Raw genomic sequence first — 57,671 nt, 5'->3', positions numbered from 1 at the left:
CGCGCTGGTTGACCAGCTGTCCGAACTGACCGTCCTCGAGGCGGCTGAGCTCTCGAAGCTCCTCGAAGAGAAGTGGGGCGTTTCGGCCGCAGCAGCGGTTGCAGCAGCTCCGGCAGCTGGTGGCGGCGCAGCTGCTCCGGCCGCTGAAGAGAAGACCGAGTTCGACGTGATCCTCACCGGCGACGGTGGCAAGAAGATCAACGTCATCAAGGAAGTCCGCGCGATCACGGGCCTCGGCCTGACCGAAGCGAAGACCCTGGTCGAAGGCGCGCCGAAGCCGATCAAGGAAGGCGTGTCCAAGGACGAGGCCGAGAAGATCAAGAAGCAGCTGGAAGAAGCTGGCGCGACCGTCGAGCTCAAGTAAGCCGCTGTGCTGGCGCGGGCTGCGTAGCAGCCCGCGCTTCGCACAAGGCCGGCCGACGTGGGCCAAGGCGCACGTTTGACGTCATGGGATCCGCTCCCGGGGCGGACCAGCCGACAGAAAGGGCGGCACCTTCGCGGGTGCCGCCCTTTTCGTATCTGACACGATGAAGGCCCGCCCGCTGCGGAGGGCCAGTTCGCCGCGGTAACCCGGCTTCAACCACTGAGGCGCTACCGCCCCGCCGGTGATCACCGGCGCGCTCCCCACCTACCGGCTGCCATCATCGGCGCTTCGACCGGGGTGGCCGATGCTCGTGATCGTGGCCGCGCTGGTTCAGCAGGCGCTGTCCTCGCTGAACTGCGACGTTTCCTGGCTGATCACCACGGCCGAGCGGGTGCTCGACGGCGCCCGCCTGTACCGTGACATCGAGGAGGTGAATCCGCCCGCCTCGGTTCTGCTATACATACCGTCCGTCGCCACGGCCGGGCTGCTCGGGATCGCGCCGGAGGCAGTGACGGTGCTGCTGGCAAGCATGCTGGCGATCCTGTCGCTCCGCCACGTGGGCCGGATCCTCGCGGTGCCGCCCGCGGCTTTGGCATCGCTGGGCGCTGCCGGAGCCTTCATCCTGCTGGTTCTGCCCGCTGATCTGTTTGCGCAGCGCGAGCATGTTGCGCTGATCGCCGGCCTGCCCTGCCTGGCCGTGATCGTCAGGCGGACCCGGAACCTGCCCGTTCGCGCCGGCGATGCCTGGGCGACCGGGATCGGCGCCGGTATCATGGTGGCCATCAAGCCTCACCTGATCCTCGCCCTTGCCCTTCCACAGCTCTGGTCCTCGGCGCGGCAGCGCAGCCTCGACGTGTTGAAGTCACCGGAATGGCTGGCGCTGGCCGCGACAGGGGTTGGCTATCTGCTGATCGTTCTGCTCGTCTTTCCCGATTATACCGCGCACATGCTGCCGCTGCTTCGGCTCGTGTACCTGCCGGGACGGGACAGCTGGGGCCATCTTCTGACCGGCACGATGGTCTCCATCCCGGCCACCGTTGCGATCCTTACCCTGTGGCTGGCCCGCGCGCGTCCGACGAACGATGTCGTCGTCCTGCTGCTCGCCGCCGCCGGCTTCGCCGCTGCCGGGCTGGTTCAGGGCAAGGGTTATCTCAACCACGGCTATCCCGCGGTCGCGACGTCACTTCTGGCGATCACGCTGCATCTTTCGCGCCCCGGCCATGCCCGCGCATTCGGGGCCGTCTGCGCCGCCATACTCGCCCTGTTCGCCACCTACAGCTACGCCCGCGTGCCGGAGCCCCGCGCCCTCAGCGACGCCGTGCAGCGTCTTGGTCCAGCGCACCCGCGGCTGATCGGCATTTCCTTCGATTTCTCGCTCGGCCATCCACTCACCCGCTGGGTTGGGGGTGAGTGGGTCGGCACACGCGGCAGCCAATGGGTGACTGGCAACGCCTGGCAGCAACTCGAAAATCCCGCGCTGCCGGCAACCGCTCGCCGCGCCTATGAACGCGCCGAGCAGGACGATGCCGCGCTGCTGGCCGCCGACATCACAGGTCATCGGCCCGACATCATTCTGGTTGATGACGTTCCGGGGCCGCGATGGATTGCTGCTCACCCACCACTCGCGCGGGCAATGCAGGGCTACCGGCCGGCACGCCGCGTGGGTACCGTCACCCTGTGGACGAAGCGCTGAACCTCCGCAGGTCGCGATGCCTTACCATTGGCCGCTGTGCGGGCGCACGCCGACCGTGTCGAACATCCGCCCGGGCTGGTCGAGCCAGAACGGCCCCAGCTTCGCCTGCCCCGGCCGCTCGATGCCCAGCGCATGAACGGTCACCGTCTGCCCGCCGGCGTGAATGGCGCGGATCGCCACCACCGGCACGAACATCGGCCGCCCGCCAGCCTGAAGCACCGTGATCGAGTCGCGCGCCATCGTCACCAGCGTACGGACCCGGCGGCTTTCCCCCGGTGCGAGGTCAAAGGGCGGCGCTGCCGGCCGGGGTACCGGCCCGGCAAACATCGCCGCAATCGCCGCATCCTGATTGGGCTGGGCGCTGGCGAGCCGCACGTCCAGCGTGACGCCACGTGCCGGCACGTCCGACACGTTGCGCACCTCAACCGTCAGGTCTGCCGTTGCCGTGATCATGTTGAGGCCGGCGCGGCGCACCACTGGCTCGCCCACTTCGATGCGGGCCGGTGGCATCTTGTCAGACAGGTCGAGAAAACGCGGGGCGGCGGTGACGGGTGCCGGAGCCTGTGGTGCCGATGCCGGGGGCTGAACGGGCGCAGGTGGTACAACCGGCGACGGGGCCGGAGCCGGCGCAGGTTCGGCCACCTCGTCCGCGACCGACCAGTTCTCGGCTGGCTCCATTGGCGCCGGTAGCGCATCCATCCGGCTTGCCCGACGGCGCCACAGGAACAATCCGGCACCGGCGAGCACGAGGACACCGATCAGCACTGTCCACAGCCAATTGCCGCCATTGCCACCGGTCGCCGGCTCGACCGAAGCCGCTGTCGGTTCTGCGGCGGGTACTGGCAACGCGGGGGTGTCGGCGGTTGATGGCTCCGCCGGCAGCACTTCGGGCGTCAGTGGAGCAGCGGGCGTCGCTGCCGGCACGGCCTCCCGTGTTGCCGCCGGAGTGGCTGCTGCGCTCGGGGCTGCCGTGGCTCGGGGCGATGGGGTTGGCGTCGGCGTCGCCCGCGGTGCCGGCGCACGAGTGGGTGTCGGGTTCGGCGTGCGTACCGGTGCGGCGCGCGGGGTGGCGGTCGGCGTAGGGGCAGGTGGCGCAATCACCGGCAGCGCCTCGGTCGGGGCCGGAGACGGCGTTGGCGCCGGATTCAGCAGCGGGCTCTGCTGCGCAGGTCGGGGCGATTCAGGCAGGCTGTAATTGCCCACGTCCGGCACCGTCGTCGGCGGCACTTGCGCGCTCGCCATGCCTGCCATGCAAAGCGCCGCCACTCCGGCTGCCAACCGCATCTTCGTCACCCCTGCCATGCTCATCGCGCTAACCGCGCCAACCTGAACGCCGGACAACCACTCACGGCCGCGACGGCGTCTCGCCGCTGGCCACAACCGGCAGCCATACCGCACTTGCCTGCGCACCGCCCCGCGAAAGCGTCACCGTCGCCTTCTGATAATCCTCCTTTTTCGCAAGGAAGATGTTGGGCACGTACTTCTGCGGATTACGATCGTATAGCGGGAACAGCGACGATTGGACCTGCACCATGATGCGGTGCCCCGGCTTGAAGACATGGTTCACGGTCGGCAGGCGGAATCGATAACGTTGGACCTTGCCCGCGGGGATCGGCGTCGGCTTTTCGAAACTGTCGCGATAACGCCCGCGGAAGATGTCCAGGCTGATCGGCAGTTGATAGCCGCCCTTCTTCGGCTCGTTCGGGTAATCGTCAGGATAAACGTCGATTACCTTCACGACGAAGTCGCCGTCGGTGCCGGTGGTCTTGGCGAACAGATCCGCCATCGGCGCGCCGGAGACACGCACCGCCTGGGTCAGCGGCGCGGTCTGGTACGTCATCACATCGGTACGGCCGTCGACGGATCGCTGGTCGGAAACCAGCCACGCGCCCCAGCGCCCGTCACCAAAGTTCACCGGGCGCGGCAGATGCGGCACTGGCTTGTCCGGGTCGGAGACATAGCTGTCGCCGCCCGCCCCGCCCTTCTGGAACCCTAGCGCGCCGTCCGCGCCCAGATAGATCGGCGTCAGCGGCGCGTCGCATCCGCTGTCGCAGGCGAGCGGCCATTGCGACAGCTTGTCCCAGCGATTGTCGCCGGTGTTGTAGATCAGCGCTTGCGGCGGCGTGAAAGCGGGCCGGCCGTCCCGCAGATATTGGTCGAAGAACGGGAACAGATATTGTTCGCGCCACTCGGTGGCCGTGTCGCCGTTCCACTTGAAGTCGCCCAGCGACGAACCGTCGTAGTTCGCCTGGCTGTGACGCCACGGGCCCATCACCAGAAAGTTGTTGCCGGCCTTGCCCTTGGCCTTCAGCGCCTCCCAGGTGGTGATGGCGCCATACATGTCCTCCTGATCGAACAGCCCCTGTTCCCACATGGTGGGCACGTTGGAAGGGTTGGCGGCCAGCAGCTTGTCGAGCGCCTGGCCCTGCCAGAACCCGTCATAGGCCGGATGGGACACCATGCGCTGCCAATAGGGCAGCTTGGCATAGCCGGACTTTTCCGCCCAGGCACCGGCCGATCCGATCCGCCGGAACTGCTCGTAATCGTCATAGATCGCCGACACCGGTTCCGATCCCGAACCCTTGAAGCCGGTCTGACGACCAAGCCAGGCAATATTGGCCAGCCGGAACGCGCCATAGTGGAACCAGTCGTCGCCCATCCAGCCGTCGATCATCGGGCTTTCCGGCGCGGTGACCTTCAGTGCCGGGTGCGGGTTCAGCAGGGCCATCACGACGGTGAAACCCTCGTAGGAGGAGCCGAGCATCCCTACGCGTCCGTTCGATTCCGGCAGGTTCGCCTTGTTCACCAGCCAGTCGATGGTGTCATAGGCATCGGTGACGTGATCGACCTTGGTGGTGTTGAGCGGCCCGATCACCGGACGGGTAACCACATAGTCGCCCTCCGAACCGTATTTGCCGCGCACGTCCTGGAACACCCGGATGTACCCCGCCCGGACGAACGGCTCGTCACCCTGGGGCAGCAGGGAGGCCATGTTCGGGCTGTTGGCGACCCGGTTGGCCCGGCCGGCAGCATTGTAGGGCGTTCGGGTCAGCAGGATCGGGGCGTTCGCCGCACCCTTGGGAATCACGATAACGGTGAACAGCTTGGTGCCGTCGCGCATCGGGATCATGACTTCACGGCGGATATAGTCGCGTGCATCGATCGGATAGGCGAAGCCGCTGGGAACGTCGCCGGACGGCGGCGGCGTCTGCTGCGCCGCAACGGGGGTAAGCGCCAGCGCGGCGCCGGCAAGCAGCAGCAGTTTCTTCATTCCAGCATCTCCCACGCCGCCCCGACTGTCGCACCCGGCTGGATGATCGGCGACGCTCAGGCCGGCAGCACGCGGTCGAGCATCCCGCCTCCGGCTCGCGCTGAAGTCACGGCTGAAGCGACTGGCGATAATCCTGCCGGGGCTCGCGGATCAACCGGCCACTGCACGCCGGCGCCCCGGCTACTTCTCTTGCGCCTCTCGCACTTGTCCGCTGGCCGGCGCCCGGGCACGCGAGGCCGATCTTCTCCGCGCAGCGGCCGATGCACCTCCAGTCGTGCAGTGCGGGCGGCCACGGCCGCCCCCCCCCCTACGGCTGCCCCTTTCCTTTTCGCGGACTCAGCATGGGGCCGCTGTTGGATGCGTGGTTGACGCGATCCAACACGGCTCCTATATCCGCTCCATCACCACAGCTTCGGGAAATGGCATGGCCTCGCGCACCGTGTCGAACGGATGGAAGTCGGTGGTTTCATAAGACGCTTCAAGGCTGCCGTTTGTGTCCGTAAGACACAGAACGAGCGGCCTTTTGGCGTCTTGTCCTGCGCCCGGACGAATTAGACCAAGGCAGACAGCTACATGGCAACCAAGGCGATCGAAGGCGGCACCGCAAAGCGCCGCATCCGCAAGGTGTTCGGCAACATCCACGAAGTGGTGCAGATGCCGAACCTGATCGAGGTGCAGCGCGAGAGCTACGAACAGTTCCTGCGATCCGACCCCTCGATCGGCTATGTCTCGGGTCTCGAGAAGACGCTGCGCAGCGTGTTCCCGATCCGCGACTTCGCCGGCACGGCAGAGCTCGACTTCGTGAACTACGAACTCGAACCGCCGAAGTTCGACGTCGAGGAATGCCGCCAGCGTGGCATCACCTATGCCGCGCCGATGCGCGTGACGCTTCGCCTGATCGTGTTCGAGGTGGATCCGGAAACGGAAACCCGCTCGGTGCTCGATATCAAGGAGCAGGACGTCTACATGGGCGACATGCCGCTGATGACGGAGAACGGCACGTTCTTCATCAACGGCACGGAGCGCGTGATCGTCAGCCAGATGCACCGCTCGCCGGGCGTCCTCTTCGATCATGACCGCGGCAAGACCCACGCCTCGGGCAAGTATCTCTTCGCCGCACGCGTGATCCCGTATCGCGGTTCGTGGCTCGATTTCGAGTTCGACGCCAAGGACATCGTCAACGTCCGGATCGACCGCAAGCGCAAGCTGCCGGTCACCGCGCTGCTCTACGCGTTGGGCCTCAACAGCGAGGAAATCCTCAACCACTTCTACAACCGCGTCACCTATGTGCGCGGCCAGGGTGGCTGGCGCATCCCGTTCGCGGCCGAGAACTGGCGCGGCGTGAAGCCGACGTTCGACCTCGTCGACGCGAACTCGGGCGAAGTCGTGTTCCCGACGGGCACGAAGGTGACGCCGCGCGCCGCCAACAAGGCAGCCAAGGACGGCCTGACCGACCTCCTCATCCCGACCGAGGAAATCTACGGCCGCTATTCGGCCTATGACCTCATCAACGAGCAGACCGGCGAGATCTACGTCGAGGCCGGTGACGAGATCGGCCCGGAAAGCCTGGAGAAGCTCGACAAGGCCGGCATCGACCGGATCGAGCTGCTCGACATCGACCATGTCACCACCGGCCCGTGGATCCGCAACACGCTGAAGGCCGACAAGGCCGAAGAGCGCGAGCAGGCGCTGAGCGACATCTATCGCGTGATGCGCCCTGGCGAGCCGCCGACGCTCGAGACGGCGGAAGCGCTGTTCGCTGGCCTGTTCTTCGATCCGGACCGCTACGACCTGTCGGCCGTGGGCCGCGTGAAGCTCAACATGCGCCTTGACCTCGACGCCGAGGACACGGTGACGACGCTGCGCACCGAGGACATCCTGGCGGTCGTGAAGACCCTCGTCGACCTGAAGGACGGCAAGGGCGAGATCGACGACATCGACAATCTCGGCAACCGCCGCGTGCGTTCGGTGGGCGAGCTGCTCGAGAACCAGTATCGCGTCGGTCTGCTCCGCATGGAGCGTGCGGTGAAGGAGCGCATGAGCTCGGTCGACGTGTCGACCGTCATGCCGAACGACCTCATCAACGCGAAGCCGGCGGTCGCCGCGGTGCGTGAATTCTTCGGCTCGTCGCAGCTGTCGCAGTTCATGGACCAGACGAACCCGCTGTCGGAAGTGACGCACAAGCGCCGCGTCTCGGCCCTCGGGCCGGGCGGTCTCACGCGTGAGCGCGCGGGCTTCGAGGTCCGCGACGTTCACCCGACGCACTATGGCCGTATCTGCCCGATCGAAACGCCGGAAGGCCCGAACATCGGTCTCATCAACTCGCTGTCGACGTTCGCGCGCGTCAACAAGTACGGCTTCATCGAGACGCCGTACCGCCGCGTGGTGGACGGCAAGGTGACCGGCGAGGTCGTGTACCTCTCCGCGATGGAAGAGCAGAAGCACACCGTTGCGCAGGCGAACGCCGAGCTCGACGCCGAAGGCCGCTTCACCGAGGATCTCATCTCCGCCCGTCAGGCCGGCGAATTCCTCATGGCGCTGCCCGAGACGATCACGCTGATGGACGTGTCGCCCAAGCAGCTCGTGTCGGTCGCCGCCTCGCTGATCCCGTTCCTCGAGAACGACGACGCGAACCGCGCGCTGATGGGCTCGAACATGCAGCGTCAGGCCGTCCCGCTGGTGAAGGCGGAAGCGCCGTTCGTCGGCACCGGCATGGAAGAGACGGTGGCACGCGATTCGGGTGCGGCGATCGCCGCACGCCGCGCCGGCGTCGTCGACCAGGTCGACGCCAGCCGTATCGTGATCCGCGCCACGGGTGAGGTCGATGCCGGCAAGTCGGGCGTCGACATCTACTCGCTGATGAAGTTCCAGCGCTCCAACCAGTCGACCTGCATCAACCAGCGCCCGCTGGTGAAGGTGGGCGACGTGGTGAACGCCGGCGACATCCTCGCCGACGGCCCGTCGACCGAGTTCGGCGAGCTGGCGCTCGGCCGTAACGCGCTCGTCGCGTTCATGCCGTGGAACGGCTACAACTACGAGGACTCGATCCTCATCTCCGAGCGGATCGTGAAGGATGACGTCTTCACGTCGATCCACATCGACGAGTTCGAGGTGATGGCCCGCGACACGAAGCTCGGGCCGGAAGACATCACGCGCGACATTCCGAACGTCGGCGAGGAAGCGCTGCGCAACCTCGACGAGGCGGGCATCGTGTACGTCGGTGCCGAGGTCGAGCCGGGCGACATCCTGGTCGGCAAGATCACGCCGAAGGGCGAAAGCCCGATGACGCCGGAAGAGAAGCTGCTGCGCGCGATCTTCGGTGAAAAGGCCAGCGACGTGCGTGACACCTCGCTCCGCCTGCCGCCGGGCGTTGCCGGTACGGTCGTCGACGTTCGCGTCTTCAACCGCCACGGCATCGACAAGGACGAGCGCGCGATGGCGATCGAGCGCGAGGAGATCGAGCGCCTGAAGAAGGACTCGGACGACGAGCGCACGATCCTCAACCGCGCCACGTGGTCTCGCCTGCGCGAGATGCTGATCGGCCAGACCGCGACTGCGGTGCCGAAGGGCGGCCCCAAGAAGGGTGCCGTGATCGATCAGGACATGCTCGACAGCGTCGACCGCCACGAATGGTGGAAGTTCGCGGTCGCCGATGACAAGGTCCAGTCGGATCTCGAAGCGGTGAAGGCGCAGTACGACGAGGCCGCGAAGCTCATTAAGGAGAAGTTCGAGGACCGTCGCGAGAAGCTGGAGCGTGGCGACGAGTTGCCGCCGGGCGTGCTGAAGATGGTCAAGGTGTTCGTCGCGGTGAAGCGCAAGCTGCAGCCGGGCGACAAGATGGCCGGCCGTCACGGCAACAAGGGCGTCATCAGCCGCATCCTGCCGGTGGAGGACATGCCGTTCCTCGCCGACGGTACGCCGGTCGATCTCGTGCTGAACCCGCTGGGCGTGCCGTCGCGCATGAACGTCGGCCAGATCTTCGAGACGCACCTTGGCTGGGCCGCCCGCGGCCTCGGCCAACAGATCGCGCAGCAGCTGGAGGAATGGCGTGAAGCCAATCCGGATGCCACCCCGGGCGCCATGCCCGAGGCGGTGAAGGAGCGGCTGAAGACGATCTACGGCGAACATTATGTCGACGAGATCGAGGCACGTGACGCGCAGGGCATCATCGAGCTGGCGAACAACCTGAAGCCCGGCGTTCCGATGGGCACTCCGGTGTTCGACGGTGCGGTGGAGCAGGACGTCGCCAACATGCTCGAACTGGCGGGTCTTGATCCGTCGGGTCAGTCGGATCTGTTCGACGGGCGCACCGGCGATCAGTTCGACCGCAAGGTGACCGTCGGCATCATCTACATGCTGAAGCTGCACCACCTCGTCGACGACAAGATCCACGCACGTTCGATCGGGCCGTACAGCCTAGTCACCCAGCAGCCGCTGGGCGGCAAGGCGCAGTTCGGCGGCCAGCGCTTCGGCGAAATGGAGGTGTGGGCGCTGCAGGCTTATGGTGCTGCGTACACGCTCCAGGAGATGCTGACGGTAAAGTCCGACGACGTGGTCGGCCGTACCAAGGTCTATGAGGCGATCGTCAAGGGTGACGACACGTTCGAGGCCGGCATTCCGGAGAGCTTCAACGTGCTCGTCAAGGAAATGCGTTCGCTGGGCCTCAACGTCGAGCTGAAGAGCATGGAAGACGCGGACGACGGTGATCTGGCCGAGGCGGCCGAGTAACCGCACCGCTCCGACGATCGACCATCCCTCCCCTAGCCCCTCCCGCCCGCGCGGGAGGGGGAAGAGGTAGAAAAATGAACGAACTTACCAATTTCGCGAACCCGGTCGCCAAGCCGGAGACCTTCGACCAGATCCAGATCGGCATCGCGTCTCCGGACCGCATCCGCTCCTGGTCGTTCGGCGAGATCAAGAAGCCCGAGACGATCAACTATCGCACGTTCAAGCCCGAGCGTGACGGCCTGTTCTGCGCGCGCATCTTCGGTCCGATCAAGGACTACGAATGCCTGTGCGGCAAGTACAAGCGCATGAAGTACAAGGGCATCGTCTGCGAGAAGTGCGGCGTCGAGGTCACCGTCTCGAAGGTCCGCCGCGAGCGGATGGGCCATATCGAGCTCGCTGCCCCGGTCGCGCACATCTGGTTCCTGAAGTCGCTGCCCTCGCGCATCGGCCTGCTGCTCGACATGCAGCTGAAGCAGCTCGAGCGCGTGCTGTACTTCGAAGCGTATATCGTCATCGAGCCGGGCCTCACCCCGCTCGAGAAGTTCCAGCTGCTGACCGAGGACGAGCTCCTCGAGGCGCAGGACGAATATGGTGAAGACGCCTTCTCCGCCGGCATCGGCGCCGAGGCCGTGCGCATCATGCTCGAGAGCCTCGATCTCGAGGGCGAGAAGCAGCAGCTCCTCGAAGAGCTGGCGACGACCAAGTCGGAGCTGAAGCCCAAGAAGATCATCAAGCGCCTGAAGGTCGTCGAGAGCTTCCTCGAATCGGGCAACCGCCCGGAGTGGATGATCCTCGAGGTCGTGCCGGTCATCCCGCCCGAGCTTCGCCCGCTGGTGCCGCTCGACGGTGGTCGTTTCGCGACCTCGGATCTGAACGACCTGTACCGCCGCGTCATCAACCGCAACAACCGCCTGAAGCGGCTGATGGAGCTGCGCGCGCCGGACATCATCGTCCGCAACGAAAAGCGCATGCTGCAGGAAGCCGTCGACGCTTTGTTCGACAACGGCCGCCGCGGCCGCACGATCACGGGCGCCAACAAGCGTCCGCTGAAGTCGCTGTCCGACATGCTCAAGGGCAAGCAGGGCCGCTTCCGTCAGAACCTGCTCGGCAAGCGCGTCGACTATTCGGGCCGTTCGGTCATCGTGACCGGTCCGGAGCTCAAGCTGCACCAGTGCGGCCTGCCGAAGAAGATGGCGCTCGAGCTGTTCAAGCCGTTCATCTACGCCCGCCTCGACGCCAAGGGCCTCAGCATGACGCTGAAGCAGGCGAAGAAGTGGGTCGAGAAGGAGCGCAAGGAAGTCTGGGATATCCTCGACGAGGTGATCCGCGAGCATCCGGTGCTGCTGAACCGCGCGCCGACGCTTCACCGCCTCGGCATCCAGGCGTTCGAGCCCGTGCTGATCGAGGGCAAGGCGATCCAGCTTCACCCGCTGGTCTGCTCGGCCTTCAACGCCGACTTCGACGGTGACCAGATGGCCGTGCACGTCCCGCTGAGCCTTGAGGCGCAGCTGGAAGCGCGCGTCCTGATGATGTCGACCAACAACATCCTGTCGCCCGCCAACGGCAAGCCGATCATCGTGCCGTCGCAGGACATGGTGCTCGGTCTCTACTATCTCTCGATGGAGAAGCAGAACGAGCCGGGCGAAGGCATGCTGCTGGCCGACATGGAGGAAGTGCACCAGGCGCTGTTCACCGGCGCGGTGACGCTGCACACCAAGATCATCAGCCGCGTTCCGCAGACCGACGAGGACGGCAACCAGTATCTGAAGCGCTACGAGACGACGCCGGGCCGCATGCTGCTCGGCGAGTGCCTGCCGAAGAGCCACAAGGTACCGTTCGAGACCGTCAATCGCCTGCTGACCAAGAAGGACGTCACCGACGTCATCGACGAGGTGTATCGTCACACCGGCCAGAAGGAGACGGTGCTGTTCGCCGACGCCATCATGGCACTCGGCTTCCGTCACGCGTTCCGCGCCGGCATCTCGTTCGGCAAGGACGACATGATCATCGCGCCGGACAAGACCAAGCTGGTCGACGAGACGCGTGAGCAGGTGAAGGACTTCGAGCAGCAGTATCAGGACGGCCTGATCACGCAGCAGGAGAAGTACAACAAGGTGATCGACGCCTGGAGCCGTTGCGGTGACCAGGTGGCGAACTCGATGATGAACGAGATCAAGGCCGTTCGCATCGACGAGGAGACCGGCCGTGAGAAGCCGATCAACTCGATCTACATGATGGCGCACTCCGGTGCGCGTGGTTCGCAGGCGCAGATCAAGCAGCTCGCCGGCATGCGCGGCCTGATGGCGAAGCCCTCGGGCGAGATCATCGAAACGCCGATCATCTCGAACTTCAAGGAAGGTCTGACCGTTCTTGAATACTTCAACTCCACCCACGGCGCTCGTAAGGGCCTCGCGGATACGGCGTTGAAGACGGCGAACTCGGGTTACCTCACCCGCCGTCTCGTCGACGTGTCGCAGGATTGCGTCATCGTCGAGGACGATTGCGGTACCGAGCGCGCGCTGGAGATGAAGGCGATCGTTCAGGGCGGCTCGGTCATCGCGTCGCTCGGCGAGCGTATCCTTGGTCGTACGACCGCGGAGGACATCGTCGAGGCGAAAACCGGCGAGGTCGTGATCCCGATCGGCACCCTGCTCGACGAGCCGATGGTGGCGAAGATCGAGGCGACCGGTGTGCAGGCCGTCAAGATCCGCTCGCCGCTGGTCTGCGAAAGCAAGATCGGCGTCTGCGGCAAGTGCTACGGGCGTGATCTCGCCCGCGGTACGCCGGTGAACATCGGCGAGGCCGTCGGCGTCATCGCGGCGCAGTCGATCGGTGAGCCGGGCACGCAGCTGACGATGCGTACCTTCCACATCGGCGGTGCGGCGCAGCTCAACGAGCAGTCGAACCTCGAGGCGCCGACCGACGGCACGATCGAGTATCGCGACCTGCGCATCATCGTCGACCAGCGTGGTCGCCGCGTGGTGCTCAGCCGCTCGGGTGAAGTCGCGATCGTCGACATGGATGGCCGCGAGCTGGCGGTGCACAAGATCCCGTATGGCGCGAACGTGCTGTGCGACGATGGGCACATCATCAGCGCCGGCGATCGCATCGCCGAATGGGATCCGTTCACCATGCCGGTGATCACGGAAACCGGCGGTACGGTGAAGTATCAGGACCTCATCGAGGGCAAGACGCTGACCGAGCAGGTCGACGAGGCAACGGGCATCGCCCAGCGCGTCGTGATCGAATATCGTGCAGCCGGCCGTTCGAAGGAGGATCTGCGTCCGCGCATCACCCTGCTCGACGAGGGTTCGGGTGAGTCCGCCCGCTACATGCTGGCGCCGGGTGCGGTGCTGTCGGTCGACGACAACTCGGTCGTCTATGCCGGCGACGTGGTTGCCCGTGTCGCTCGCGAGTCCGCCAAGACCCGCGACATCACCGGCGGTCTGCCGCGCGTTGCCGAGCTGTTCGAAGCGCGCAAGCCGAAGGAAAATGCGATCATCGCGAAGGTCTCGGGCCGCGTGGTGTTCGGCAAGGACTATAAGGCAAAGCGCAAGATCGGCATCCAGCCCGAGGACGGCGGCGAGGTGGTGGAATACCTCATCCCGAAGTCGAAGGTGATCGACGTTCAGGAAGGCGACTACGTCAAGCGTGGCGACAACCTGATCGGCGGCAGCCCGGATCCGCACGACATTCTCGAGGTGCTCGGCATCGAGCCGCTCGCGGAATATCTCGTGTCGGAGATCCAGGAAGTCTATCGACTGCAGGGCGTGAAGATCAACGACAAGCACATCGAGACGATCGTTCGTCAGATGCTGCAGAAGGTCGAGATCACCGAAGCCGGCGACACCACCCTGCTCCCCGGCGAGCAGGTGGACCGTGCGGAGATGGACGAGGTCAACGCGAAGCTCGGCAAGAACGAGGCGCCTGCACAGGGCAAGCCGATCCTGCTCGGCATCACCAAGGCGTCGCTGCAGACCCGGTCGTTCATCTCGGCCGCGTCGTTCCAGGAGACCACCCGCGTCCTCACCGAGGCGGCGGTCCAGGGCAAGCAGGACACGCTGATGGGCCTGAAGGAGAACGTCATCGTCGGCCGGCTCATCCCGGCAGGCACGGGCGCCGGCATGAACCGCCTGCGCGTGGCCGCTTCCTCGCGCGACGCGGCGCTTCGGGTGCAGCAGCGCAAGCTGTCCGAGATGCTCATCGCGCCCAACAGCGCGGAGGAACTGCGCGCGGCGGAGAATGCCCGCACCGTGCGTGACGACGCCGGCACCGGCAGCGACCCGCTCGCTACGGTCGTCCCGTCGGGCGACGGCAGCGACGAGGCGGCTGGCGAGTATCTGAACGACTGATCGTCGCCAGGATAAGCCTGATGCAATCAGCCCCGCCGGAGCGATCCGGCGGGGCTTTTTGTTTCTGTCGCGAGATCAGGCTGCCGGCTCTGCCGCTAGCCGGTTCAATCAGATGCCAGAAGCAGGCAGGCGCCATTCGCTGAACACGACGGCACAGGGCACCGGCAGTGCGGCCGGAGCGACGTCATGAGGCTACTTTCCGGAGACTGAACGAACGCCTGGGTTCGGCAACAGCTCTCCGTAGGAGCCTTCCTGAAGTACGTCGACGTGAGCGCCAGCCCGCCACAAGCGCACTTGGCGCTCTAAGGAAAGGCGTCGGCGTCAGGGCAGATGCGACGGGATGGCGGATGCAATTACCGCGCTTGTCGCGAGAGGCCGCCTGCCGTCGCTCGAATTGGGTAAGGCCCGCCCTCCCGGAGGTGTGTTCCAGTGCCGCTAACTGACGGTTGTCGGAAACATCGCCCCAGAACCCCCGCAGGCGTGTGAACGCTCAACGCGCTGGCTTCCCTCGCCATTCGTCGCGCAGCAAGCCCCAGATTACGCTGTCGCGCACGCCGATGTGCGTCTCCCACTCCGCGCGCAGCAAGCCCTCACGTTGAAAGCCGAGATCCACCAACAGCGCGATCGACCGGGCATTATCCGGGTCGGTATCGGCAAACACGCGGCGTGCGCCCTGCGCGAACAGCAAGTCAATAAGCGCACTCACGGCTTCGCGCGCAAAGCCGCGGCCGGAGGCGGCGGCGGAAAGGAGATAGCCGACTTCCATTACGCCACGGCGCCGTTCGCCTGCGGCCAGCGTGCCGATCGCGCGGCCGCTTGCCTTCTCCACGATCACCCACTGCCGCCACTGGTCGCCAGCGTGAGGGGTCACATAGGCGACAGTTTCCGCGACCGAGCCGTGCGGCGGGCTGGACCAGAAACGCATCACTCGCGGATCGCGATAGGCCTCAAACAGGGCCGGTGCGTCGTCCGTCGTGGGCGCCCGCATCGTCAGCCGCTCGCTTTCGAAGGGTTCCGCCCTCATGCGCGCCTCAACCTGCCAGCGCCTCGACCAGCGACTGCACCTTTTGCTGGCGCCATTGCGGCAGCGGCGCGACCAGCCAGAAGCCGAGGCGAGACGGACGCGGCTCGCCCACCATCACCACCTTCCCGGCGGCGATATCATTGGCGGCCAGCAGTTCGGGCACGGTTGCGCGGCCAAGCCCGCGCGCCGCGGCATCGAGCGCCAGGCCAGCGTCACCCACGCGGACCAGCGCTGCCGCATCGTCCATGCCATCCCCCGGCCATGCGATCAGCGCCGGTGCGCCGCCGCCGGGGCGCTCCACCGTTACCATACCTTCGCTTTCGATCGCTTCGCCCTCATGCGCTCCCGGACCTTCGCCCCAGGTGATGGCGAGGTCCAGATTGGCTTCGGTGAAATCCGGCGGCGCGTCGGCCGTGACCAGCACGAAGCGCAGGTCGCTGTCGCGCTGCGCAATGGTTGCCAGCCGCGGCAAGAGCCACTTTTCCGTAAGATCGCGGGGCGCCGCAATGGTCAGCGACTTGGACGATTGCCCCGCCTGCATCGCGCGCACCGCTTCCTCGAACTGGAGAAAACCGTTGCGGAGCGCGGAAAGGCCGGCCTCTCCTTCTGGCGTCAGCTCCAGACCCTTGGTGGTGCGGCGAAACAGGACAACGCCAAGGGTATCCTCCAGCGCCCGCACCTGCTGGCCGACGGCAGCCGGCGTCACCGCCAGTTCGTCGGCAGCGCGGGTGAAGGACAGATGGCGGGCGGCCGCGTCCAGCACGCGCAGCCCGTTCAGCGGAAGATGCGTACGCTTCACCTGGCACCTGCCATAAGGCGGAACGATCCAGCGGGGATAGTGGGGCGGCTGTTCACCATGGTCGCATGCCATGCCGCGCTATGGCGTCGCCCGCAAGCGACCGTGCTCAGCCGCGCTCTCCCCCGGTCACGGCTGGAGCGACCAGCGCGAACTTCGGGATCGCGACATCAAAGGTCATGCCAGCGGCATCGACCATGCGATAGCTGCCCTGCATCGATCCCAACGGCGTCGCTAATGGGCAGCCGGATACATAATCATAACTGGCGCCCGGCGCGATCAGCGGCTGCTCGCCGACCACCCCTTCGCCTTCCACCGAATGACGGGCGCCGCGCCCGTCGGTGATGATCCAGTGCCGAGTCAGCAGCTGTACGGCCTGCGGCCCGTCATTCTCGATCCGGATGTGATACGCCCAGAACCAACGTCCGCGCGCGGGTTCCGATTGTTCGGGCAAATAGCTCACCGAAACACGCACGGTGACTCCCCGCGTCGTTTCTGACGAGGGGAAAAAGGCCTTCACAAGCCGACCTTGCGTAATGCGCGGTCAAGATCCTCGATCAGATCCTGCGGATCCTCCAGCCCGACGTTCAGGCGCAACATGCCTTCGGTCACGCCCATTTCCTCACGCTTTTCCGGCGTGACAGAATTGTGGGTCGTGGAGGCGGGATGAGTCATCAGGGATCGAGAATCGCCGATGTTGTTCGAAATGTCGATCAGTTCCAGAGCATCGAGCAGCCCGTGTGCCTGTTGACGTCCCCCATCCAGCAGGACGGCGAAGATTGGGCCTGCCGCCTCCATCTGGCTCATCGCCAGATCATGCTGCGGATGGCTGGGCAGGCCGGGGTACAACACCGTCGGAACCCGGCCTTCAAGGAAGGTCGCGACCTTCACGGCGTTCTCAGACTGGCGCCGGATCCTCAGGTCCAGCGTTTCCAACCCCTTCAGCACTACCCACGCATTGAACGGCGACAGCGTCGGTCCGGTGTTGCGCGTGAAGGGCAGCAAGGTGTTCTCGATGAAATCCTTGGTTCCGCAAACCGCGCCGGCCAGTACACGGCCCTGTCCGTCCATCATCTTCGTGGCGGAATAGGCGGTCACATCCGCGCCGAACTCCAGCGGGCGCTGCAGTGCCGGGGTGGCAAAGGCATTGTCGACCACACTGGTGATCCCGCGCTCGCGCGCAATGCTGCACACCGCCTTCAGGTCCACGACGTCCATCGTCGGGTTCGCCGGCGTTTCGAAGAAGAACACCTTCGTTTCAGGGCGAACCGCATCCTCGAACGCCTGCGGATCGCGTGCGTCCACCACGGTCGTCGCGATGCCGAACTTGGGCAGTAGGTTGTCGACCAGCCAGCGGCACGATCCGAAGGCAGCGCGCCCGGCAACAACATGGTCGCCAGCCTGCAACTGGCTCAGCAGCACGGCCGTCATCGCCGCCATGCCGCTCGCCATGGTGCGACACGCCTCCGCCCCTTCCAGAATGGCGATGCGATGTTCCAGCATCTCCACCGTCGGGTTCTGCAGCCGGGAATAAGTCATTCCCTCCTGCTCGCCGGCGAACCGCGCGGCGGCGTCACCGGCGCAATCGTAGGTATAGCCGGAGGTGACGAAGATCGCCTCGGATGTCTCTCCGAACTCCGTGCGCACGGTTCCGCCGCGGATCGCACGAGTAGCGGGGCGCCAGCTGTCGGTGATCGCGCGATCTTGTCCGGTACGACGTTTCATGACGCCGCTTTCGGCCAATACTGCTTGGCTTTCAAGGTTATCCTCCCCCGGCGTACGTCGCGGGAGCAGACTCTAAGGGGCGCCGCGGCGTGCCGAATACGCAAACGCCTGGCGACACGGCCGCTCGCGGCTGTCCTACAGCCCGTGCGTCGTGGCAAAAGCGCTCTAGTTTTCCGGAGCAAGCCGAATGCTGAGCGATACGTCGCCGCCGTATCAACTTTCTCAACATTCGCGCGACACTTGGATGCGACAGTCCGCGTGCAGAGCGCCTGGATCCTGCGCCTATCGCATGGCCCGCTGCCCCGCTAAGCACACGGCCCATGCTGCGCCGTCCGCTGCCGCTCGCCATCCTCCTGTTCGCGCTGGCCGAAGCGGTGTTCCTGATCCGCCTCGCGGTCCCGCACCGGCTGGTCTTTGACGAGATCCACTATGTCCCGGCAGCCCGCTCGCTGATCGCTCTGTCCGGCCCGGCCAACATCGAACATCCGCTGCTGGGCAAATCATTGATTGCGCTCGGCATGCTGCTGTTCGGCGACACGCCGGTCGGATGGCGCTTCATGTCCACGCTCGCCGGCAGCGCGACCGTGGTCGCGATGTTCGCCACCACTTGGCAAATCACCGGGCGCCCGCGCCCCGCTCTCGTGGCCGCCGCACTGACACTGCTGAACTTCACCCTCTATGTTCAATCGCGCATCGCAATGCTGGATGGCTTCATGCTCGCCTTCCTGGCCGGCGCGATAGCGATGATCGCCTGGACCGTTCGAGCGGGCGGATGGTGGCGGTGGGTGGCGGCCTCGGTCCTGCTCGGACTGGCAGTCGGCTGCAAATGGCTGGCGGCACCCTATGTCGCCTTCGCTGCGGCGGCGCTGGTCATCCTGAAACGCCAGGATTCACGGCGATTTCCGGGCTTATCGGTCTGGCCGGCAGTCGCCGTGCTCGGCACCGTCTCGGTGACGGCCTATCTCCTCACCTTCGCGCCCGCCTTCTTCTACGCCGTCGAACCGCTGACGCCCGCGCGCTTGATCCCCTTTCAGCTGGAGATGTTCGAAAAACAGACCCAGGTTCTTCCTCCCCACGCCTACCAGTCAGACTGGTGGAGCTGGCCGTTGCTGATCAGGCCGATCTGGTATCTCTACGAACCGGTCGATGGGGCGCAGCGCGGAATCCTGCTGCTTGGCAATCCGGCGATCATGTGGGGCGGCCTCGCGGCGGTGCTCGGCTGCTGGATCGGATGGGTGCGCCACGGCTCGCCGCGCTTCTTTGCCGCCGCGGCGCTTTGGACGGCAAGTCTCGGCATCTGGGCCGTGATCCCCAAATCGCTCGGCTTCTATTATTATTACTTCCCGTCCAGCATCTTCATCGTTCTGCCAATCGTGCTGCTGCTCGATCACTGGCGCATGCGGCTGCGGGGCGCGGATCTGGCATTGCTCGGCGTGGCGCTCTGCCTCGCCATTTACTTCTTCCCGATCCTCTCTGCCCACGCCCTGCCCGATGCTGGCGCATTCCGGCAGTGGATGTGGTTCGACAGCTGGATATGAGCCGCCTCAGTACCGTCCCCAGGTGAAGCGCGATGAAAGCGCGTAGTTCCAGACGGCGCCCACCAGCACGCCGGCAAGTGCAGAGCCAGCCCATGCACCGTAGCGGAAGTCATAAAGGAAGGCTGCCACCCCGACATTGGCGATCGCTCCCACGGAACATACGAGGCAGAAGGATACCCATCCGTCGAGCATTTGGCGCCATCCCCGCAAGCGCCGGTCGCGATATGTCAGCGCGTTGTTCAGGAAGAAGTTGAACGTCATCGCCGCCACCGTTCCGACGATCTGCCCGACCAGAAAGGCGGCCCCGAGCCCGAGGTGCAACAGCGTCAGCACGCTCATGTGGATCAGCACGCCGATCACGCCGATGGCCGAAAACATCGCGAAGCGCACCGGCACCACCCTGCCGAACTTCCGATCGTAGATCGCGATCAGATATTCCAGCGCCACCACGTGATCGAGCTTCGACTCTCCCTGCTCCCGGCACCGGAATACGTACGGCAGCTCAAGGAACCGCAACGGGCGATCGGACGCCGCCATGATGTCGAGCAGGATCTTGAATCCGATTCCTGAAAGGCAGGGCGCCACCGTCCGGACAGCTTGCGTGCGGATCATGAAAAAGCCGCTCATCGGGTCTGTCAGGCCCACGTTAAGCACGCGTTGGGACAGCCGGGTCGCAAGGGCGGATTTTGCCACGCGATCCCTGTCCCACTCGCCGGTGCCGCCACCATCCACGAAGCGGGAGCCGATCACGATGTCCAGCGCGTCGTCTTCGCGCATCGCCTGCAGCATGCGCGGCAGGATCGCTTCATCATGCTGAAGATCGCCATCGATCACGGCCACCAACGGCGCCGCCGTGGCGCACATCCCTTCGATACAGGCCGTTGCCAATCCGCGCCGCCCGATGCGCTGGATCACCCGGACGCGTGGGTCCCGCCGCGCGATTTCGCGAGCAGCATCGGCCGTGCCATCCGGGCTGTCATCGTCGACGAAAATGGCTTCCCATCTCGTGCCCGCCAGCGCCTGCTCCAGCCTGGCCACGAGCAACGGCACATTGGCCCGCTCGTTGAACGTCGGGATGACGATCGCCAGCTCGAGCGGATCGCTCACAGCGCGGCCAGAACCGCGTCTCCCATTGCTTGGGTCGAGCAGTCGCCGCCGAGGTCCGCCGTTCGGTTGCCGCTGGCCAAGGCGCGTGCCACCGCCTGTTCGATCCGGTCAGCCGCGTCCGGTTGGCCAAGCGAATGACGAAGCATCAGGGCGGCGGAAAGGATCGCCGCACACGGATTGGCCTTGCCCTGCCCCGCAATATCGGGCGCCGACCCGTGGATCGGCTCGTACAGCCCCTTGCCGGCTTCATCGAGTGAGGCGGACGGCAGCAAGCCGATGGAGCCGACGCACATGGATGCCTGATCGGACAGGATATCGCCGAACAGGTTGCCGGTTACGATCACATCGAACTGGCCAGGGTCACGCACCAGCTGCATGGCTGCATTGTCGACGTACATATGGCTCAGCGCCACATCCGGATATTGCCGCGAAACCTCGATCACCACGTCGCGCCACAATTGCGAAGTCTCAAGCACATTCGCCTTGTCGACCGAGCACAGCTTGCCCCGCCGCCGCTGAGCCGCCTCGAAGCCGGCGACGGCAATGCGCCGCACCTCCCCTTCGTCATAGCTCATCAGGTCATACCCTTGACGCAGGCCAGCCTCCGTCGTCCGCATCCCCTTCTCGCCGAAGTAAACGTCGCCGTTCAGCTCGCGCACGATCAGCAGGTCGATGGTTCGCGCCACCTCCGGGCGAAGCGCGGACGCATCCTCCAGCCCCGCGAACAGCTTTGCCGGGCGCAGGTTGGCGAACAGGGTAAGCTCCTTGCGCAGGCCGAGAATGGCCTGTTCCGGTCGCAGGTGCCGATCCAGGTTGTCGCAGGCGGGATCCCCCACCGAGCCGAAGAGGATCGCGTCCGCGCGCCGCGCCAGGTCAAGTGTCGACGTCGGGAGCGGATTGCCGGTCTGATGGTAAGCCGCCCCTCCGACTGGCGCTTCCTCGAACGCGACCGCAAGGTCGAGCGCCTCCAGCACGCGCCGTGCCTGAGCGGTAACTTCCGGGCCGATGCCGTCTCCCGGCAGGATCGCGATGAGGTGAGATTGCGCCATGATCACCGTTTTGGGCTGAGCTTGTCGACATCGCCGCCGATAGTGCCACGCGGGCTGCGCAGACCTATTCGACAGCGTCGACGGCGAGCCTTGCCGGCCCGGCGCTGGTCACGCAACTGCTCTCTTCAGTCGGTCCATCAGCCGGGTGCGCGCGGACAGCGCGTCGACGCGGCGATCCGTGAGGACGTTTCTCGAGAGAAAGCGGCCTGTGATTGCCAAAGCGTCGAACACATCGGACCAGTCAGGCTCGCCCCCCGCGCGTAAAAAGTCGGGCAAGGGCAGGAGACGGTCCTCATAGCCCACAGCAGCCGCCCGACTCACTGCCCCGCCGCTCTTGGGGCTGATGAACGCCACGTCCTCGGCCGACCCCGTCGCCACGCAGCGCTCCAGATCCAGACCAAAGCCAAGCTGCGCCAGCACCAGAAGCTCGTAACGAGCCATTGCCCCTGCCCAGCCCCTCGCGGCCGGCGCCGCCTCGACGGCGTCCAGCATCGCTGCCAGCGCATCGTACAGCTGCGGATAAGGCTGCGCCTCAGGCAACGCGGCGGCCGTCAACGTCGTCAGCCACTCCAGCGCTGCTGCCGGCAACGGCTCGCCATGCAGCGATGCGCGGCTGTGCACCAATTCCACGGTCAGCGCGGGCAGTTGTTCGGCCGTTCTCGCGCGCCACTCGCCAAGGACGGCATTGGCCGGCTGCAATACCGGCCGCAGCCCGCGCGACCGGCCGCCACGCACATAACCGGCCTGCACGCCGTCTCTTGGCGTCAGGGCACGAACGATCGCGCCATGCTCGCCATGCGGACGCACCGACAGGATGATCGCTGGTGCCGTGAGCTGCATTCCTGCGGTCTAGCGCCGTCGCCCCGCGCTTGTCGAAATCTTCATGGCCGGCATAAAGGGTGCCCGCTCAGGCCCGCCGCACCCGCTTTGCCATTTGCTCCAGCCCCGGCAGCGCCGCTGCCCGCTTCGCGACCTGGATCGCCGTGTCGAAGCCGCTCACCAGCGCCATGGCTGCCTTGTTCGCCAGCGTCGGCCGCAGCAGCAACAGATCCCGGCAGGCAATACCTGCATTGGCCATTAGTCGCTTGTGCTGCCCTTCCCCCTCGGTGAAGTCGAAGCGAGCGAACCGGTCACTGAACAGGTCGACCAGTGCGGCTTCCATCAGCACGCTTCCTGGCGAAAGCGCCGCGAAAGCCTCGTCATGACCGACGTAATCGTAGCGAAGCGTCTCTCGATCGGCGCTGCACCACAGATAGGCTGCCGGTGTATCGTTCACGAACAGCAACCATGCCCGCACTTGATCCGCTTGCGCGAGCGTCACCATCCGCTGAACCCAGGCATCGTCACCGGGGAGTCCTGCGCCCATCAGGCGTTCCTGATAGGTCTTCTCCGCCAGTGCCCGCGCGATCGGATGAAAGACTTGCAGTTCGGCGGCAGTGCGAAACCGGCGCACGTCCAAGCCACCGCCACTGGCCGCTGCTAGCTTCTTCGCCTTGCGCTTCAGCGTCGACCGCGTCTGCCCGGACAGACCTGCCCGCCACGCGGATTGGCCAATGGCAAGGTCCACATAATAGCGTGTGTATCGCTGCTTCTCGAACAGTAGCCCTGGCCAGTCGGGTGATAACGCCGCGGGCAGCGACGTGAGCAGATAACCGTCGTCGGCATCTGTCAGCGGCGGAAAAGCGGGCAGTTGCCCCGCCAGCGCCGCGTCCAGGGACATGCCAACCCGGGTCAGGCGCCTTGGAATGGTGGCAATGGTGCGGGCGCCGATCTGCAGCCGCAGGGCGGCGTTGCTCATGCGCTACGCTCGCTTACCAGATTGGACCACGCCTGCTCCACCTGTCGCCGGCCCCGCCGCCAGCGACTTGCCGGCAGCGGCTTGTCGCACGCATCCAGGGCCAGGCTTGGCCGGTCGATGAAATGGGTGGTGGGGGCGCTCGCCTCGCGCTCCGAAAGCAACTGGCACAAGGCTTCGAAGCGACGCACGTGCACCCCGTTCGCCGTCATCCCGCTGCGATCGGCAAGCTCGAAACTATGACTGACGATGGTGAGTGCGGCATGTCGATCGGCAATGGCGTGGTCGATGGCGGCCGTCATTTCTTCGACAGAAAGGGCGCAAATCTGGAAGTTGCGCCACACACCGGCCGTGTCCTCGATCGTGGTAACGGGCACTTCCACGACGCCCCTGTGCCTGACGGGCGCGATCTGGGTGGCGGCTAGGCCGATTGCACTGGGCCAGGGATGATGGGCGCCATTGTGGCTGCTGTCATAAACGATTCCGAGCGATGCCAGTGCCCTGAGCGTATCGTCGTTCGCCGAATAGCTGCCGCTGCGGAACGCAATGGGCCGGGGCGCACCAGCCGCCATCAACAGGCTTGCCGCCTCGCTCAACAATTCTCGCTGTGCATCCGCGGGATAATCGCTGAGTTCGAAGCCTGCATGAACGCTCCGATCGCCCAGCCTCGCCTTTGTCCAATTAGGGTGTAGGTGAAGCTGCACCTCCTGCCCGGCTGTTAGGATCGCATCAATGATCCGCTTGAAAGGATCGAGGCCGTAGATCCGTGCCGGCATTGGATCCACGAAGAACGTCGCCTTCAGTCCGTGACAGCCAAGACGATTGAGTTGCCAGCGAAGCCCCACGCCTGCCGGCTCGATGGATCGCGCTTCCACGACGTCAGGACCAAGCCCCGCCGCATGGTGACGCCAGGCGATCTCTGTATCGATCGTAAGAAAAACCGGGGTCATGTCGACACTCTAGGGTTCGCCCGTAAACAATCCCCGAACTGTTTCCTACGAAAAAGGGCTGCCGGAGCGATCCGGCAGCCCTGTTGAGACACGTCAAACCGGATCAATCCGCGCCAGATTTCACCGAAGCGCCAAGGAAGCCGGTAAGTTCCTCGCGGGTGAGCGAGGTCGACTTATCCTTGTCGGCCTGCGCGAAGGCCGCGTCATTCCACTTGGTATCACCAGGTTTGTCGCCGCCTGCCGGCGCCTTGGCCTTCAGCGCGTCCATCCATGCGGCGAACTCCGCCTTCTCCAGCGTGCCGTTGCCGTCCTTATCATATGATGCGAATTCAGCGTTGACGATCGTGGACACCTGATCCGTCGTCGTCGCGGCCGCCTGGGCATTCGCTGTTGCCGCAGCGGCCTGCGCCGAATCAGCAGATGCGGGTTCTTGCGGCACGCTCGCAGCGCCCGGCGCTGACGAGGGCGCCGTCGGCTTCGTCGTGGCACCATCCTGCGCAAGCGCTGGAACAGCAACAACCATGGCACTGGCCAGGAATAGCTGCTTCAACATCATAACTCTCCTTACAAAACTCTTAGTTCTGCCCGCGTTTCGCATTACGAATGTCATCGCGGCAGCGTAAGTTCTTTGCCGTATCAACCGACAATTGCCATATCGGGTTCCGGGCATCGGATTTGAAGCCTTGACGCATGCCTGCTACCCGCGCGCAACCTCTTCCCTCGACGACTCACGGCGAGCCGTTGTCACCGCACGACCAAGGATGTTCACATGGTTCCGCGCTATTCCCGACCAGAGATGACGGCAATCTGGACGCCAGAATCCCGCTTCAAGATCTGGTTCGAGATCGAGGCGCACGCCACCGAGGCTCTGGCAAACCTGGGCGTCGTGCCCAAGGAAGCCGCCGAGGCGCTTTGGGCATGGTGGCACACCAACCCGGCCATCGATGTCGACGCGATCGACGCGATCGAGGCGGTCACGAAGCATGATGTGATCGCATTCCTCACCTGGGTGGCCGAGCAGGTCGGCGATCAGGCCCGCTTCATGCACCAGGGGATGACGAGCTCGGACGTGCTCGACACCTGCCTCGCCGTGCAGCTCGCCCGCGCATCCGATATCCTGATCGCCGATCTCGACGCGCTGCTGGCCGTGCTTCGCCGCCGCGCCGAGGAGCATAAGCTGACCCCGACGATCGGCCGCAGCCACGGCATCCATGCCGAGCCGGTGACCTTCGGCCTCAAGCTTGCCGAGGCCTATGCGGAGTTCAGCCGCTGCCGCGCGCGGCTCGTCGCTGCCCGCGCGGAAGTCGCCACCTGCGCCATTTCCGGTGCCGTCGGCACCTTCGCCAATGTCGATCCGCGCGTTGAGGAGCATGTTGCGGCCAAGCTGGGCCTGGCGGTGGAGCCGGTGTCGACGCAGGTCATCCCCCGCGATCGCCACGCCATGTTCTTCGCCACCCTGGGTGTGGTGGCGAGCTCGATCGAGCGACTGGCCGTGGAGGTCCGCCACCTGCAGCGCACCGAAGTGCTGGAAGCGGAGGAATATTTCTCGCCGGGGCAGAAGGGCTCGTCGGCGATGCCGCACAAGCGCAATCCGGTGCTGACGGAGAATCTCACCGGTCTCGCCCGCATGGTCCGCGGCTATGTGACGCCCGCTCTGGAAAATGTGGCGCTCTGGCATGAACGCGACATCAGCCACTCGTCCGTGGAACGCTACATCGCTCCCGACGCGACCATCACGCTCGATTTCGCCCTGGCTCGCCTGACCGGCGTGGTCGACAAGCTGCTCGTCTATCCCGAGCGCATGCAGAAGAACATGGATCGCATGGGCGGCCTGATCCATTCGCAGCGCGTGCTGCTGGCCCTGACCCAGGCCGGTGTCAGCCGTGAGGATGCCTACCGGCTGGTTCAGCGCAATGCGATGAAGGTCTGGGAGTCCGACGGCGCCTTGTCGCTCAACGAGTTGCTGAAGGCTGACGCGGACGTAACCGCCGCACTATCGCCTGAAGCGATCGATGCCGAATTCGACCTCGGCTATCATTACAAGCACGTCGACACGATCTTCGCACGCGTGTTCGGCTGACCCGGTCGCTTCCGGCCACCCCGGCAAGGCTGGGGTGGCCAGAAGGCGAGCGGCGTCAGGCAGGGATCTGCTGGGAGATGCAGTGGAAGCTGCCACCACCTGTCAGGATGGCGTCGGCGCGTAGCCCCACGACCTTCCGGTCCGGGAAGATCGCCTGAATCGCCTGCACGGCCGCCTGGTCTTGTTCGGAGCCGTAGATCGGCACCACGACGACCGCGTTGCCGATGTAGAAGTTCATGTAGCTCGCCGGTACGATCTCACCATCGCGCAGGACGCGACCCGGCGATGGCACCGTCACGACATCGACCCCGAACGCGCGCGCGCGCTCGATCGCCTGCTGATAGACGTGCCAGTTGGGATCATTCTCCTCGCCCACCGGCAGTGCCAGACGCCCCTCGCCGACGAAGCGGGCGAGGTTGTCGACATGGCCGTCGGTATGGTCGTTGAGCAGCCCATCACCAAGCCACAGCACCCGGTCGAAGCCGAGGTCGGCCGCCAGCCGCGACTCGATGTCGGCGCGTGACAGGTCGGGATTGCGGTTCAGGTTGAGCAGGCACTGCTCCGTGGTCACCACCAGGCCGGTGCCGTCTCCGTCGATGGCGCCACCCTCCAGCACCCAGCCGTGGCTTTGCACCTGCTGGCCCCGCTCCTCGGCCAGCCGCTGGCCGATGTCATCGTCGCCGGGCAGGTCGTATTTGCCGCCCCAGCCGTTGAACATGAAGTCGTGCGCCAGGCCGTCATGCCCGATGATCGGAGCAGTATCGCGCAGCCAGATATCGCCGAACAGTTCGACGACCACCTCGGCGAACGGCGCCATCCGCCGTGCCTCGGCTGCCGCCTCCTCGTCCGCGGCGACAAGCAATACCTGCTCGCCCTTGCCCTCCGCGTGAACGGCGGCGGCAAAAGCGACAACCTCGCTGCGCGCCTGTTCGAGGTCCTCCAACCAGAGATCCGGATGGCTCGGGAAACCGATCCAGACGGCCGTATGGGGCGCCCATTCGGGCTTGGGTGCGCGGCTCACTTCGCCTCCTGCCGAGACTTGTCGCGGATCGCCTTGAACTCGGCGGACGGGTACCAGTTGGGCCAGGCGTTGCCGTCGGCCAGCTGCCGTCCCAGCTGGTAATAGATGGTCAGATCCTGCACCGCGCCGTCCCAATTCCAGTTCGGATCATATTCATCCTTTGGGCCGTGATAACGGTTCTTCAGATAATCCGCGGAGGCACGCTCCCCGGCTGCCGTTCCGCCGTTCACCAGGTCAAGGCCGCTGCCACCCGAAAGCATCGGCACGCCCAGCTTCGCGAAGCTGAAATGATCGGAACGATAATAATGTCCCTTTTCCGGCGTGGCTTCGGCCGAGACGGTCCGGCCCTGCGCCGCCAGCAGCGGCTTCACCATATCCTCCAGCTCGGACTTGCCGGCCCCCGCGATCTCGAAATCGCGGGTCGCGCCCAGCGTGTTCAGCCCGTCCATGTTGACGCCGCCCACCGTCTTGCCGAGCGGGAAAGCCGGATTGGCAGCATAATATTGCGAACCCAGCAGGCCGCTTTCCTCTGCGGTCACGGCGACAAAGGCGACCGACCGCCGCGTCGGACCGCCCGCGCGATAGGCCTCGGCCATGGCGACCAGTGCCGCCGTGCCGCTCGCATTATCGGACGCACCGTTGCAGATGTCGTCCCCATCGACTGGGTCGCATCGGCCCAGATGGTCCCAGTGGGCCGAGTACAGCACCACCTCGTCAGGAGCGGTCGTGCCCGGCAGCATGCCGACAACATTCTTCGACATGCTGCGCTTGATCTCGTTCGAGAAGCTGCCCGACAGCTTCAGGCCGAGCGGCACGGCGCGGAACCCCTTCTGCTTGGCCGCGGCGGACAGCTGGTCGAAATCCTTGCCAGCGGCGGCGAACAGTTCCTTCGCCTTGGCCAGCTGGATCCAGCCAACCATTTCGCTCTGGTCCATATGGTTGTTCGGGACGTCCAGTTCATATTGTGCGCCCGTCCATGACGACTGAACCACGGACCAGCCGTAGGCTGCCGGCTCCGTATCGTGGACGATGATCGCGCCAGCCGCCCCCTGGCGGGCGGCTTCCTCGAACTTGTAGGTCCAACGACCGTAATAGGTCATCGCGCGGCCCTCGAACAAACCGGCCAGCGCGCCTGCTTCCTTGGTCTGCCAGTCCGGATCGTTGACGAGGATGACGACCGTCTTTCCCTTCACGTCCAGGCCGGCATAGTCGTTCCAGCCCTTCTCGGGCGCATTGATGCCATAGCCTACGAAGACCAGGTCGCTGTTCTTCAACTCGATTTTCGGCACGACCCGATATGTTCCGGCGACGATATCCGTTCGATAGTTGAACGTGACCGGCGCCTTGCCGCCCGTCGCCGTGAAGGCAGAAACGTTGCCGGCCGTGATCTCCACCATCGGCACGTCCTGGGTCCACTGCCCCTTGTTGCCGGGCTTCAGCCCCGCCGCCTGAAAGCGCTTCACCAGATAGTCGATGGTCTTCTTTTCGCCGGCCGTTGTCGGCGCACGCCCTTCATAGGCATCCGACGACAATTCCTTGGTGACCGACTTCAGCGTCTCCACCGAAATCTGCGGCGCGGTCTGCGCCAGCGCGGGGGTGGCGACGATGAGAGCGGCAAGGGAACACAATATCGAACGCATCCGCAAAACCTCATAGGAAGGATTGCTGTCCCATACAGGTTGCAGCCCCGCTCGCAACGCACTCGCGCGCCCTTGCAATTGCCCTGACGCCCGGCAAAGTTGCTTCCTGGGGGGGAAATCAAGACCATGACAATAAGATTGAAGTCGCGCGCGCTTGTCGCGGCGTTGTTGGCGGCTGCGTCGCCGGTTACAGCGCAGGCGCAAGGTGCCGCGCCATTGGCTCGGGCGTTCGGCGCACGGGAGGGCATCAGCCAGATCAGCCTTTCGCCGGATGGAAGTCGCGTTGCCATGATCGTACCGGCGGGCACCAGGGGTGCAGCGCTGATGATCGCCGATCCTGCCAAGGGCGGTGAGCCTGTCTCGATCATGCAGACGAGCGGAAATCCCGAAAAGCTGGCAAGCTGCCAATGGGCCACGACAGAGCGCCTGGTCTGCCGTGCCGTCGTGATGACGCGCAATTCCAACCTGATCGAAGGCTATACGCGCCTGTTCGCGATCAATGCTGATGGCAAGGATTTCAAACTCATCACCGCCCGGGTGAACGAGCGCTCCTTGTACTTTCACGGCGACGGCGGGCGCGTCCTCGACCTCACCGGCGATGGCAAGGGAACTGTCCTGGTTGCCCGGCAATATGTTCCGGAAAGCTCGATCGACCGGGTCATTCAGAAGAATGACGAAGGTCTGGGCGTGGAACGGGTCGATCTGAAAACGCTTCAGCGTCGGCCGGTCGAGCGCGCGAAGCGCGACGCGGTCGAATATATCAGCGACGGGGTCGGCACGGTCCGCATCATGGGCGTGCGGCCGATCGCCGGAACTGGCTATTCTGCCAACGAGATCAACTATTTCTATCGAAAGCCGGAGTCACGGACATGGGAGCCGCTGTCCAAGCTCGAGCTACTCGGCGGACGCTACAAGGGCTTCAACCCTTATGCGGTGGATCCCAAGCTGAACGTCGCCTTCGGCTTTGACGATTACAACGGTCGGCAAGCGCTCTGGAAAGTGGCGCTGGACGGATCGATGCGGCGCGATCTTGTGCTCGCCAATACGCAGGTGGACGTCGATGATCTGATCCAGATCGGTCGGCACCGCCGCGTCGTTGGGGCAAGCATTGCCACTGATTTCCGGCAGCCCCAGTTCTTTGACACGGAACTGGCCGCTTTGTCGAAGTCGCTTGCCAAGGCACTGCCCAAGCAGCCGCTCGTCAGCTTCGTCGACGCCAGCACCGACGAAAGCAAGCTGCTGATGTTCGCCGGGGGAGACACCCACCCGGGCACCTTCTACCTTTTCGAAAAGCAGAACCGGAAACTCGCCGAGGTACTGCCCATTCGGGCCGAACTGGCAGGGGTGCCACTCGCAACCATGAAGCCGGTCACCTTTCCGGCCGCCGACGGAACGAAGATCCCGGGCTATCTGACCCTGCCGGTCAACAGTGACGGCAAGAACCTGCCCGCCATTGTCATGCCGCACGGCGGGCCCTCGGCGCGTGACGAATGGGGCTTCGACTGGTGGGCACAGTTCTTCGCGGCGCGCGGCTTCGCGGTGCTGCAACCCAACTTCCGTGGCTCTACGGGCTATGGCTCGGACTGGTTCGCCGACAATGGCTTCAAGTCGTGGCGCACGGCGATCGGCGACGTGAATGACGCCGGCCGCTGGCTCTTGTCCTCCGGGATCGCACGCCACGGCAAGCTCGCGATCGTCGGTTGGTCATATGGCGGCTATGCCGCGCTCCAGTCAGGCGTCGTTGACCCCGATCTGTACAAGGCGGTCATCGCCGTGGCGCCGGTAACCGACCTTGCCGCCTGGAAGCAGGAATTCTTTGAACGGGGGAATTACCCGCAGGTTGTGCGCATGGTCGGCGAAGGTCCCCATGTCCGGGAAGGCTCCCCCGCGCAAAATGCAGCGGCGATCCGCGCGCCCGTTCTGATGTTCCACGGCGACCTCGACCTCAATGTCGAAATCGAGGAAGCACGCCTGATGGAACGTGCGCTGCGCAGCGCCGGCAAGAGCGTCGAACTGGTCGAATATAAGGGGCTTGCCCATTCGCTGGACGACGGCGCCGCGCGTGCCGACATGCTGGAACGGTCGGACACCTTCCTGCGCAAGTCGCTGGGCCTGTAAGCAAAGGAAAAGGGCGGCCCCGCAGGACCGCCCTTTTCTTTTCCACTCCGCCGAGGCGGTGACACTCCGGCTCGCACCGGAGCATCAGATCAGCGGCTGTAGAACTCGACCACCAGGTTCGGTTCCATCTTCACCGGATACGGCACTTCGTCCAGCGTCGGTACGCGGATGAAGGTCACCTTGGTGGTGCCGTCCTGGACGACATAGTCAGGAACGTCACGCTCGGCCAGGTTCTGCGCCTCGAGCACCAGCGCCATTTCCTGCGCCTTCTTGCCGATGGTGATTTCGTCGTTCACCGCGCAGCGACGCGACGCAATGTTGCACTTCACGCCGTTCACGTAAACGTGGCCGTGGCTGACGAGCTGGCGGGCAGCGAAGATCGTCGGCGCGAACTTCGCGCGGTACACGATCATGTCCAGGCGACGCTCGAGCAGGCCGATCAGGTTCTGCGAAGTGTCACCCTTCATCCGGGCAGCTTCGTCGTAGCAGTGGCGGAACTGCTTCTCGGTGACGTCGCCGTAATAGCCCTTCAGCTTCTGCTTGGCGCGCAGCTGGATGCCGAAGTCCGACACCTTGCCCTTGCGGCGCTGGCCGTGCTGGCCCGGGCCGTATTCACGCTTGTTCACCGGGCTCTTCGGACGGCCCCAGATGTTCTCGCCCAAACGGCGGTCGAGCTTGTGCTTGGCGCTATGGCGCTTCGACATCGTCTTTCCTTCGATTTGCTAACAACGTTGGTCCCGGTATCGCACCGGCCGCCATCTGGCGGACAGGCCACCTGCTTCACCGGAGTGCAGGGGCGATCGCGAAGCGGCGCGCCTACGCGCAGCCGCCTGCGAAGTCAAGCTGGACAGCCGCGGCCTGCCCCGCCAAGGCGCGCGGATGACGATCCTTTCCGGACCAGAATGCAGCACCATGGCCGAAGTACGCGCCGGGGTCGACCAGGTCGATCGCGAGCTCATCGCGCTGCTGCGCCGCCGCTTCGACTATATGGACGCCGCCGCCCGCATCAAGCCGGAGCGTGGGCAGGTGCGCGACGAGGCGCGCAAGGCGCAAGTGATCGCCAACGCCCGCGCCCATGCCGCCGCTGCCGGCCTTCCCGAACAGGCGATCGGCCAGCTGTGGGATGACCTGGTGGAAGCCTCCATCGCCTATGAGCTGGCCGAATATGACCGGCGGGTAACCAAGTCTTAGGCCGCCTCCGCCAAGCTCATGGACGGGGAGGAAGTACCGTCCATGAAGCGTCTGCCGTTGATCACGCCACATCCGCCGCGGCTGAGCGCTCTAACCGATGCGCTCACCCGGATCGAGGATTCCGGGATCTACAGCAATAACGGCCCAGTCCTCCGCGCCTTTGAGGCGGATGCGACGCGCCGGCTGTTCGGTGGCCGCGGTGCCTGTCTGGCGGTCGCCAATGCCACGCTCGGCCTGATGATCTCTTTGCGCGATGCTGTCAGCGACGGGCCCGCGGGGCGTTTCGCCTTGATGCCGGCAATGACCTTTGCCGCGACCGCGCAGGCGGCGTGGTGGGCAGGACTGACGCCGCTCGTCTGCGACGTCGATGCTGACGATTGGAGCGCCGCCGCTGATGAGGAGGAGCGCTTGCTGGAGCGCTACGGCGCGCAGATCGCTGCCCTCGTCCCCTATGCGACCTTCGGCTTCGGCATCGACCTCGACCGTTACCGCTGGCTCTCCCGCCGCTTCGGCGTGGCTGTGGTGATCGATGCCGCCGCCTCGCTCGGCACCACCGATGCCACTGGGCTCGGCTTCGGCGCCGGCGCTCCCTTTCCTGTCGTGTTCTCGATGCACGCGACCAAGCCGTTCGCCACGCAGGAGGGCGGCCTCATCCATTGCGCGGACGAGGACCGGATCGAGCGGCTGCGGGCGATGGCCAATTTCGGCTTCACCGCGCCGCGCACGGCGACATTGCCAGGCCTGAACGCCAAGATGCCCGAGGCCATGGCGCTGGTGGCCCAGGCACGGTTGGACGATTTCGCACGCATTGCTCGCCACCGCGACCAGTTGGCCGACGCCTACCGTGATGCGATCGCCGGCCGCTACACGGCGCAGCCGCAACGCGCCGGTCGGCAGGCGCTCGGTTTCTTCCCGCTGCTGCTGCCCTCCGAACGCACGCATGAACGCGACACGATCATCGCCCGGCTGGGTGAGGAAGGCATTGGCGCGGGCAAGTATTTCAGCCCGCATCTGGGGGAGCAGCCTTGGGTCCGCGGCGTTGCGCAGATCGAGCCTACGCCCGTCGCCGACATGGTGGGCAGCCGGCTCCTTTCGCTACCGCTGTCGGACACGATGACGACCAAAGACGTGGCCCGCGTCATCGAAACCCTGGACCGCATCGTCGCGCTCAAGCCAAGGTCGATCCCGGCCGCGCCGCCACCGGTCGCGGAAACCATGATCATCGGCGGCGGCCCGGCCGGTACTGCGCTGCTCACCGCCGCCAGCCGCCACGGCGTCCTCCCCGATCTTTCCCACGGCCTCATCGTGGTGGAGCGGGATGGATCGATCGGCGGCGGCCAGTTGGGCCGCTATGCGATCACCTCCGATTCAACGGCGCAAACCTTCCTGAGCGCCATTGAGGGCAACGCCGATCCGGCGATTGCCGCTCTTGCCGATCACCCTGCCGCCCTGGCGGTGGCTCGCCACCGTGCCTCGCTCGGCGTACCACTGGCGGAGGTTGGCCCCCTCCTGCGCGCCATCGGCGATCGCCTTCACGCCAGCGTCACGGCGCATGGCGGCACGGTGATGACCGGGATGGAGGCCCTGAGCGCCCGGCACAAGGACGGGCGGTGGCATGTGCGCCTGCGCGATACGACCACCCACCGGGATGTTGAGCGCGTGGCGCGAAATCTGGTGATCGCCACTGGCGGACATCAGCCGCTCGACCGGCTCGTCACGCAACGCGTGGCGGGCGCATCGCTGGTCGACATGGCCGGCGATCGCCTTGTTCAGTCGGATTCGGTGCTCGCTCGCGGCGGCTTCGAGATGGTGGCGGATCTGCTATCCGGCAAACGGGCGCCGCGCGTCGCCGTGATCGGTGGATCGACCAGCGCGCTCACCACGGTTGCGCTGCTGCTGCGGGAGCGTCCGGCGCTGCCGTTCGGCGCCGGCGGCATCACCCTGCTCCACCGCCGCCCCCTGCGCCCGTTCTACCATTCGGTGGAAGCCGCCCACGCCGAAGGGTTCACCGATTTCGGGCCGGACGACATCTGCCCGGTCTCCGGCTTCGTCTATCGCCTCGCCGGTTTCCGGTTGGAGGCCCGCGAGCTCGTGCTTCGCATGCTCGGGATCGACGGACGCGCGCCAGAGCCGCGGATCGCGCTGCATCGCGTCACCGGAGACGATGATGCCGCCGCGCGCGACATCCTTGGCACGGCCGATCTGGTCATCGCTGCCATGGGCTACCGCCCGCGCGCGCTGCCGCTGGAGGACGCAGACGGTCGCCCGCTCGCGCTTGCCGCACATGCCGGCGCCCCGATGGTGGATGGTGCCTGCCGGATCCGCGACGCCGCGGGAGCGCCCCTCCCCGGCCTGTACGGCATTGGGCTTGCCGCCGGCTTTGTTCCTCATGGCAAGCTGGGTGGAGAGGCTAGCTTCGTCGGTCAGGCGAACGGCCTTTGGCTCTGGCAGAATGACGTGGGCATGATGATCGTGGATCAGCTGCTGGCCGGACAGGCAAAGGCGGCGGCGTGAGCGGCCCGCCCGTCGTCAGCGTGATCATGGCCGCCTATAATGGCGCCGATCTGCTGCCGGCGACCCTCGCCACCTTGCAGAAGCAGACGTTCACCGATTTCGAGGTGATCGTTGTCGACGATTGCTCCCAGGACGAGACGCGCGAGATGCTGCGCGCATGGCCAGACCCGCGCGTTCGCATGATCGCGCTGGACCAGAACGGCGGGCCGGTCCGCGCGCGCAACCGCGCGTTTGCGGAAGCGCGAGGCAGATACGTCGCTGGACTGGACCAGGACGATCTCTGCCTGCCCGACCGGTTCGCGCGGCAAATCGCCTATCTCGACGCCCACCCCGAAACCGTTCTGCTCGCCAGCGCGACAGAGGTGCTGGAGGGTGCCCGCCTGCTGCCCTCGCCCCACGTGGCCCACACCACGCCCGCTCTGCTTCGCTGGCTGATCCGGATCGAAAATCCGTTCGTGTGGTCGTCGGTGATGGTAAGAATGGATGCGGCCCGGCGTCTCAACCCGTTCACCAGGCCGGACATCCTCTATGCCGAGGATTTCGACCTCTATCACCGCATGGCGGCGCTGGGCGAGATTGCCCGCATCGACACGCCGCTCCTTGCCTACCGCCGCCACGCCGGCGGCGCGTCGCAGCGTTATGAGGACAGGATGCTGGCCAGCGCGCGACAGGTTCTCGCCGGCGCCTATACGCCGCTTCTAGGGGAACAGGCTGAACCCGCAGCTGCGCTGGTGGTGGAACATCTCATGCATGGCCAGCCGGTGCCGGATCGTGCCACGCTGGCAGCCCTCGGCAACTATCTGGTCCGCCTTCAGGAGGCGTTCCTTGCGGAGCGGCCCTGGCGCGCGGCCGACATACGGTTGGTTCGTTGGGCCACGGCGCGGCGCTGGGCCGATGTATCGCGCCGCTCGCTGCGCGCCGGCACCCTCAGCCTGGGGGACGCCCTCGCCGTTCGCCCGCCGCACTTGGGGCTGGGCCATGCCGGTTTGGAGGAATTGTTATGGGCGCGGCTGATCGGCCGCGCCCGACGTGCCCGCCAGCGTTATACCTTCGCGGCGTAGATCATCCGGCCCTGGCCCAGCCGCTCGAACACTTCGGCCAGCTCGCGCTCGCCAACGGCAAAGCAGCCCTGGCTGCGGCCGAGCCGGCCATGGGTCCGCAGCATATCCTCGTTCGAATACCACGCGCCATGAACCACGATGGCACGCGCCAGCGCATTGTTGTTGGTCGGATCGAGGCCGATCAGACGCTGCGACTTGCCGTGCTTGCCGACGTAGTAATTGTCCGCGAGGAAGGCGCCCTCGCAGGAGGCATTCGACCCGTTGAGGTTCGAGAAGCGCTGCAAATAGCCAGTGTGGCTCGGATCCGATCCGCTTCCGTGTGCCACCAGCTTGGACACGCTCTTGCCGCTGACCAGGTCGATGAAGTGGAAGCGGCGCTGCGACGACGGCGCCGAAAAGTCTGCGATGACGATCCGGTCGCGCATCTTGATGGTGTTGCCATGGCGCTCAAGCGCCGCCAGCGCCTGACGCATCAGGTCAGGGCGAACGACTCGCGGCGAGCTCGGCACTACCCGCGGCGCAGGGCGCACCGGTGCCAGCGCAGACGGAGTTAGCGGTCGCGGCTGCGACTCGGCCGCACGCATCGCTGCGGAGACCGCATCCGGTACCACCATCGCCCCGGCCAGCGCGCCAGCCGTCTTCAGCAAGCCACGACGCGTCGGCGCCGTTTCACCCAATTTCGCCATCGATTTTGCTATCCCCGTTCCCGGTATGCGACGGTTATAGCAGGAAAAAGGTGAATAATCTTCGCCCTTTCCGTAAACGGGCGGTCCGGCACGGCCCATCCACCGCGCATATGACGCGGTTCATCGCATGGCACCAATTTCAAGAGTACGCGTTTATGATGCGACGGCCCGGCTGATCGGGCCCCCACATCGAAAGGGGTCGCACCATGCGCTTGATTCGCGCGCTGTTGCCGGCTGCCCTCGGAATGGCAGCCTTCACATCTATGCCTGCTTTGGCGGAAACGTCAACGGCTTCCGTCGTCGGCAATGCGTCTGGCGTTGCTCTGGTGGAGGCTGCCGCCAGCCTCACGCCGGGCGAATATCTGTGGGAACAGGACGTGGCGGCAGGGCCCGTCAGCATCCTGATCAGTATCCCTGACCAGAAAGCCTATGTTTATCGGGGTGATAACCTCGTGGCGGTGTCGACTGTTTCGACCGGCAAGGAAGGAAAGGAGACGCCCGTCGGCGTTTTCACCATCCTGCAGAAGAAGCAGATGCACCACTCCAATCTGTATGACAACGCGCCCATGCCTTTCATGCAGCGGCTGACCTGGGATGGCATCGCCATCCACGCCGGCAAGAACCCGGGCTTTCCCGCGTCGCACGGCTGCATCCGGGTGCCAACGGCCTTCGCCAAGAAGCTCTTTACCGCCACGGAGCTGGGCGCGACGGTGGAGGTGACCGACATGGCCTTCTCCGGTGACATGATGGCGCCGCGCAGTGATGCGCAGATGACCGCAGCCGCAAACAACCCGGTCGAGCCGGACCTCAAGACGTTTCTCGCGAGTCGCTGAGGCAGGGCGTAACGCCTTGCCCCTGGGCTGATCGTTCCCGGCACCGATGCGGACGGGAGCGCAGCCGGGGTCAGGTCGATATTGTGTTGATGCCCGTACGAAAAAGGGCGGAGCTTTGATGCCCCGCCCCGTTTTCACTTCTTGATCAGGCCGATCTCAACCAGTCGTTCATGCAGATAGCCGTTGGCGGTGATCGGCGTGGGATAACGATTGGGGTTATCCGGCGTGATCGTCTGCGGCAGCGTTTCGATCAGGAAGTCGGGCGCTGGATGCAGGAAGAACGGCATCGAATAGCGCGAATGCCCGCGGCGCTCCGGCGGCGGATTGACCACTCGGTGCGTCGTGGACGGCAGAACATGGTTGGTCAGCCGCTGCAGCATGTCACCGACGTTGACGACCATGGCGCCTTCTGGCGGCTTGATGGCCAGCCACGCGCCCGAATCGCGGTCCAGCAGCTCCAGCCCCGCTTCCTCAGCGCCCAGCAACAGGGTGATGAGGTTGATGTCCTCGTGCGCGCCGGCACGCACGCCTTCCGCGTCCACCGGGATTGGCGGATAATGCAGCAGGCGAAGCACCGAATTGCCGTCCTTCACGGCCGGATCGAACCAGTTCGGCGTCAGTCCCAGATGGCGCGCGATTGCGGACAGCAGCTTGTCGCCGGCAGTGTCGAACGCGCGGAACAGCTCCAGGAACGTGTCCTTGAACCCGTCGGGCCGCGCTGGCCAGACGTTCGCCGGCATCTCGCTTTCGTAATGATGCCCCGCCGGCAACTCGCGCCCGACGTGCCAGAATTCCTTCAGGTCGACGTGCTTGGCGTCCTTGGCGATCTCCGTCTTGAACGGCGTATAGCCACGCGCACCGCCCGCACCTTCGATGAAGTAACGGCGCTTCTCATCGTCAGGCAGTGCAAACAGCGCTTCGGTCTGGGCCCAGGCGCGCGCGATCAGATCCTGCGGAATGCCGTGGTCGGCAACAATGGCGAACCCGAACCGGCGGAATGATCCGCCCAGATCTTCTGCAAATCGGTCGGGGTTGTGAGCCTGGTCGGCCAGGCTCAGCGTCGGCACCTTGGCCAACGGTGTATCAAGCATCACTAACGCCTTCGTGGAACAGCGGAATGGCCGCTACATAGGCCAGCGCTGTTTGCGCCGCCAGTGTGGCCGAAACTCTCCACCCGGAGGCCGAATGTCGCCGGCAGGCGGCCGATGCCCGACGTTGCGTGGCCGAACAGCGCTGTTCCTGCCCCCCCTACAAAGACCGCAGGGGCGTTCCACCGAAGCCGCCCGGAACCCGGCATGGTGTGCATCCGTTCGACAGGGCACGATCAGGAGGAAAGATCATGGGCGGCCATCAGGTGACCAGCCACGGCGCAGACGATCACGGTTTTGATGAGGACGGCTACGACGAAAGCCAGCGTGCCGAAATCCTCGAAGCAACCCGGGACGGCCCGGGCGACGGCACGATCATCACCGATCTCGATCCTGACATCGATATCGATGACATCGACGACGTCGAAGAGGATGATCTTGTCATGCTCGACAATGAAATCGGCGAGCAGCACGACGACGCCGATCAGGACGATGATGACGTTGCCGAAGATATCGTCCAGGATGAATTCGACGACGGGTCGATCGAAGACGACGAAGACCTCGACGATCCCGATGACATCGCGCTCAATTCCTGAGCGCGGAGCGGTTCTGCATCTCGGCGCGGCGGTTGCATTGCTCTGCCCTGCCTGCTCGCCGAGACAGCCGTCGGACGAGGTCAACATTGCCGATGCGGCGCAGACTGCTCGCGAATCGATCGGCAACTATCGCGGGGAGAAATTGGGCGATCGCCCTGGCCCTGCCCATCCAACAGCTAAGCGGCCCGCGCCAGCACCCTCGCCCACACCACCTGCCTCAACACCGGCCGCCGCAGCAAGCGCCGGAGCGGCGGAAGCAGAAGAGCCTGACGCGCAAGCAGCCGTTGATGTCGTGCTAACTTATCACCGCCTGATCGGCCAGCGTCGGTACGACGAGGCGTGGAGCTTGTGGGACCGCGAGGGCGCTGCTTCCGGAATGTCTCCCGGTACATTCGCCGCCAGCTTCGCCAAGTATCGGAAATATCAGGCCGAAGTCGGGCCACCCGGCCGGATCGACGCCGGCGCTGGTCAGCGCTACGTGACCGTCCCTGTCTCGGTGAAAGGCACGCTGCGAGACGGCAATATCGTTACCCTCTCAGGTTCGATGATCCTTCACCGCGCCGGTCCGATCGACGGGGCAACCGCCCGGCAACTTGGTTGGCGGCTGTACGAGTCCACACTGAAACCGCGGTCACCCGCGCCGAGTGCGGCGAACCCAAACACCGCCCCTTAACTTTGCAATCATGCAATCGCAGCAGGGCGCCGGGATCCCGGTTAGCAGCTTCTGAACGACTGCACCGCGACGCAACTCCAGCACCAGATCACTCCGATCGGTTCGTTCCCCTACCCCACGCCGGCAGCCGATCCGCGGATTCACCAAACTGACGTCGCGCTACCTGCAAATAGCCTTCAATGCCCGCGGGTCCGCGCCTAGACCGGCGACATGCCCACGATTGCGCTGCTGCTCATCTCCAACGTCTTCATGACGATCGCCTGGTACTGGCATTTGAAGGGTGGAATGGCGAAGCCGCTGCCCACCGTCATCTTGCTGAGTTGGTGTATTGCGCTGGTCGAATACTGTTTCGCGGTGCCCGCCAACCGGCTCGGCTATGCGAGCGGCTGGACTGGCGGTCAGTTGAAGGTTGCGCAGGAGGTAATCACGCTCCTGGTCTTCGGCGTGTTCGCAGTGCTGGTTCTTGGCGAGCAGTTGAGCTGGCGCCATGCCGGCGCCTTCGTCTGCCTGGTGGGCGCCGCCGCCTTCATGTTTGCGGGGCGAAGCTGACGGTTCAGCGCGACCAAGTCTGAACAGTTTGCGTCAGATCGGGCCGGGGCCGCTCCTCTAGCGGGCGGGACGGCGTACCGATGAAGATGAACCCCGCAATCCGCTCGGGCGCGGCACCAAACGCGTCGCGAACCTGATCGTTGAACGCCGCCCAGGTGGTCAACCACCCACCTGCGAACCCCATGGCATGCGCCGCGTGAAGCAGGTTCATGCAGGCGGCACCCGTCGACAATTCCTGTTCCCACAAGGGGATCTGGCTGTCCGTGCGCGGCGACGACAACGCCACGACCAAGGCTGGCGCCTGCCGTGCGAATTGCTCGATCGACTCGATCTCCAGCCGCTTCGCCTCGGGGCGATCGGCTCGATAAGCATCCACCAGAAGTGCCGCGAAAGCGTCCCGCTGGTCCGGCTCCACGATCACGAACCGCCACGGCGCCAGCTTACCGTGATCTGGCGTGCGGCATGCAATGGCGCACATCTCTTGAAGCTGCGCCTTGTCCGGGCCGGGTGCGGCCAGGTCGCGCGGCTTGCCCGAGCGACGGGTGGTCAAAAGCGAGAGCGGCGTTGACGTGTCGTTGAACATAAGGGCGTTCTAGCCGCGCCGTCCGGTGGGTCGAGTGAATTGCGGTGACCGCATCCTTGCCAAAAAGAAAAGAGCGCCCCTGTCGGGACGCTCTCTCCTCAACCAACACCTCGCCCGTCAGGCGCGGCCGCCATCTGTCAGCGCGTTCCGGCTAGGGCCGGCGCGCAGTCGGGCATCAGGCGCTGTAATACATGTCGAACTCGACCGGGCTCGGCGTCATCTCCCAACGGGCGACTTCGCTCCACTTCAGTTCGACATAAGCTTCGATCTGATCCTTGGTGAACACGTCGCCCTTGAGGAGGAAGTCGTGATCAGCGAGCAGGCTGTCGAGCGCCTCACGCAGCGAGGCGGCCACGGTCGGAACCTCGGCGAGCTCTGCCGGCGGCAGGTCGTAGAGGTTCTTGTCCATCGCATCGCCGGGGTGGATCTTGTTCTGGATACCGTCGAGCCCAGCCATCAGCAGCGCCGCGTAGGCGAGGTACGGATTCGCCATGGCGTCTGGGAAGCGCACCTCAACACGCTTAGACTTGGCGCCCGTGCCGTACGGAATGCGGCATGAGGCCGAGCGATTGCGGCTGGAATAGGCCAGCAGCACCGGTGCCTCGTAGCCCGGTACCAGTCGCTTGTAGCTGTTGGTCGTCGGGTTGGTGAACGCATTCAGCGCCTTGGCGTGCTTGATGATGCCGCCGATGAAGTAGAGGCACATGTCCGATAGACCGGCATAGCCGTTGCCGGCGAACAGCGGGTTCTTGCCATCCCAGATCGAGAAGTGGGTGTGCATGCCCGAGCCGTTATCTTCCTTGATCGGCTTGGGCATGAAGGTGGCCGTCTTGCCATAAGCATGGGCGACCTGATGCACGACATACTTGTAGATCTGCATGCGATCGGCGGTGGTGGTCAGCGTGCCGAAGGTAAGGCCCAGCTCGTGCTGCGCAGCGGCCACCTCGTGGTGGTGCTTGTCGCACGGCAGGCCCATCTCGAGCATGGTCGAGACCATTTCGCCACGGATGTCGACGGCGCTGTCGACCGGCGCGACGGGGAAATAGCCGCCCTTGGCACGCGGGCGATGCGCAAGGTTGCCACCTTCATATTCCCGGCCGGTATTGGTGGGCAGCTCGATGTCGTCGATCTTGAAATAAGACGCGGCATAGTTCGTGTCGAACTGCACGTTGTCGAACATGAAGAATTCGGCTTCCGGGCCGACATAGACGGTGTCGCCGATCCCCGTGGAGGCGACATAGGCCTCCGCGCGCTTCGCCGTGGTGCGCGGATCGCGCGCATAGCCTTCACCGGTCGACGGCTCGAGAATGTCGCAGAACACGATCAGCATCGGCGTCGCAGAGAAAGGATCCGTGTACACCGCATCCAGATCCGGCTTCAGGATCATGTCGGACTCGTTGATCGCCTTCCAGCCTTCGATCGACGAGCCGTCGAACATCAGGCCATCGGTCCACTCGTCCTCGCCCATCACGCTGGCGACCATGGTGAGGTGCTGCCACTTGCCCTTGGGATCGGTGAAGCGCAGGTCGACCCACTCGATCTCTTCGTCCTTGATGCGCTTGATGACGTCTGCGGCGGTCGTAGCCATTTGTTCTCTCTTTTCCTCTGCGTCACCCCGGCAAACACCGGAGTCTCTTTTCATTGCGGAGCGATCCCGGCGCTGTGCCGGGATGACGTGATCAGGGTTCAGATTGCGTCGTCGTTGCGCTCACCCGTGCGAATGCGCAGTGCAGTTTCCACTGGGATGACGAAAATCTTGCCATCGCCGATACGGCCGGTTTGCGCCGCCTGTGCGATCGCTTCCACTACCCGTTCCACCAGGCCGTCCTCGACCACCACCTCAAGCTTCACCTTCGGCAGGAAGTCGACGACATACTCGGCACCGCGGTACAGTTCCGTGTGGCCCTTCTGCCGCCCGAACCCCTTGGCTTCGGTCACGGTGATGCCGGACACCCCCACTTCGTGGAGCGCCTCCTTCACTTCGTCGAGCTTGAACGGCTTGATGATCGCTTCGATCTTCTTCACGCGGAAACGCCCACCCCTGGTTTGAACCCTTGCCCCGCCACCGGTGCTTGCATTGAACGTGCCAGCCGGAAGCCGGGAGGGCAAGGCAGCGACTCGCCCACGCCAAGCTTGTCGCTACTGCCCGAAAAACAGGCATTTGGCGGCCAAGTGCCGCTTTACGCGGCACCTTCCAGGTCGCCGCTGCCGCGCTACTGATCAGGCGGGCAGCGGCTGAGGGATCAACGCACCCCGGTTGGGACCGGCGACTTTGCAGCAGCCGGCGCTGGCGCCACCTGCTTCTGCACGCCACCCAGGTTCTTCTGAGCCCAGTGCGCCTCGTCGATCACATACAGTCGGATCAGCTGAGCCTGCTCCGGCGTCAGCACCCGGGCGAAGCTCACCATGCCCTTGTCCTTCAACATGCCGTCGATGAGGATCGCCTTCCACGTGTCCGGATCCCCCAAAGCGGCAGACCGCTGCAGATTCGGCAGCACGCCGCCACCGCCTGCGCTGGCGCCGTGGCAGACCTGGCAATAGCGACCGAACAGCGCCTGCCCCTGCGCCACTTGCGGCGGGGTCGCCTTGTTTTCGGGCAGGTTAACCGGGGTCGAATCCTGCGGTTGCGTTCCCGGCAGCTGGGCCTTGCCGCCGAGCTTGAACACCAAGAGGCGCGGGACGTTTGGGACGTCGCGGGCTTTGCCGATCGCATAGCCGATCGACAGCGGCAGCGCGCCGCCGCGCCCGGCGAGCACCGCGACATATTGGTCGTTGCCGACCATGAAGGTGGCCGCGCCGGCCATGATCCCGGTGCCGACCGGATAGCTGAAGAGCTGCTTTCCGGTATCTGCGGCATAAGCGCGGAACTCACCGAGCGCCGTCCCCTGGAAGACGAGATTGCCCGCGGTCGTCATCGTGCCGCCGTTCCAGGGCGTCGGATAATCGACCGTCCAGCGCGCCTTGTTGGCGACCGGATCCCAGGCGACGAGACGCCCGGTAGCACCGGCGATCGCCTGCTTCACCGCTGCCGGATCGCGCGGATACATGGCGTTGCCGAGATCCTGGCCGACGTTGAAGCCAAGTGGCTTCGCCTTATCCAGATCCGACGACGGATTGAGGTAGGCCGAGCCGACGATCTGCGCCGGGATATAGGCAAGGCCGGCCTGCGGATTGAAGCTCATCGGCTGCCAATTGTGCGCGGCGATCGCGCTCGGCACCGCGAGGAACGGCTTGCCCGTCTTGTAATAGCGCGCCTCGGGATTCTCGATCGGGCGGCCCGTCTTCAAATCATAGCCGCTCGCCCAGTTAACGCCTGGGATGAACTGGCCAGCGTTGATCAGCTTCCCGTTGGTGCGGTCGATGACGTAGAAGAAGCCGTTCTTGGGCGCCTGCATCAGCACGCGGCGCTGCTGGCCGCCGATGTTGAGCGTGGCGAGATTGATCGGCTGGGTAGCGGTGAAGTCCCAGGTTTCGCCCGGCGTCTCCTGATAATGCCAGACATATTCGCCGGTATCAGGCTTCAGCGCGACGATCGAGGAGAGGAAGAGATTGTCGCCCTTGCCCTCGCTGCGCAGGCCATGGTTCCAGGGCGAGCCGTTGCCGACGCCGAGGTACAGCTGATCGAGCTCCGCGTCATAGACGATCGAATCCCACACCGTGCCGCCGCCGCCGGACTGCTTCCACTGGCCGTTTTCCGACCAGGTCGGCGCGACCTTGGCCATCGCCGCGTCGCTTGCCTCACCGTCCGGTGCGCCGGTGGGGTTGGGGACGGTGTAGAAGCGCCACTTCTTCGCGCCGGTTCCGGCATCATAGGCGGTGACATAGCCGCGCACGCCGAATTCTGCGCCGCCGTTGCCGATCACGACCATGCCCTTCACCACGCGCGGCGCGCCAGTGATCGTGTAAGGCTTTGAATTGTCGGTCGTCTGGACTGACCAATCCTGCTTGCCGGTGGCCGCGTCGAGCGCGATCAGGCGGCCGTCGATGGTGCCGAGATAGAGCCGGCCTTTCCACGCCGCGACGCCGCGGTTGACGACGTCACAGCAGGCCTGAACGCCCTTTTCCGGGTTCACCTTGGGGTCGAATTCCCACAGTTTCTGACCGGTGGCGGCGTCGAAAGCGAACACCTTGGACCAGGGCCCGGTGACGAACATCTTGCCGTCCACCACGACCGGCGTCGCCTCCTGTCCCCGCGCATCGGGCATGTCCGCATACCAGGCGAGGCCGAGCTGGCCGACATTCTCCGCATTGATCTGCGTCAGCGGGGAGAAGCGCTGCTCCTGATAATTGTAGCCGGTCATCGCCCAGTCGCGTCCATCACCGCCACTGGTCAGCAGGGCCGCGTCCACCTTGCCGACGCCCGTGGTGGCAGATCGATCTGCCGCCGCGGTCCCGTCTTCACCACTATTGGCCTTGCACGAGACGAGCGCCACCGCTGCGAGCAGCGCAAATACGATCCGCATCTTCCTCTCCCGCCCCTGACGAGCTTCGAGGTCGGAGACTGGCGCAGCCGCCAGGGAAAGGAAAGGGGCTAAGTCGGCCGGATTAACCTGTCACTATTGACAGGGCTGAAGACAGGCTGAGCCCGGTGGGTTGCACATTGCCGATACCCCTAAGTGGGGCAGCATCGCCGCCCCGTCCCGGGGAAATCAGGCGTACGGTGGCTTGTGCAGCCCTGCTGGCGAGAAGGTGAAGACCTCGCAACCGTCCTCGGTGATGCCGATCGAATGCTCAAACTGGGCCGACAGGGAACGATCGCGCGTCACCGCCGTCCAGCCATCGTCGAGCAGCTTCACGTCCGGCCGACCGATATTGATCATCGGCTCGATCGTGAAAATCATACCCGGCTTCAGCTCTGGGCCAGTGCCCGGCCGGCCGACATGCACCACCTCCGGCGCATCATGAAACAACCGCCCCAGACCATGGCCGCAGAAATCGCGAACCACGCCATAGCGATGCGATTCAGCATAACGCTGGATGACGTGGGCCACATCGCCCAGCGTGTTGCCCGGCTTCGCCTGCTCGATCCCCAGCATCAGGCACTCGTGCGTCACGTCCACCAGGCGTCGCGCCTTCAAGGGCACGTCACCAATCAGATACATCCGCGATGAATCACCGTGCCAGCCATCCAGAATGGGCGTCACGTCGACGTTGACGATATCGCCCGATTTCAGCGTCTTCTCGCTGGGAATGCCATGGCAGACGACATGATTGATCGAGATGCAGCAGCTATGGGTATAACCGCGATAGCCAAGCGTCGCCGGTACGCCGCCGCGGCTCTTGATGAAATCATGCACCAGCCGGTCGATCTCGGCAGTGGTAACGCCCGGCACCATGTGCGGGATGATCATGTCCAGCGTCTCGGCGGCAAGCTGACCGGCGGCGCGCATCCCGACAAAGGCGTCCGGGCCATGCAGCTTGATCGCGCCGTTGCGGCCCATGGGCGCGTCACTGGTGACGGTAACATATTCGGTCATGACCGCCGATATAGCGTGACGAGGGTAGTTTTGCGAGGCTATGCCGAGGCTCGCATGGAAAGCGAACGCATCTGGACCGCCGCTCTCGTCGTGATCGGCGACGAAATCCTCTCCGGCCGAACGCAGGACAAGAACATCGCGCAAATCGCGCAATGGTTGAATGTCCAAGGCATTCGTCTGGTCGAAGTTCGCGTGGTGCCCGATCGAGAAGACGCGATTGTAGAGGCGGTGAACACGTTGCGCGCCCGCAACGATTATCTCTTCACCACCGGTGGAATTGGGCCGACGCACGACGACATCACGGTGGATGCGATTGCTACCGCATTGGGCGTCGGCGTCGTTCATCACCCTGAGGCCGTCGCCGTGCTGGAGCGCTATTATGCCACCCGCGGCGGGGCCAGCGAGGCTCGGCTGCGTATGGCGCGCGTACCTGAGGGGGCCGAGCTGATCGAAAACCGAATGTCGGGGGCGCCGGGCATTCACATCGGCAACGTCTTTATCATGGCCGGCGTGCCGCACATCACTGCTGGCATGCTCGACTCGCTGACCGGTACGCTTCAGGGCGGCCGGCCAGTTGTCAGCCGACAAATCGGCTGCTGGGTTGCCGAAAGCGAGATTGCCGACGTGCTGCGCGAGGCGGAACGGACCCATGCGGGGGTTGCGATCGGCAGTTACCCTTTCTTCCGCGAAGGGCGGACCGGCGCGAACTTCGTGGTGCGGTCACCAGATGGCTCCGCGGTGGATGCGTGCATCGCCGATCTCACGGCCGCACTGGAGGCGGCGGGTCACCAGGTGTTCGCGGAAGGGATCTGATCCCCTCCGCGCCGAAGGAGTTGGAGCGCGGCAGGGGCCTCAGCAACTGAGCTCCGCGTTGCTCAGGATCCGCGCCCGCCCGCGGTGTTTGGCTTCATACAGCGCGGAGTCTGCCCGGCGCAGCGCCTCGTCGAGGGTGCGCCGCGATGCTGCGGTTGTTCCCGCTGAGAAGGTAACCGGCCGCTCGCCAAGATGCGCGAGCGGTTCATTCCGGATCCGCTCGGCAATCCGCATCAGCACCGATTGTGCCTGCGCCTCCGTTGCTCCGCGAAAGTAAACCAGGAATTCTTCGCCGCCCCAGCGGGCGACCAGATCGGTGTGCCGCACTGTCCCGGCGAGTACCTTTGCGAAATCCTGCAGCACGCGATCGCCTGTCTCATGCCCCAGCAGGTCGTTCACGAGCTTGAAATGGTCCATGTCCACCAGCGCCACGGCGCCGGTTGTTTCCTGTTCGGATAAGGTATCGAGCTGCTGCAACAGCCCGCGGCGATTCAGCACGCCGGTGAGGACATCGACATTCGCTTCTCGGCTCAGCTTGCGCATCCGCTCCGCTGTGGCACCAGCCGCCCGGTTGACCCCGGCGAGCAGGCGCGCGGCAAGGTCGCCGCCCGACAGCTGCGGTACCTGCGCGATCTCGCCATCGTCCGCATCATTCAATGCCCGGGCGGCGAGATCGATTGGGGCTAGCAACGCATAGATCCCGCCGACCGCGATCAGCATCCCGAGCACGGTGGCGGCTATCACGACGATCGCGCCTAGAACGTCGAGCCGCCCGGTCGCCGCCGCCCAGACCAGAAAAGCGGCCAGGGGCAGGTGCGTGCCCACAAAACACACCGCAAACAGCCGCAGTTGCAGGCTGCGCGGAAAAATGAACGAGCTTGCAAGATACAAGCGCATGGCCCGCCTTCCCCCTTCTCGGAAATCCCGGCACGCCCAATCGCGGCGTGCCGGAATGACCTGGGGAGAAGGGCGTTACCTAAGCGTTAGCGGAGCGATGAAGATGCCGCCTGATCGGACGAGACGAGTCAATCGCCGATCAAATTGGTCATCCGCTCCACCGCCTCGGCGAACTCCATCTTGAAGTCTTGGACGACCTGACCGGCTGGACGAACCTGATCGACCAGGCCCACGCCTTGGCCCACGAAATACGTCACCATCTCGCGCGCGGCAGGATCGCCCTTTTGCGCGGCCACGTCGCAGGCGCGGATGGCGGGTTCGCTGATCAGGCTCTGGTACGGCATCGGCAACGGGCCGGGCGATTCCGGTCCCTCCCACGCATCGGTCCAAGCGGAACGAAGCTGGCGAGATGGCTTGCCGGTGCGGCTCTTGGAGCGAACCGTGTCACGCGAACTGGCCTCGACCATCTTCTCGCGGAACACGTCGGAACATTCGCTCTCAGGCGTCGCGAGCCACACCGATCCGGTCCAAACGCCATCAGCTCCCATCGCCATGGAGGCCGCCATTTGCCCGCCGGTCATGATCCCGCCGGCCGCGAGCACTGGCACGCGCTGGCCGCGTGCTTCCAGCGCGCGGATCACTTCGGGCACCAGCACCATGGTCGAAACTTCGCCGCAATGGCCGCCGGCCTCGCCACCCTGCACCACCAGGATGTCAACGCCGGCCTCGACCTGGCGGATTGCATGCTCCTTTGCGCCCACCAGCGCCGCGACCGGCACGCCGCGCTCGCGCCCCATGTCGATCATCGCTTGCGGCGGCACGCCCAGCGCGTTCGCGATCAGCTTGATCGGGTGGCGGAAGGCCACGTTGAGCATCTCCAGCGCCAGATTCGGGTCGAACGGCGCTGGCGCGTCTGAATTGGCCCGCTCCTCCGGCATCGTGAAATGATGCTTCTGTGCCAGCTTGCCGACGAATTCGCGATGTTCGACGGGCACCTTGTCCATGATGGACGCGCGGGTCAGCCCCTTCGCGCCGCCGGTGGCCAGGTTTTCCGGGATCAGCACGTCAAGGCCATAGGGCTTGCCATCGACATGAGCGTCGATCCAGGCGAGCTCCATCTCCAGGCTTTCCAGCGTATGTCCGGTCGCGCCCAGCACGCCGAACCCTCCGGCACGGCTCACCGCCGCAACCACATCCCGGCAATGGCTGAAGGCGAGCAGCGGAAAATCGATACCCAGCATCTCGCAAATCGGTGACTTCATCGTCCCTCTCCCTGATCGTTTGGGGCCTTCTGACGGCTCCGCAATGGAAAAGGAAGAGTCCGGACACCCCGTCCGGTTTACGCCCGCGACGCTCCCCGAAACGGGCGGGCGCAAAGCCGGGATCAGAAATTAATGGCGAGCCGCGCGGTCACTTTGTCGCCGGTATGGCGTCCATTCGCAAAGGGCGAGTCAACCACCTGCTCGATGTCGGTTCCCGTGTAGGTCAGCCCCAGCGTGACTGGCCCGGTGATGTGATCAACGCCAAGCGACCAATCGGTATAGTCGCCGCCGGGGCGCAGACGCGCAGCGCGGCGCCAGTCATCAACGCTGCCGGTGGAGTGACCGATTTCCGCATTGAGCGTAAAGGGTGTCGCCGGCACGCCGACACGCGCGCGGGCGCCAAACCAAAGATTGTCTCCGCCGATCGCGTTCTGATCCGGCGCATAGCGCGCATCGATCCCGACCTCGGCTGGCCCCAGCGCATAGCTGGCACCAAGGCCAACCTCGACATAGTCGAGCCGCTCGGCCGCGCCGGCAAACAGATGGCCCGTAACGAATCCATCCAGTCGTAGCCCACCACCGATGTCGCGGGAGAAGCCGCCCGTCATGTCGAACACGGCATCTGCTCCGCCATGCCGGGGGTCGCCGCGCGTTCCGGTAACGCGCGCGCTCACGTCGAACCCGGATGGCATACCCAAGCTGACACTTGCCGCCGGCGACAGCTCCCCGTCGCTCCAGCTGATCCCGCGCCGCCGTTCGTCCGTTGCCACTTCGACGCTGGCGCCGAGATCTGCCTGAGCGAATGCTGGCAGGGCCGCAGCAGCGGAGGCTGCGGCCAACACGATTGCGATCGCCTTCATGTCAGCTACGCGCCGGCGCGTGAGCGGCGTCCAGTTCGAGCGCCAGGGCATCGCGGTCCTGCTCCGCCACAGCCAGCAAGTGCTCGCGTACCGCGCTGCTCCGTGCAGTCACCTCCTGCGCGATGGCAGACCGCTGGGCAGAGCACCAGCCGGGGCGGCTGCCCCCGATCGGCGCATCGCTGGCGATGGTGCGGGCAAGCACATGACCGGCGGCGCTTCGTGCCTCCCGATGGATGCTGACGTTCGCCTTCCAGGCACAGCGGAGCGTGCTTGCGCGGCCACCCGGCCCGGCAACCCCGACCTGCTTGTGGCTCACGTCCAGGTTACTGCGATACGTGACGTCCACGCGCTGTCCGCGATAATCGAGTTCGACACGATGCGCGTCGACTGATGGTGCGCCGAGCAGCAGCCCGGCGGCGATGATGAGGCTCATGTTCGGTCTCCTGCCTGTACGGCGGGCTTTCTCGCCCGCTCGCATGACCGCGCCGACCTGCGCGGCTTGGAGGGAATGGCCGAAGCGCCGTTCGCGTTCAATGCACCTGCAAAAAGCGCAACGATTTGACATGATCCCCTACACATCCCGGAATCACTCGCTAAGCCTGCGTAGATGATCGCTCGCCGCTACCTCGCCGCTCTTCCGCTTCCTGCCGTCGCGCTTCCAGCCATGGCTCTGCTCCTAGGCGCCGCGGCAGGCGCGCCGGAAACGCGCATGAAGGATGTGATCGCGCAGGAGGTTCCGCGGCACGAGGCACTGCTCGAAAAGCTTGTTCGGCAGAATTCGGGCAGCCTCAACATCGCGGGTGTGAAGACCGTAGGCGATCTGATGCGCGCGGAGCTGGAGCCACTCGGTTTCGCGGTCGAATGGGTCGACATGACGGCAACGGGCCGCGCCGGCCATGTGGTGGCCACGCACAAGGGCAACGGCCGCGGCAAGCGCGTATTGCTGATCGGCCACCTCGACACCGTGTTCGAGCCCGACAGCCCGTTCACCGGCTGGTCGCGCGAAGGGGATCGCGTGACGGGTCCCGGCGTCGGCGATGACAAGGGCGGCCTTGTCGTGATCGTTGCCACTTTGCGAGCGATGCAGGCTGCCGGAACGCTCAAGAACGCGGACATCAAGATCGTGCTGACCGGCGATGAGGAGAAGACCGGCGCACCGCTCGCCACCGCGCGCAAGGATCTGATCGAGGCGGGGAAATGGGCGGACGTGGCGCTCGAATATGAAAACCTGGCCGTCGACGGGACGCAGGAATTTGCCACCACGGCCCGGCGCAGTTCCACCAATTGGGAAATTCTCACGAGCGGGCGCACCGGTCATTCCAGCGGCATTTTCAACGCTTCGATGGGCTATGGTGCAGTGTACGAGCTCGCACGCATTCTTGATGAATTCCGCCGTACGCTCCCGGAACCGAACCTGACCTTCAACGCCAGCGTCGTTGTCGGCGGAACACCGGCGGCGCTGGATGCAGCGGGGGTGAAGGGCACGGCGGAAGGCAAGACGAACGTCATCCCGGCCCGGGCCGTGGCGCGTGGCGATCTGCGCAGCCTCTCGCCCGAGCAGGACACACGGATCAAGGCCGCGATGGAGGGTATCGTCGCCAAGCACCTGCCAGGCACCGATGCCTCGATCCGCTTCTTTGAAGGCTATCCGTCCATGCCGCCGACCGCCGGCAATCGCGCACTGATGGACAAGCTCAACCAGGTAAACCGCGATCTCGGCTTGCCGGAAATGCAGGAAATGGACCCCGCGAAGCGCGGCGCGGCAGACTCCAGCTTCGTCGCCGCAGACGCAGTGACGCTCGGAGGCATGGGCGCGTCCGGAGGCGGTGCGCATGCCGTTGGAGAATGGGTGGACCTCAGGAGCCTGCCGCGCCAGGCACTGCGCAGCGCCGCCCTGATCTCCCGCCTTACCGCTGAGCCGCGCACCAAATAGATCGGCCCTTTACTGTCGGCACCGTTTGGCCGCAGCAGGCCCTGTAGACCGGCACTGCCGCGGTATCCCCGATCGACGTCGCCGCTTCGCCCATTATGACGGGCAGCCACTGTGGGCCTCCGCGAGCACTGGAAGGGGGACCAGCTCCGTCCGGCATGACGATGCCCGTTGATCGTGGGCGCCCGAGACATTGCCTAGTGTAAGAGTGGAAGGCCTCTACTCAGCTGGCCATCGGCAGCCGCAGCCGCACCAGCAACCCGCCAAGGTCCTCGCTCTCTTCCAGACTCACCGTGCCCTCATAGATCTCGGCTACATCGCGTACGATCGCCAAACCCAGCCCGGTCCCCGGCTTGCCCGTATCCAGGCGCACCCCGCGATCGAAGATGCGGATGCGATCGGCCTCCGGAATGCCCATGCCGTCGTCCTCGACCATGATCTCCACGAAGCCAGCCTGTGCGCTCACCGTCACGAACACGCTGCCGCCGCCGTATTTCGCGGCATTTTCGACCAGATTGCCCATGATCTCGTCGAGATCCTGCCGTTCGATATGGGCGACCAGATCCCTAGGGCCGTCCATGTCGATCCGGGCATGAGGGTACAGGCGCTGCACCGCCCGCTCCACGGATTCCACGCTCGGCCAGACTTCCGCGCGACTGTGGGCGGAGCCTCGCCGCCCCACCGCACGCGCGCGGGCGAGATGGTGGTCGACCTGCCGGCGCATGGTGCGTGCCTCCCGGACCACCGTCTCGGCCAGATCATCCGATTGCGCCGTGGCCGCGTTCATGATCACCGTCAGCGGCGTTTTCAGTGCATGAGCAAGGTTGCCGGCGTGGCGTCGTGCTTCCTCGGCCTGCGTTTCGTTATGCGCGACGAGGGCATTCAGCTCTTCGACCAACGGCGCCACCTCGACCGGCAGCGGCCCTGCAATCCGGTTGGTTCGACCACCCCGCATCCGCGCGATCTCCAGCCGAAGCTTTCGCAGGGGCAGAAGACCGTAGAAGGTCTGCAACGCCGCCAGCACCACCAGTCCCAGGCCCAGAAGCAAAAAGCTGCGAACCAGCGTCCGCCGCAGCGCGCCGATCTGCGCGTCCAATCCTTCACGGCTTTGCGCCACTTGAAAGCGCCAACGCACCTCGGATCCCGGCAGCTTCACATCCCGCTCGACGACCCGCAGCTTCTCCGTCCCGAACTGGTCGCTGTTGTAGATGTGGACGCCGCGGTCGTTGTGGTTCTCGGAATGGGCGAGCTGTCGATCCCATAAGGACCGGGATGGAAATGCCTCTCGTCCGGACGCCGAGACCTGCCAGTACAGTCCGGAATACGGCTCCAGGAAGCGTTGATCGGCGGGCTCCCGATTGAAGATCACTTCACCCTCGGGGCCGATTTCCGCCGACACCAACAGCGATCGCAGGACATATTCCAGCTGGTCGTCGAAGTTCTGAGTCACTGCCGCGGTCAGCACGCGGTCCAGCGCGAACCCGCCGCCGGCCAGCAGCAAGGAAATCCACACCGCCGCGATGACGATCATGCGCCGGGTCAACGACCCGGTGCTGGCCATCCGGCCCTCGCTGCCGTTGATCACTTCGTCGCGCATCGGAACCATGCTGGCGCTTTTCTGTTCACCCCCAACGAAAGGAGAGCCGTCGTGTTGCGTACCTTTCCGGTGATGGCTTTGGCAGGCATGGCAGGCCTGCTCATCAGCCTGATGACAGGCTTCTTGCTAGCGTCATGGACGATCGCTGGCATCATTCCGGCTTATGCCACCCCGCCACTGATCGCGCAGTCGGAGCCGCAGATCGTGACGGATGGCTGGCGCGAGGCAGGATATGACCGCATAGGTTTATGGGAGCAGCCGCGCGCCGAAATGCTTCAGGCCGCCGGATCTTCCAGGCTGTAGCCAAGTCCCCGGATCGTGGTGATCACATCCTGACCCAGCTTCTTGCGAATACGGGTGACGAAAACCTCGATCGTATTGGAATCGCGATCGAAATCCTGATCGTAGATATGCTCGATCAATTCCGTGCGGCTGACGACCTTGCCCTTGTGGTGCAGCAGGTATGACAGCAGCTTGTATTCCTGCGCCGTGAGCTTCACCGGCTCCCCGGCCCGCGTCACCTTGCCGGATCGGGTGTCCAGCCGAACGTCGCCAGCGGTGAGCTCCGATGAGGCATTGCCAGATGCGCGGCGGATCAGGGCGCGCAGCCGCGCGATCAGTTCCTCTGTCTGGAACGGCTTGGCGACATAATCGTCAGCGCCGGCGTCGAGGCCCGCGACCTTGTCGGACCAGCTGTCGCGCGCGGTCAGCACCAGCACCGGCATGGTCTTGCCTTCCTTGCGCCACCGGTCGAGCACGGTCAGGCCGTCGATCTCCGGCAGGCCAAGATCAAGAACGATGGCGTCATAGTTCTCGGTCGAGCCCAGAAAGTGCCCCTCCTCGCCGTCCGTGGCGAGATCGATCGCATAGCCGGCGCCCTCCAGCGTGTTCTTCAGCTGCTGGCCCAGATTGGGCTCATCCTCGACGATCAGGACGCGCATGGTCACTCCCAAAAAGAAACGATGCTGGTTAGCACCGGCGAGCCGGCGGCAAAAGGTGCGCTCACTTGCCGGTGCGACCGATCACTTGTCCGGAGCGGCCATCGACATCCACCCAGATCACCGTGCCGTCGCGAAGGAACTTCAAGGTATAGACGGCGCTCGGCATTTCGAAATCGAAGCCAATATATTGTGCATCCCGCATGGTCGGGATCACCCGGCGTTCGATCTCCTTGATGGAAAGGATTCTACCTTCCCGAAGCGCGCGCCACGCGGCAACGCCGTCGCGCTGCTGATCGCCAGGCTGGGCCACGGCGGGCACAGGCAGGGTCAGCAGAATCAAGGCCAAGCACATCCGCATTCCCGCGGCATAGCGATAAAGGATTGAACACCTTGTGAATAAGCCAGCTGGCCCAAAACCGGGCCGCCGCGGCGCCACACGGATGCCGGCGCCGCTCGCCCGCAACGGTCTTACAGCGGCTTGAACGTCACTGGCAGCCCGTCCTTGGGACGCGGGATTGGAAAGATCTGCCAATCTGCGCCAGCGCCAGGCGCAAGCTCGATCCGATAACGGCTGAGCAGATGGGCAATCAGGATCCGGATCTGCATGGTCGCAAAGTGCAGCCCGATGCACATATGCGCGCCGCCGCCAAACGGCACCCAGGCAAAGCGATGACGTCCCTTGGACGCTTCAGGCGAGAAGCGGGTCGGATCGAACCGCTCCGGATCGGGCCAATACTCTGCCATATGATGGGTGTAGGCCGTGTTTACCCCTACGAACGTACCGGCGGGGATCCGGTAGCCGCCGAAGGTGAATTCTCGCAGGGCACGCCGCGGGATCGATGGTACCGGCGGCATCAGGCGAAGCGATTCCTTGAACGCCCATTCGGTCAGCACCAGTCGGTCGAGCTGCTCATAGGGCACGCTGCCGTCATTGCTACCCAGACCCAGCACCTCTTCGCGGAGCTTCTCCTGCCAATCCACATGCTTGCCGAGCAGCATGATCAGGCTGGTCGCGGATGACGTGATCGTGTCGTGCGCCGCCATCATCAGGAAATTCATGTGATCGACGATGGCGTCGTCGGCGAGTGGCTGGCCGGCTTCATCGGTCGCCCGGCAGAACTGGGAAAAGAAGTCCTGGCCGCTGCCATTGCGCCGGCCGGGAATCTCGCGCGTGAAATAATCGACCAGATATTCGCGCGCTTTCACGCCCCGCCGCATGGAGGTGCCGGGCAGCGGTGTCCGGACCGGCGAAACCGAGGCCTGAACTTCATCAACAAACGCCTGATTGATCTTCGACGCCTCTGGGCCGAGCGGAACGCCAAGGAAGCTGGTCGCGGCCAGATCCAGGCTCAACGCCTTGATCGCGCTGTAGAACGGCAGCGTGCGATTGGCCCATGCGCCGACCTGTCCTGCAATGCCGGTGTTCAGTTCCGCGGCATAGTGGCGCATCGGCTCCGGCTTGAACGCGACCGACAGCGCCTTGCGGTCGGCACGATGCTTCTCGAAGTCCATCAGCATCAGGCCGCGCGGGAAGACGAGATTGAGGATGGGGCCCCATCCCTGCTCCGACGAGAAGTTCTTCTCCTTGTCGAACAGGACGAGTTCGTTCGCGTCCGGACCGAGCAGGATCACCCCATCGCCGCCGAACGTGCGGTTGCGATAGACCGGCCCGTGCTTGGCAGCCATGCGGTTGGTGAAACCGATCGGATCCTTCAGCACGGCGAAGGTATTGCCGACGAAGGGCAAACCGCGGCTGCCGGGAATGTCCTTCAATACTGACGGCGGGTTGGCCGGCAGCCAGTGCGGGTTGGCGGCCAGCGTATGCGCGTGAGCCATCGGCGATTCTCTCCAATCTTACTTACATCAGTATAAGTAAGATCGGGTCGCCTTGCCAAGCGTTCGTGAAATCATCCCGGCGGCCAGGCTTCGATCACCACAGCACGCCCTTGACCGGCTGTAGCGGCGGGGGCGCCTCGTCTCCGATCGCCTGAAGAAGATCGATCTCGATGGTGCGGCACATGGATGCAAGCGGCACGTCATGGATGGTGTTCGCGAACGGATCCACCAGGTCATCACCGATCTGCAGAGCGGCAAGAAACATGAGGCCAGCGACGGTTGAGCCAACCGGCGTCGCAATCCCCAGGGCTTCAACCAGCCCAATCGGCAGCAGGATGCAGAACAGCCGGGTGAAGAATGTCGGAAAGAAGCGATATTGGTTGGGCAGCGGCGTGTTCTTGAGTCGCTCCATGCCACCCTGGGCGTTGGAGATATCGACGAGCAGCCCTTCGAGGTGCGCTTGCTGGATCGTGTCCAGCCAGCCATTCCGTCGCGCATCATCGATGCGCCGCGACGTCCCATCCAGAATGCCGTTGGCGATGTTCGTTCGCTGCAGGGCCGGTTCGGCCTCACCGCGGGACAGGAATCGAAGCACTTCCGCGTCGGAGGGTTGCTTGCGAAGCTGACAGCGCAGGGCGTTCACATAGGCAACATGGCGAAGCACGATCGTGCGCTTCAGATCGCGAGCGGAATCATCGGGCAGGAAATTGCGGGCGGCGCGGGCCAGGCTTCGCGACGCGTTGATCATCAGGCCCCAGAGACCGCGACCTTCCCACCAGCGTTGATAGGCCGAATTGGTCCGAAAGCCGAGGAAGAGGGCCAGTGCCGACCCGAAGATTGTCAGCGGGAGTTCGGGCGCTTGGAATGGTTGAAAGACATAGATGCCGGTAACGATACAGTCCCAGACGAACAGCGCGAGCAATGGTCGCCAGACCTCACAAACGAGGACGCTGAGACGGGGGGTCGAGGAAATGATCATGCGGGGTCACGGCCGGTTGGCTGAGGCGGGAGCGGCCCCTACGCGCAACTCCCT

48 protein-coding genes (1 of these 48 only partly in view) are annotated in these 57,671 nt (G+C 64.9%); 17 read left to right on the top strand and 31 right to left on the bottom strand.

Annotation, left to right across the window (positions count from 1 at the left end; genetic code table 11):
* Positions 1-364: the 3' portion of a 50S ribosomal protein L7/L12 gene (gene rplL / locus LQ954_RS10240; RefSeq protein ID WP_227771693.1), read on the top strand. Its footprint begins 14 nt before the window's first position; 364 of the gene's 378 nt are visible here — the last part of the coding sequence; its start codon lies off the left edge, out of view; it ends in the stop codon at positions 362-364.
* 241 nt (positions 365-605) lie between these two features.
* On the top strand, positions 606-2,057 hold the full coding sequence (locus LQ954_RS10235) for a hypothetical protein (protein ID WP_231022966.1): 1,452 nt from the start codon (positions 606-608) through the stop codon (positions 2,055-2,057).
* 21 nt (positions 2,058-2,078) lie between these two features.
* Here the strand turns inward: LQ954_RS10235 and LQ954_RS10230 are convergent, their stop codons facing one another.
* Both LQ954_RS10230 and LQ954_RS10225 read right to left on the bottom strand, forming a co-directional pair.
* Positions 2,079-3,359, bottom strand: a complete 1,281-nt coding sequence (locus tag LQ954_RS10230; protein ID WP_231022965.1) for an LPXTG cell wall anchor domain-containing protein — start codon at positions 3,357-3,359, stop codon at positions 2,079-2,081.
* 43 nt (positions 3,360-3,402) lie between these two features.
* Positions 3,403-5,328, bottom strand: a complete 1,926-nt coding sequence (locus tag LQ954_RS10225; RefSeq protein WP_231022964.1) for a CocE/NonD family hydrolase — start codon at positions 5,326-5,328, stop codon at positions 3,403-3,405.
* A gap of 573 nt (positions 5,329-5,901) precedes the next feature.
* Here LQ954_RS10225 and rpoB point away from each other — a divergent pair.
* Together rpoB and rpoC are read left to right on the top strand one after the other, a co-directional pair.
* On the top strand, positions 5,902-10,056 hold the full coding sequence (gene rpoB, locus LQ954_RS10220) for a DNA-directed RNA polymerase subunit beta (protein ID WP_231022963.1): 4,155 nt from the start codon (positions 5,902-5,904) through the stop codon (positions 10,054-10,056).
* Positions 10,057-10,130: 74 nt separating this feature from the next.
* Complete coding sequence (rpoC, locus tag LQ954_RS10215) at positions 10,131-14,408, top strand: DNA-directed RNA polymerase subunit beta' (RefSeq protein ID WP_231022962.1); 4,278 nt, start codon at positions 10,131-10,133, stop codon at positions 14,406-14,408.
* Between the two features lie 490 nt (positions 14,409-14,898).
* Here rpoC and LQ954_RS10210 read toward each other — a convergent pair whose 3' ends face one another.
* From LQ954_RS10210 to LQ954_RS10195, 4 genes are all read right to left on the bottom strand, one after another.
* Positions 14,899-15,432, bottom strand: coding sequence for a GNAT family N-acetyltransferase (locus LQ954_RS10210; protein WP_231022961.1), 534 nt, complete (start codon positions 15,430-15,432; stop codon positions 14,899-14,901).
* Positions 15,433-15,439: 7 nt separating this feature from the next.
* Complete coding sequence (locus LQ954_RS10205) at positions 15,440-16,231, bottom strand: LysR family transcriptional regulator (protein ID WP_231022960.1); 792 nt, start codon at positions 16,229-16,231, stop codon at positions 15,440-15,442.
* A gap of 106 nt (positions 16,232-16,337) precedes the next feature.
* On the bottom strand, positions 16,338-16,748 hold the full coding sequence (gene apaG, locus LQ954_RS10200; protein ID WP_227771700.1) for a Co2+/Mg2+ efflux protein ApaG: 411 nt from the start codon (positions 16,746-16,748) through the stop codon (positions 16,338-16,340).
* Complete coding sequence (locus tag LQ954_RS10195) at positions 16,745-17,953, bottom strand: trans-sulfuration enzyme family protein (protein ID WP_231022959.1); 1,209 nt, start codon at positions 17,951-17,953, stop codon at positions 16,745-16,747. The genes apaG and LQ954_RS10195 overlap by 4 nt, the downstream gene beginning before the upstream one ends.
* Positions 17,954-18,273: 320 nt before the next feature.
* Here LQ954_RS10195 and LQ954_RS10190 point away from each other — a divergent pair, with 320 nt between their 5' ends.
* A complete protein-coding gene (locus LQ954_RS10190; RefSeq protein ID WP_231022958.1) occupies positions 18,274-19,491 on the top strand; it encodes a phospholipid carrier-dependent glycosyltransferase in 1,218 nt (405 codons plus the stop codon).
* Between the two features lie 6 nt (positions 19,492-19,497).
* Here the strand turns inward: LQ954_RS10190 and LQ954_RS10185 are convergent, their stop codons facing one another.
* From LQ954_RS10185 to LQ954_RS10160, 6 genes are all read right to left on the bottom strand, one after another.
* On the bottom strand, positions 19,498-20,598 hold the full coding sequence (locus LQ954_RS10185) for a glycosyltransferase family 2 protein (protein ID WP_231022957.1): 1,101 nt from the start codon (positions 20,596-20,598) through the stop codon (positions 19,498-19,500).
* Entirely contained in the window at positions 20,595-21,647 is a 1,053-nt protein-coding gene (gene leuB, locus LQ954_RS10180) for a 3-isopropylmalate dehydrogenase (RefSeq protein WP_231022956.1), read from the bottom strand. The genes LQ954_RS10185 and leuB overlap by 4 nt, the downstream gene beginning before the upstream one ends.
* A gap of 108 nt (positions 21,648-21,755) precedes the next feature.
* The gene (gene recO, locus LQ954_RS10175) at positions 21,756-22,487 is read right to left on the bottom strand and encodes a DNA repair protein RecO (RefSeq protein ID WP_227771705.1); all 732 of its coding nucleotides are present in this window, start codon (positions 22,485-22,487) and stop codon (positions 21,756-21,758) included.
* A gap of 67 nt (positions 22,488-22,554) precedes the next feature.
* Positions 22,555-23,445 (bottom strand): GNAT family N-acetyltransferase, encoded by an 891-nt coding sequence (locus LQ954_RS10170; RefSeq protein ID WP_227771706.1) that lies wholly within the window; start codon positions 23,443-23,445, stop codon positions 22,555-22,557.
* Positions 23,442-24,392, bottom strand: a complete 951-nt coding sequence (locus tag LQ954_RS10165) for a polysaccharide deacetylase (protein ID WP_231022955.1) — start codon at positions 24,390-24,392, stop codon at positions 23,442-23,444. The genes LQ954_RS10170 and LQ954_RS10165 overlap by 4 nt, the downstream gene beginning before the upstream one ends.
* Before the next feature lie 103 nt (positions 24,393-24,495).
* A complete protein-coding gene (locus tag LQ954_RS10160; RefSeq protein ID WP_231022954.1) occupies positions 24,496-24,945 on the bottom strand; it encodes an EF-hand domain-containing protein in 450 nt (149 codons plus the stop codon).
* 216 nt (positions 24,946-25,161) lie between these two features.
* Here LQ954_RS10160 and purB point away from each other — a divergent pair, with 216 nt between their 5' ends.
* A complete protein-coding gene (purB, locus tag LQ954_RS10155; RefSeq protein ID WP_231022953.1) occupies positions 25,162-26,472 on the top strand; it encodes an adenylosuccinate lyase in 1,311 nt (436 codons plus the stop codon).
* A gap of 55 nt (positions 26,473-26,527) precedes the next feature.
* Here purB and LQ954_RS10150 read toward each other — a convergent pair whose 3' ends face one another.
* Positions 26,528-27,493: an agmatine deiminase family protein gene (locus LQ954_RS10150; protein ID WP_231022952.1), complete on the bottom strand. Its 966-nt coding sequence runs from the start codon at positions 27,491-27,493 to the stop codon at positions 26,528-26,530.
* Entirely contained in the window at positions 27,490-29,133 is a 1,644-nt protein-coding gene (locus tag LQ954_RS10145) for a M28 family metallopeptidase (protein ID WP_231022951.1), read from the bottom strand. The genes LQ954_RS10150 and LQ954_RS10145 overlap by 4 nt, the downstream gene beginning before the upstream one ends.
* 126 nt (positions 29,134-29,259) lie before the next feature.
* On the opposite strand from LQ954_RS10145, the gene LQ954_RS10140 reads away from it, so the two are divergent.
* A complete protein-coding gene (locus tag LQ954_RS10140) occupies positions 29,260-31,251 on the top strand; it encodes an alpha/beta hydrolase family protein (protein WP_231022950.1) in 1,992 nt (663 codons plus the stop codon).
* 89 nt (positions 31,252-31,340) lie between these two features.
* Here LQ954_RS10140 and rpsD read toward each other — a convergent pair whose 3' ends face one another.
* Positions 31,341-31,955, bottom strand: a complete 615-nt coding sequence (rpsD, locus tag LQ954_RS10135; protein WP_088367976.1) for a 30S ribosomal protein S4 — start codon at positions 31,953-31,955, stop codon at positions 31,341-31,343.
* Positions 31,956-32,130: 175 nt separating this feature from the next.
* On the opposite strand from rpsD, the gene LQ954_RS10130 reads away from it, so the two are divergent.
* The 3 genes from LQ954_RS10130 to LQ954_RS10120 are packed head-to-tail and all read left to right on the top strand — an operon-like array spanning position 32,131 to position 36,017.
* Entirely contained in the window at positions 32,131-32,442 is a 312-nt protein-coding gene (locus tag LQ954_RS10130) for a chorismate mutase (protein WP_231022949.1), read from the top strand.
* Between the two features lie 42 nt (positions 32,443-32,484).
* Positions 32,485-34,956: a DegT/DnrJ/EryC1/StrS family aminotransferase gene (locus tag LQ954_RS10125; RefSeq protein WP_231022948.1), complete on the top strand. Its 2,472-nt coding sequence runs from the start codon at positions 32,485-32,487 to the stop codon at positions 34,954-34,956.
* Positions 34,953-36,017, top strand: a complete 1,065-nt coding sequence (locus LQ954_RS10120; RefSeq protein WP_231022947.1) for a glycosyltransferase family 2 protein — start codon at positions 34,953-34,955, stop codon at positions 36,015-36,017. Before LQ954_RS10125 ends, LQ954_RS10120 begins: the two co-directional genes overlap by 4 nt.
* On the opposite strand, the gene LQ954_RS10115 is transcribed toward LQ954_RS10120, so the two are convergent.
* Positions 35,999-36,703 (bottom strand): murein L,D-transpeptidase catalytic domain family protein, encoded by a 705-nt coding sequence (locus tag LQ954_RS10115; RefSeq protein ID WP_227771716.1) that lies wholly within the window; start codon positions 36,701-36,703, stop codon positions 35,999-36,001. The genes LQ954_RS10120 and LQ954_RS10115 overlap by 19 nt on opposite strands.
* Positions 36,704-36,909: 206 nt before the next feature.
* Here LQ954_RS10115 and LQ954_RS10110 point away from each other — a divergent pair, with 206 nt between their 5' ends.
* On the top strand, positions 36,910-37,536 hold the full coding sequence (locus LQ954_RS10110; protein ID WP_330999964.1) for a L,D-transpeptidase family protein: 627 nt from the start codon (positions 36,910-36,912) through the stop codon (positions 37,534-37,536).
* A 134-nt stretch (positions 37,537-37,670) separates the two neighbouring features.
* Here the strand turns inward: LQ954_RS10110 and LQ954_RS10105 are convergent, their stop codons facing one another.
* Positions 37,671-38,627 (bottom strand): isopenicillin N synthase family dioxygenase, encoded by a 957-nt coding sequence (locus tag LQ954_RS10105; protein WP_231022946.1) that lies wholly within the window; start codon positions 38,625-38,627, stop codon positions 37,671-37,673.
* A 65-nt stretch (positions 38,628-38,692) separates the two neighbouring features.
* Between LQ954_RS10105 and LQ954_RS10100 the strand changes: the two genes are divergently transcribed.
* The 3 genes from LQ954_RS10100 to LQ954_RS10090 all read left to right on the top strand — a co-directional run bounded on the left by LQ954_RS10100 (position 38,693) and on the right by LQ954_RS10090 (position 40,442).
* Positions 38,693-39,220 (top strand): hypothetical protein, encoded by a 528-nt coding sequence (locus LQ954_RS10100; RefSeq protein WP_330999963.1) that lies wholly within the window; start codon positions 38,693-38,695, stop codon positions 39,218-39,220.
* Entirely contained in the window at positions 39,198-39,893 is a 696-nt protein-coding gene (locus LQ954_RS10095; protein WP_231022945.1) for a hypothetical protein, read from the top strand. The genes LQ954_RS10100 and LQ954_RS10095 overlap by 23 nt, the downstream gene beginning before the upstream one ends.
* A 210-nt stretch (positions 39,894-40,103) precedes the next feature.
* Positions 40,104-40,442 carry a DMT family protein gene (locus LQ954_RS10090; protein ID WP_227771721.1) on the top strand — a complete coding sequence of 113 codons (339 nt, stop codon included), beginning with the start codon at positions 40,104-40,106 and terminating at the stop codon, positions 40,440-40,442.
* A 4-nt stretch (positions 40,443-40,446) separates the two neighbouring features.
* On the opposite strand, the gene LQ954_RS10085 is transcribed toward LQ954_RS10090, so the two are convergent.
* The 5 genes from LQ954_RS10085 to map all read right to left on the bottom strand — a co-directional run bounded on the left by LQ954_RS10085 (position 40,447) and on the right by map (position 46,502).
* Entirely contained in the window at positions 40,447-41,025 is a 579-nt protein-coding gene (locus LQ954_RS10085; protein WP_231022944.1) for a nitroreductase family protein, read from the bottom strand.
* Between the two features lie 175 nt (positions 41,026-41,200).
* Positions 41,201-42,613 carry a type I glutamate--ammonia ligase gene (gene glnA, locus LQ954_RS10080; protein WP_227771723.1) on the bottom strand — a complete coding sequence of 471 codons (1,413 nt, stop codon included), beginning with the start codon at positions 42,611-42,613 and terminating at the stop codon, positions 41,201-41,203.
* Positions 42,614-42,711: 98 nt separating this feature from the next.
* Positions 42,712-43,050 (bottom strand): P-II family nitrogen regulator, encoded by a 339-nt coding sequence (locus LQ954_RS10075; RefSeq protein ID WP_088331109.1) that lies wholly within the window; start codon positions 43,048-43,050, stop codon positions 42,712-42,714.
* Positions 43,051-43,268: 218 nt separating this feature from the next.
* Positions 43,269-45,488 (bottom strand): PQQ-dependent dehydrogenase, methanol/ethanol family, encoded by a 2,220-nt coding sequence (locus LQ954_RS10070; protein ID WP_231022943.1) that lies wholly within the window; start codon positions 45,486-45,488, stop codon positions 43,269-43,271.
* 186 nt (positions 45,489-45,674) lie between these two features.
* Complete coding sequence (gene map / locus LQ954_RS10065; RefSeq protein ID WP_227771725.1) at positions 45,675-46,502, bottom strand: type I methionyl aminopeptidase; 828 nt, start codon at positions 46,500-46,502, stop codon at positions 45,675-45,677.
* Positions 46,503-46,556: 54 nt separating this feature from the next.
* Here map and LQ954_RS10060 point away from each other — a divergent pair, with 54 nt between their 5' ends.
* Complete coding sequence (locus LQ954_RS10060) at positions 46,557-47,315, top strand: competence/damage-inducible protein A (protein WP_227771726.1); 759 nt, start codon at positions 46,557-46,559, stop codon at positions 47,313-47,315.
* Positions 47,316-47,354: 39 nt separating this feature from the next.
* Here LQ954_RS10060 and LQ954_RS10055 read toward each other — a convergent pair whose 3' ends face one another.
* The 4 genes from LQ954_RS10055 to LQ954_RS10040 form a co-directional block, all read right to left on the bottom strand.
* Positions 47,355-48,212 carry a GGDEF domain-containing protein gene (locus LQ954_RS10055; RefSeq protein WP_231022942.1) on the bottom strand — a complete coding sequence of 286 codons (858 nt, stop codon included), beginning with the start codon at positions 48,210-48,212 and terminating at the stop codon, positions 47,355-47,357.
* Between the two features lie 128 nt (positions 48,213-48,340).
* Positions 48,341-49,474, bottom strand: a complete 1,134-nt coding sequence (locus LQ954_RS10050) for an NAD(P)H-dependent flavin oxidoreductase (protein ID WP_231022941.1) — start codon at positions 49,472-49,474, stop codon at positions 48,341-48,343.
* 122 nt (positions 49,475-49,596) lie between these two features.
* Positions 49,597-50,334 (bottom strand): TorF family putative porin, encoded by a 738-nt coding sequence (locus LQ954_RS10045; RefSeq protein ID WP_227771729.1) that lies wholly within the window; start codon positions 50,332-50,334, stop codon positions 49,597-49,599.
* A gap of 1 nt (position 50,335) precedes the next feature.
* Positions 50,336-50,767, bottom strand: a complete 432-nt coding sequence (locus LQ954_RS10040) for a hypothetical protein (RefSeq protein ID WP_227771730.1) — start codon at positions 50,765-50,767, stop codon at positions 50,336-50,338.
* Between the two features lie 174 nt (positions 50,768-50,941).
* Between LQ954_RS10040 and LQ954_RS10035 the strand changes: the two genes are divergently transcribed.
* Entirely contained in the window at positions 50,942-52,267 is a 1,326-nt protein-coding gene (locus LQ954_RS10035; protein WP_231022940.1) for a M20/M25/M40 family metallo-hydrolase, read from the top strand.
* A gap of 220 nt (positions 52,268-52,487) precedes the next feature.
* On the opposite strand, the gene LQ954_RS10030 is transcribed toward LQ954_RS10035, so the two are convergent.
* Positions 52,488-53,861, bottom strand: coding sequence for an ATP-binding protein (locus LQ954_RS10030; protein ID WP_443026618.1), 1,374 nt, complete (start codon positions 53,859-53,861; stop codon positions 52,488-52,490).
* Positions 53,862-53,912: 51 nt separating this feature from the next.
* Here LQ954_RS10030 and LQ954_RS10025 point away from each other — a divergent pair, with 51 nt between their 5' ends.
* Positions 53,913-54,164: a hypothetical protein gene (locus LQ954_RS10025; RefSeq protein ID WP_227771733.1), complete on the top strand. Its 252-nt coding sequence runs from the start codon at positions 53,913-53,915 to the stop codon at positions 54,162-54,164.
* Here LQ954_RS10025 and LQ954_RS10020 read toward each other — a convergent pair.
* The 4 genes from LQ954_RS10020 to LQ954_RS10005 form a co-directional block, all read right to left on the bottom strand.
* Positions 54,137-54,802, bottom strand: a complete 666-nt coding sequence (locus tag LQ954_RS10020; protein ID WP_066777344.1) for a response regulator transcription factor — start codon at positions 54,800-54,802, stop codon at positions 54,137-54,139. The genes LQ954_RS10025 and LQ954_RS10020 overlap by 28 nt on opposite strands.
* 61 nt (positions 54,803-54,863) lie before the next feature.
* Entirely contained in the window at positions 54,864-55,154 is a 291-nt protein-coding gene (locus LQ954_RS10015; RefSeq protein ID WP_231022938.1) for a hypothetical protein, read from the bottom strand.
* 116 nt (positions 55,155-55,270) lie between these two features.
* On the bottom strand, positions 55,271-56,638 hold the full coding sequence (locus tag LQ954_RS10010; protein WP_231022937.1) for a cytochrome P450: 1,368 nt from the start codon (positions 56,636-56,638) through the stop codon (positions 55,271-55,273).
* Positions 56,639-56,732: 94 nt separating this feature from the next.
* Positions 56,733-57,617 carry a bestrophin family protein gene (locus tag LQ954_RS10005; RefSeq protein WP_231022936.1) on the bottom strand — a complete coding sequence of 295 codons (885 nt, stop codon included), beginning with the start codon at positions 57,615-57,617 and terminating at the stop codon, positions 56,733-56,735.
* Positions 57,618-57,671 lie beyond the last annotated feature (54 nt).

The sequence above is a fragment of the Sphingomonas sp. IC-11 genome, from assembly GCF_021043365.1.
Lineage (GTDB): Bacteria > Pseudomonadota > Alphaproteobacteria > Sphingomonadales > Sphingomonadaceae > Sphingomonas.
This window is presented reverse-complemented; position numbering and strand designations above follow the sequence as displayed.

Coding starts and splice junctions, on each gene's coding strand:
- LQ954_RS10045 (WP_227771729.1), bottom strand. CDS start 50,334: ATGAAGGCGATCGCAATCGTGTTGGCCGCAGCCTCCGCTGCTGCGGCC.
- rpsD (WP_088367976.1), bottom strand. CDS start 31,955: ATGTCGAAGCGCCATAGCGCCAAGCACAAGCTCGACCGCCGTTTGGGC.
- LQ954_RS10230 (WP_231022965.1), bottom strand. CDS start 3,359: ATGGCAGGGGTGACGAAGATGCGGTTGGCAGCCGGAGTGGCGGCGCTT.
- LQ954_RS10210 (WP_231022961.1), bottom strand. CDS start 15,432: ATGAGGGCGGAACCCTTCGAAAGCGAGCGGCTGACGATGCGGGCGCCC.
- leuB (WP_231022956.1), bottom strand. CDS start 21,647: ATGGCGCAATCTCACCTCATCGCGATCCTGCCGGGAGACGGCATCGGC.
- map (WP_227771725.1), bottom strand. CDS start 46,502: ATGACCGAATATGTTACCGTCACCAGTGACGCGCCCATGGGCCGCAAC.
- LQ954_RS10050 (WP_231022941.1), bottom strand. CDS start 49,474: ATGAAGTCACCGATTTGCGAGATGCTGGGTATCGATTTTCCGCTGCTC.
- LQ954_RS10110 (WP_330999964.1), top strand. CDS start 36,910: ATGCGCTTGATTCGCGCGCTGTTGCCGGCTGCCCTCGGAATGGCAGCC.
- LQ954_RS10030 (WP_443026618.1), bottom strand. CDS start 53,861: ATGCGCGACGAAGTGATCAACGGCAGCGAGGGCCGGATGGCCAGCACC.
- LQ954_RS10115 (WP_227771716.1), bottom strand. CDS start 36,703: ATGGCGAAATTGGGTGAAACGGCGCCGACGCGTCGTGGCTTGCTGAAG.
- LQ954_RS10040 (WP_227771730.1), bottom strand. CDS start 50,767: ATGAGCCTCATCATCGCCGCCGGGCTGCTGCTCGGCGCACCATCAGTC.
- LQ954_RS10005 (WP_231022936.1), bottom strand. CDS start 57,617: ATGATCATTTCCTCGACCCCCCGTCTCAGCGTCCTCGTTTGTGAGGTC.
- LQ954_RS10140 (WP_231022950.1), top strand. CDS start 29,260: ATGACAATAAGATTGAAGTCGCGCGCGCTTGTCGCGGCGTTGTTGGCG.
- glnA (WP_227771723.1), bottom strand. CDS start 42,613: ATGGCTACGACCGCCGCAGACGTCATCAAGCGCATCAAGGACGAAGAG.
- LQ954_RS10095 (WP_231022945.1), top strand. CDS start 39,198: ATGACATCGCGCTCAATTCCTGAGCGCGGAGCGGTTCTGCATCTCGGC.
- LQ954_RS10020 (WP_066777344.1), bottom strand. CDS start 54,802: ATGCGCGTCCTGATCGTCGAGGATGAGCCCAATCTGGGCCAGCAGCTG.
- LQ954_RS10060 (WP_227771726.1), top strand. CDS start 46,557: ATGGAAAGCGAACGCATCTGGACCGCCGCTCTCGTCGTGATCGGCGAC.
- LQ954_RS10070 (WP_231022943.1), bottom strand. CDS start 45,488: ATGCGGATCGTATTTGCGCTGCTCGCAGCGGTGGCGCTCGTCTCGTGC.
- purB (WP_231022953.1), top strand. CDS start 25,162: ATGGTTCCGCGCTATTCCCGACCAGAGATGACGGCAATCTGGACGCCA.
- rpoB (WP_231022963.1), top strand. CDS start 5,902: ATGGCAACCAAGGCGATCGAAGGCGGCACCGCAAAGCGCCGCATCCGC.
- LQ954_RS10225 (WP_231022964.1), bottom strand. CDS start 5,328: ATGAAGAAACTGCTGCTGCTTGCCGGCGCCGCGCTGGCGCTTACCCCC.
- LQ954_RS10090 (WP_227771721.1), top strand. CDS start 40,104: ATGCCCACGATTGCGCTGCTGCTCATCTCCAACGTCTTCATGACGATC.
- LQ954_RS10125 (WP_231022948.1), top strand. CDS start 32,485: ATGAAGCGTCTGCCGTTGATCACGCCACATCCGCCGCGGCTGAGCGCT.
- LQ954_RS10145 (WP_231022951.1), bottom strand. CDS start 29,133: ATGCGTTCGATATTGTGTTCCCTTGCCGCTCTCATCGTCGCCACCCCC.
- LQ954_RS10105 (WP_231022946.1), bottom strand. CDS start 38,627: ATGCTTGATACACCGTTGGCCAAGGTGCCGACGCTGAGCCTGGCCGAC.
- LQ954_RS10160 (WP_231022954.1), bottom strand. CDS start 24,945: ATGTTGAAGCAGCTATTCCTGGCCAGTGCCATGGTTGTTGCTGTTCCA.
- LQ954_RS10170 (WP_227771706.1), bottom strand. CDS start 23,445: ATGAGCAACGCCGCCCTGCGGCTGCAGATCGGCGCCCGCACCATTGCC.
- LQ954_RS10195 (WP_231022959.1), bottom strand. CDS start 17,953: ATGAAACGTCGTACCGGACAAGATCGCGCGATCACCGACAGCTGGCGC.
- LQ954_RS10035 (WP_231022940.1), top strand. CDS start 50,942: ATGATCGCTCGCCGCTACCTCGCCGCTCTTCCGCTTCCTGCCGTCGCG.
- recO (WP_227771705.1), bottom strand. CDS start 22,487: ATGCAGCTCACGGCACCAGCGATCATCCTGTCGGTGCGTCCGCATGGC.
- LQ954_RS10190 (WP_231022958.1), top strand. CDS start 18,274: ATGCTGCGCCGTCCGCTGCCGCTCGCCATCCTCCTGTTCGCGCTGGCC.
- LQ954_RS10010 (WP_231022937.1), bottom strand. CDS start 56,638: ATGGCTCACGCGCATACGCTGGCCGCCAACCCGCACTGGCTGCCGGCC.
- LQ954_RS10165 (WP_231022955.1), bottom strand. CDS start 24,392: ATGACCCCGGTTTTTCTTACGATCGATACAGAGATCGCCTGGCGTCAC.
- LQ954_RS10015 (WP_231022938.1), bottom strand. CDS start 55,154: ATGTGCTTGGCCTTGATTCTGCTGACCCTGCCTGTGCCCGCCGTGGCC.
- rpoC (WP_231022962.1), top strand. CDS start 10,131: ATGAACGAACTTACCAATTTCGCGAACCCGGTCGCCAAGCCGGAGACC.
- LQ954_RS10085 (WP_231022944.1), bottom strand. CDS start 41,025: ATGTTCAACGACACGTCAACGCCGCTCTCGCTTTTGACCACCCGTCGC.
- LQ954_RS10055 (WP_231022942.1), bottom strand. CDS start 48,212: ATGCGCTTGTATCTTGCAAGCTCGTTCATTTTTCCGCGCAGCCTGCAA.
- LQ954_RS10130 (WP_231022949.1), top strand. CDS start 32,131: ATGACGATCCTTTCCGGACCAGAATGCAGCACCATGGCCGAAGTACGC.